The 57,671-nt window shown below is 60.5% G+C and carries 50 protein-coding genes; 16 read left to right on the forward strand and 34 right to left on the reverse strand.

Annotation, left to right across the window (positions count from 1 at the left end; all coding sequences use genetic code 11):
- Positions 1–198 precede the first annotated feature (198 nt).
- Entirely contained in the window at positions 199–1,488 is a 1,290-nt protein-coding gene (locus VQ071_RS25125; RefSeq protein WP_340517004.1) for an RluA family pseudouridine synthase, read from the reverse strand.
- A 306-nt stretch (positions 1,489–1,794) separates the two neighbouring features.
- On the opposite strand from VQ071_RS25125, the gene VQ071_RS25130 reads away from it, so the two are divergent.
- Positions 1,795–2,124 carry a hypothetical protein gene (locus VQ071_RS25130; protein WP_340517005.1) on the forward strand — a complete coding sequence of 110 codons (330 nt, stop codon included), beginning with the start codon at positions 1,795–1,797 and terminating at the stop codon, positions 2,122–2,124.
- Positions 2,125–2,188: 64 nt separating this feature from the next.
- On the opposite strand, the gene VQ071_RS25135 is transcribed toward VQ071_RS25130, so the two are convergent.
- Together VQ071_RS25135 and hrpB are read right to left on the reverse strand one after the other, a co-directional pair.
- On the reverse strand, positions 2,189–2,857 hold the full coding sequence (locus VQ071_RS25135) for a tetratricopeptide repeat protein (RefSeq protein ID WP_340517006.1): 669 nt from the start codon (positions 2,855–2,857) through the stop codon (positions 2,189–2,191).
- 73 nt (positions 2,858–2,930) lie between these two features.
- Positions 2,931–5,558, reverse strand: a complete 2,628-nt coding sequence (gene hrpB, locus VQ071_RS25140; RefSeq protein ID WP_340517007.1) for an ATP-dependent helicase HrpB — start codon at positions 5,556–5,558, stop codon at positions 2,931–2,933.
- 200 nt (positions 5,559–5,758) lie between these two features.
- Between hrpB and VQ071_RS25145 the strand changes: the two genes are divergently transcribed.
- Both VQ071_RS25145 and VQ071_RS25150 read left to right on the forward strand, forming a co-directional pair.
- A complete protein-coding gene (locus VQ071_RS25145; protein ID WP_340517008.1) occupies positions 5,759–6,310 on the forward strand; it encodes a hypothetical protein in 552 nt (183 codons plus the stop codon).
- A 120-nt stretch (positions 6,311–6,430) separates the two neighbouring features.
- Positions 6,431–7,378 carry a D-2-hydroxyacid dehydrogenase gene (locus tag VQ071_RS25150; protein ID WP_340517009.1) on the forward strand — a complete coding sequence of 316 codons (948 nt, stop codon included), beginning with the start codon at positions 6,431–6,433 and terminating at the stop codon, positions 7,376–7,378.
- A 134-nt stretch (positions 7,379–7,512) separates the two neighbouring features.
- Here VQ071_RS25150 and VQ071_RS25155 read toward each other — a convergent pair whose 3' ends face one another.
- Together VQ071_RS25155 and VQ071_RS25160 are read right to left on the reverse strand one after the other, a co-directional pair.
- Positions 7,513–11,076 carry a fibronectin type III domain-containing protein gene (locus VQ071_RS25155; RefSeq protein ID WP_340517011.1) on the reverse strand — a complete coding sequence of 1,188 codons (3,564 nt, stop codon included), beginning with the start codon at positions 11,074–11,076 and terminating at the stop codon, positions 7,513–7,515.
- Between the two features lie 334 nt (positions 11,077–11,410).
- Positions 11,411–12,223: a methyltransferase domain-containing protein gene (locus VQ071_RS25160; RefSeq protein WP_340517012.1), complete on the reverse strand. Its 813-nt coding sequence runs from the start codon at positions 12,221–12,223 to the stop codon at positions 11,411–11,413.
- Positions 12,224–12,423: 200 nt separating this feature from the next.
- Between VQ071_RS25160 and VQ071_RS25165 the strand changes: the two genes are divergently transcribed.
- The 3 genes from VQ071_RS25165 to nagA are packed head-to-tail and all read left to right on the forward strand — an operon-like array spanning position 12,424 to position 15,226.
- Positions 12,424–13,287, forward strand: coding sequence for a MurR/RpiR family transcriptional regulator (locus VQ071_RS25165; protein WP_340517013.1), 864 nt, complete (start codon positions 12,424–12,426; stop codon positions 13,285–13,287).
- Positions 13,284–14,012 (forward strand): glucosamine-6-phosphate deaminase, encoded by a 729-nt coding sequence (nagB, locus tag VQ071_RS25170; protein ID WP_340517014.1) that lies wholly within the window; start codon positions 13,284–13,286, stop codon positions 14,010–14,012. Before VQ071_RS25165 ends, nagB begins: the two co-directional genes overlap by 4 nt.
- Positions 14,009–15,226: an N-acetylglucosamine-6-phosphate deacetylase gene (gene nagA / locus VQ071_RS25175; protein WP_340517015.1), complete on the forward strand. Its 1,218-nt coding sequence runs from the start codon at positions 14,009–14,011 to the stop codon at positions 15,224–15,226. The genes nagB and nagA overlap by 4 nt, the downstream gene beginning before the upstream one ends.
- Positions 15,227–15,345: 119 nt before the next feature.
- On the opposite strand, the gene VQ071_RS25180 is transcribed toward nagA, so the two are convergent.
- The 4 genes from VQ071_RS25180 to VQ071_RS25195 all read right to left on the reverse strand — a co-directional run bounded on the left by VQ071_RS25180 (position 15,346) and on the right by VQ071_RS25195 (position 18,420).
- Positions 15,346–16,011, reverse strand: coding sequence for a hypothetical protein (locus VQ071_RS25180; RefSeq protein WP_340517016.1), 666 nt, complete (start codon positions 16,009–16,011; stop codon positions 15,346–15,348).
- Between the two features lie 328 nt (positions 16,012–16,339).
- Complete coding sequence (locus tag VQ071_RS25185) at positions 16,340–16,987, reverse strand: TVP38/TMEM64 family protein (protein ID WP_340517018.1); 648 nt, start codon at positions 16,985–16,987, stop codon at positions 16,340–16,342.
- A gap of 334 nt (positions 16,988–17,321) precedes the next feature.
- Positions 17,322–18,083, reverse strand: coding sequence for an SDR family NAD(P)-dependent oxidoreductase (locus VQ071_RS25190; RefSeq protein ID WP_340517021.1), 762 nt, complete (start codon positions 18,081–18,083; stop codon positions 17,322–17,324).
- A complete protein-coding gene (locus VQ071_RS25195; RefSeq protein WP_340517023.1) occupies positions 18,073–18,420 on the reverse strand; it encodes a Dabb family protein in 348 nt (115 codons plus the stop codon). The genes VQ071_RS25190 and VQ071_RS25195 overlap by 11 nt, the downstream gene beginning before the upstream one ends.
- Before the next feature lie 220 nt (positions 18,421–18,640).
- Here VQ071_RS25195 and VQ071_RS25200 point away from each other — a divergent pair, with 220 nt between their 5' ends.
- Positions 18,641–19,726 carry an LCP family protein gene (locus tag VQ071_RS25200; RefSeq protein ID WP_340517025.1) on the forward strand — a complete coding sequence of 362 codons (1,086 nt, stop codon included), beginning with the start codon at positions 18,641–18,643 and terminating at the stop codon, positions 19,724–19,726.
- A 6-nt stretch (positions 19,727–19,732) separates the two neighbouring features.
- On the opposite strand, the gene VQ071_RS25205 is transcribed toward VQ071_RS25200, so the two are convergent.
- The 8 genes from VQ071_RS25205 to trhA all read right to left on the reverse strand — a co-directional run bounded on the left by VQ071_RS25205 (position 19,733) and on the right by trhA (position 28,035).
- Positions 19,733–19,993, reverse strand: a complete 261-nt coding sequence (locus VQ071_RS25205; protein ID WP_340517027.1) for a DUF1294 domain-containing protein — start codon at positions 19,991–19,993, stop codon at positions 19,733–19,735.
- Positions 19,994–20,020: 27 nt separating this feature from the next.
- Positions 20,021–20,491, reverse strand: coding sequence for a DUF1904 family protein (locus VQ071_RS25210; protein ID WP_340517029.1), 471 nt, complete (start codon positions 20,489–20,491; stop codon positions 20,021–20,023).
- A 381-nt stretch (positions 20,492–20,872) separates the two neighbouring features.
- Entirely contained in the window at positions 20,873–21,814 is a 942-nt protein-coding gene (locus VQ071_RS25215; protein ID WP_340517031.1) for a metallophosphoesterase family protein, read from the reverse strand.
- A 126-nt stretch (positions 21,815–21,940) separates the two neighbouring features.
- Positions 21,941–23,230, reverse strand: a complete 1,290-nt coding sequence (locus VQ071_RS25220; RefSeq protein ID WP_340517033.1) for a homocysteine synthase — start codon at positions 23,228–23,230, stop codon at positions 21,941–21,943.
- A gap of 102 nt (positions 23,231–23,332) precedes the next feature.
- A complete protein-coding gene (locus VQ071_RS25225; RefSeq protein ID WP_340517035.1) occupies positions 23,333–24,634 on the reverse strand; it encodes an ATP-binding protein in 1,302 nt (433 codons plus the stop codon).
- 180 nt (positions 24,635–24,814) lie between these two features.
- On the reverse strand, positions 24,815–25,570 hold the full coding sequence (locus VQ071_RS25230) for a sugar phosphate isomerase/epimerase family protein (protein ID WP_340517037.1): 756 nt from the start codon (positions 25,568–25,570) through the stop codon (positions 24,815–24,817).
- 178 nt (positions 25,571–25,748) lie between these two features.
- On the reverse strand, positions 25,749–27,323 hold the full coding sequence (locus VQ071_RS25235; RefSeq protein ID WP_340517039.1) for a diguanylate cyclase: 1,575 nt from the start codon (positions 27,321–27,323) through the stop codon (positions 25,749–25,751).
- Positions 27,324–27,387: 64 nt separating this feature from the next.
- A complete protein-coding gene (gene trhA, locus VQ071_RS25240) occupies positions 27,388–28,035 on the reverse strand; it encodes a PAQR family membrane homeostasis protein TrhA (protein WP_340517041.1) in 648 nt (215 codons plus the stop codon).
- 380 nt (positions 28,036–28,415) lie between these two features.
- Between trhA and VQ071_RS25245 the strand changes: the two genes are divergently transcribed.
- Both VQ071_RS25245 and VQ071_RS25250 read left to right on the forward strand, forming a co-directional pair.
- Positions 28,416–29,318, forward strand: a complete 903-nt coding sequence (locus VQ071_RS25245) for an aldo/keto reductase (RefSeq protein WP_340517043.1) — start codon at positions 28,416–28,418, stop codon at positions 29,316–29,318.
- Between the two features lie 362 nt (positions 29,319–29,680).
- Positions 29,681–30,349, forward strand: coding sequence for a DUF559 domain-containing protein (locus VQ071_RS25250; RefSeq protein WP_340517045.1), 669 nt, complete (start codon positions 29,681–29,683; stop codon positions 30,347–30,349).
- Between the two features lie 601 nt (positions 30,350–30,950).
- On the opposite strand, the gene VQ071_RS25255 is transcribed toward VQ071_RS25250, so the two are convergent.
- The 10 genes from VQ071_RS25255 to VQ071_RS25300 form a co-directional block, all read right to left on the reverse strand.
- Positions 30,951–31,907, reverse strand: coding sequence for an ABC transporter ATP-binding protein (locus VQ071_RS25255; RefSeq protein ID WP_340517047.1), 957 nt, complete (start codon positions 31,905–31,907; stop codon positions 30,951–30,953).
- Positions 31,900–32,931, reverse strand: a complete 1,032-nt coding sequence (locus tag VQ071_RS25260) for an ABC transporter ATP-binding protein (RefSeq protein ID WP_340517049.1) — start codon at positions 32,929–32,931, stop codon at positions 31,900–31,902. The genes VQ071_RS25255 and VQ071_RS25260 overlap by 8 nt, the downstream gene beginning before the upstream one ends.
- Positions 32,932–32,944: 13 nt before the next feature.
- The gene (locus VQ071_RS25265) at positions 32,945–33,859 is read right to left on the reverse strand and encodes an ABC transporter permease (RefSeq protein WP_340517051.1); all 915 of its coding nucleotides are present in this window, start codon (positions 33,857–33,859) and stop codon (positions 32,945–32,947) included.
- A gap of 3 nt (positions 33,860–33,862) precedes the next feature.
- The gene (locus tag VQ071_RS25270) at positions 33,863–34,792 is read right to left on the reverse strand and encodes an ABC transporter permease (RefSeq protein ID WP_340517052.1); all 930 of its coding nucleotides are present in this window, start codon (positions 34,790–34,792) and stop codon (positions 33,863–33,865) included.
- Between the two features lie 129 nt (positions 34,793–34,921).
- Positions 34,922–36,604 carry a peptide ABC transporter substrate-binding protein gene (locus VQ071_RS25275; protein ID WP_340517054.1) on the reverse strand — a complete coding sequence of 561 codons (1,683 nt, stop codon included), beginning with the start codon at positions 36,602–36,604 and terminating at the stop codon, positions 34,922–34,924.
- A gap of 324 nt (positions 36,605–36,928) precedes the next feature.
- Complete coding sequence (locus VQ071_RS25280) at positions 36,929–38,383, reverse strand: nicotinate phosphoribosyltransferase (RefSeq protein ID WP_340517056.1); 1,455 nt, start codon at positions 38,381–38,383, stop codon at positions 36,929–36,931.
- A 355-nt stretch (positions 38,384–38,738) separates the two neighbouring features.
- Complete coding sequence (locus tag VQ071_RS25285; protein ID WP_340517058.1) at positions 38,739–39,347, reverse strand: GTPase domain-containing protein; 609 nt, start codon at positions 39,345–39,347, stop codon at positions 38,739–38,741.
- On the reverse strand, positions 39,344–40,387 hold the full coding sequence (locus VQ071_RS25290; RefSeq protein ID WP_340517060.1) for a GTPase: 1,044 nt from the start codon (positions 40,385–40,387) through the stop codon (positions 39,344–39,346). Before VQ071_RS25290 ends, VQ071_RS25285 begins: the two co-directional genes overlap by 4 nt.
- A 25-nt stretch (positions 40,388–40,412) precedes the next feature.
- Entirely contained in the window at positions 40,413–41,222 is an 810-nt protein-coding gene (gene speD, locus VQ071_RS25295) for an adenosylmethionine decarboxylase (protein ID WP_340517062.1), read from the reverse strand.
- Between the two features lie 241 nt (positions 41,223–41,463).
- Entirely contained in the window at positions 41,464–41,763 is a 300-nt protein-coding gene (locus VQ071_RS25300) for a late competence development ComFB family protein (RefSeq protein WP_340517064.1), read from the reverse strand.
- 177 nt (positions 41,764–41,940) lie between these two features.
- On the opposite strand from VQ071_RS25300, the gene VQ071_RS25305 reads away from it, so the two are divergent.
- Entirely contained in the window at positions 41,941–42,150 is a 210-nt protein-coding gene (locus tag VQ071_RS25305; RefSeq protein WP_340517066.1) for a hypothetical protein, read from the forward strand.
- Positions 42,151–42,726: 576 nt separating this feature from the next.
- On the forward strand, positions 42,727–44,097 hold the full coding sequence (locus VQ071_RS25310) for an FAD-dependent oxidoreductase (RefSeq protein WP_340517067.1): 1,371 nt from the start codon (positions 42,727–42,729) through the stop codon (positions 44,095–44,097).
- Between the two features lie 145 nt (positions 44,098–44,242).
- Here the strand turns inward: VQ071_RS25310 and VQ071_RS25315 are convergent, their stop codons facing one another.
- The 3 genes from VQ071_RS25315 to VQ071_RS25325 all read right to left on the reverse strand — a co-directional run bounded on the left by VQ071_RS25315 (position 44,243) and on the right by VQ071_RS25325 (position 46,318).
- Positions 44,243–45,415 (reverse strand): YecA family protein, encoded by a 1,173-nt coding sequence (locus VQ071_RS25315; protein ID WP_340517069.1) that lies wholly within the window; start codon positions 45,413–45,415, stop codon positions 44,243–44,245.
- 88 nt (positions 45,416–45,503) lie between these two features.
- Positions 45,504–45,722 carry a hypothetical protein gene (locus VQ071_RS25320; RefSeq protein ID WP_340517070.1) on the reverse strand — a complete coding sequence of 73 codons (219 nt, stop codon included), beginning with the start codon at positions 45,720–45,722 and terminating at the stop codon, positions 45,504–45,506.
- A 107-nt stretch (positions 45,723–45,829) separates the two neighbouring features.
- A complete protein-coding gene (locus VQ071_RS25325; protein WP_340517072.1) occupies positions 45,830–46,318 on the reverse strand; it encodes a general stress protein in 489 nt (162 codons plus the stop codon).
- A 167-nt stretch (positions 46,319–46,485) separates the two neighbouring features.
- Here VQ071_RS25325 and VQ071_RS25330 point away from each other — a divergent pair, with 167 nt between their 5' ends.
- Both VQ071_RS25330 and VQ071_RS25335 read left to right on the forward strand, forming a co-directional pair.
- Positions 46,486–47,634 carry a zinc-dependent alcohol dehydrogenase gene (locus VQ071_RS25330; RefSeq protein WP_340517074.1) on the forward strand — a complete coding sequence of 383 codons (1,149 nt, stop codon included), beginning with the start codon at positions 46,486–46,488 and terminating at the stop codon, positions 47,632–47,634.
- A 133-nt stretch (positions 47,635–47,767) separates the two neighbouring features.
- Positions 47,768–49,246: a bifunctional folylpolyglutamate synthase/dihydrofolate synthase gene (locus VQ071_RS25335; protein ID WP_340517076.1), complete on the forward strand. Its 1,479-nt coding sequence runs from the start codon at positions 47,768–47,770 to the stop codon at positions 49,244–49,246.
- Positions 49,247–49,358: 112 nt separating this feature from the next.
- On the opposite strand, the gene VQ071_RS25340 is transcribed toward VQ071_RS25335, so the two are convergent.
- The 4 genes from VQ071_RS25340 to VQ071_RS25355 all read right to left on the reverse strand — a co-directional run bounded on the left by VQ071_RS25340 (position 49,359) and on the right by VQ071_RS25355 (position 53,811).
- The gene (locus VQ071_RS25340) at positions 49,359–50,699 is read right to left on the reverse strand and encodes a hypothetical protein (RefSeq protein WP_340517078.1); all 1,341 of its coding nucleotides are present in this window, start codon (positions 50,697–50,699) and stop codon (positions 49,359–49,361) included.
- Positions 50,700–50,722: 23 nt separating this feature from the next.
- Entirely contained in the window at positions 50,723–51,559 is an 837-nt protein-coding gene (locus VQ071_RS25345) for a carbohydrate ABC transporter permease (RefSeq protein WP_340517080.1), read from the reverse strand.
- A 2-nt stretch (positions 51,560–51,561) separates the two neighbouring features.
- Complete coding sequence (locus tag VQ071_RS25350; protein ID WP_340517081.1) at positions 51,562–52,452, reverse strand: carbohydrate ABC transporter permease; 891 nt, start codon at positions 52,450–52,452, stop codon at positions 51,562–51,564.
- 66 nt (positions 52,453–52,518) lie between these two features.
- Positions 52,519–53,811, reverse strand: a complete 1,293-nt coding sequence (locus tag VQ071_RS25355) for an ABC transporter substrate-binding protein (protein WP_340517083.1) — start codon at positions 53,809–53,811, stop codon at positions 52,519–52,521.
- Between the two features lie 253 nt (positions 53,812–54,064).
- Between VQ071_RS25355 and VQ071_RS25360 the strand changes: the two genes are divergently transcribed.
- From VQ071_RS25360 to VQ071_RS25370, 3 genes are all read left to right on the forward strand, one after another.
- A complete protein-coding gene (locus VQ071_RS25360; RefSeq protein WP_340517085.1) occupies positions 54,065–55,882 on the forward strand; it encodes a sensor histidine kinase in 1,818 nt (605 codons plus the stop codon).
- A gap of 16 nt (positions 55,883–55,898) precedes the next feature.
- Positions 55,899–57,491 (forward strand): response regulator, encoded by a 1,593-nt coding sequence (locus VQ071_RS25365; RefSeq protein ID WP_340517087.1) that lies wholly within the window; start codon positions 55,899–55,901, stop codon positions 57,489–57,491.
- Between the two features lie 84 nt (positions 57,492–57,575).
- Positions 57,576–57,671, forward strand: a complete 96-nt coding sequence (locus VQ071_RS25370; RefSeq protein WP_340517089.1) for a putative holin-like toxin — start codon at positions 57,576–57,578, stop codon at positions 57,669–57,671.

A 57,671-nucleotide genomic window follows, 5' to 3' on the forward strand; every position in this document is an offset into this window, starting at 1 on the left:
TCCGGGATCAGCCCACCCAGGTTTCCTCTAACCTTCCACCACAAGTGCTGGGCCAGCAGCTTCTCGTCCTCTCCAACAAACAAAATAGGCCGCCCGCCGGATATGCTCCGGAACGAACGGCCTGTGCTTCAGGACCAACTATTCATCTATAGTCAGCATATATGCAACGCAATCGATCGGCAAGCAGCAAATGCTGCGTCAATCGTACCGCTCTGTCGAACGCAGCTTCGCCAGCGCCGCCTCGAAGTCGGCGGGCAGCGGGGCGCGGACCGACAGACGTTCTCCCGTCCAGGGGTGCGGCCAGACGAGCCGTTCCCCGTGCAGCGCCTGACGGGAGATGACCGCCCGTTTGCCGCCGTAGAGGCCGTCTCCGGCGAGCGGATGACCGATTGCGGCGAGGTGCACGCGAATCTGATGGGTCCGCCCCGTCTCCAGACGCAGCCTCACAAGCGTATAGCCGCCGAAGCGCTCGACCGTCTCGTAGTGGGTGACCGCAGGATCGCCCGTCTCGCTCACGCGGCGGCGCGTGGAATGATGCCGATCCTGGCCGATCGGCAGATCGATCTTGCCGCGATCCTGCGCCAGCTCGCCTTCGGCCAGCGCGAGGTAGATGCGCTCGATCCCTTTCTCGCGCATCGCCATATCGTACTGATAGTGGGCGAATTCGTTTTTGGCGTATAAAACGGGACCGGTCGTATCCTTGTCGATGCGGTGGATATGGCGAATGCGCACATCCTGGCCCGCCATCTCATAGTAAGCAGCGACGCCGTGCGCCAGCGTGCCGCGCTGACCGCGCTCGCTCGGATGGACTTCATAGCCCGCAGGCTTGTTCACGACCAGCGTGAAGTCATCCTCGTACAGCACATTGAGCTCCATCCAGTCCGGCGGAAAATCACGGTCTTCACGCGGAAACAGCGCAAGCCGCAGCGAAGCGCCCTGCTGTACGAGCCCCTTGGACTGCATGAGCTTCGAGACGAGCTTGGGCGCGAGCGGCGTATGCTTCATGATCTGCTGGACGGGCGCGCCAGCAAGCTCGCCGGGCAGCCGGAGCTCCAGCCACTCGCCCTTGCGCCGCCCCAGCTTGAGCATAGGGCCGACCGCCCCGGCCAAGCCGCCGGCGGCGATCCGCGGCTCCTGGCGGCCGCCCCGCGCGGAGCCCGCTGCGCCGCCGATCCCGTCGCGTCCGCGTCCGCCGCGATCGGGCGCCTTCCCGCCGTGCGCCGGGCTATGCCCGCTGCCCGGCGCCGCTCTGCCGGGGCCCGACGGTCCGCGGCCCGTCCAGCCGCCGGAGCCGGATGCCCCCCGGCCCGACGCGGCCGATCGGCTCTGCGCCTGCCCTGCGCCCCGGCCCGCGCCGGAACCGCGCGGCGTCTTGCCGTCGCTCGCGCGGCGCGGCGCCGGCGTACTGCGCCGGTCGTCCTGCCGCTGACCTTTGTGCTGCTTCGGCTTGCCCTGCCGATTCCGTCCGGCTCCACTCATTTGCTTCATCTCCGTACTCTCTTAGGTTCTTCGCACAATATAAGTGAACTAAGAAGGGATGTCAATTCTGCAGACGGTTCCCTGCGGCGGCATCATTCGTCAATGTTCGCCCCATGGACGACATGGCCGTTTCATCCGCGCCGCCCATGCATTTTGTCGGTTCGAGTCGGAACGGATTACAATTTGATTACAAGCCGTTTATTCGATGAAAGCGGACAAATAGCGCCATTTTACACCCGTATCCATGCCGGGACCTTCGTGGTAATTTGAATGCAAGGGACATGTCCCCCATCATCTTCAAGGAGGCCGGGAGCTATGAGCGCAAACGAAGACCTGCAAGAAGTAGAGGAATTGGAAGCGCATACGGAAGAGCTGGGCGAGGAAGCCGCAGAGGAAGCCGAAGCCGTCGCAGCCGCTGACGATTCGGACGAAGCGGAGGCGGAAGCGGAGGCGGAAGCAGAAGCAGCACCGGCCGTCGAGGATGCCGTCCTGGCAGACGACTGGGTCCCTGAAGACGATGCCGCCGCCGTGCAAACGATCGAGATCGCCGACGAAGCAGAGGCGGAAGCGGAGGTTGAGGCGGAGGCGGAAGACGACGCACCTCAAGCGGAGTTGGCCGAAGAAGCGGACGAGCAGACCGATTGAGCAAGCGCGCGACTGCAGCGGGACCGTGGAATCTACGGTCCCGTTGCGTTTGTCGGAGCAAAGCTCAGCGGCTGCGCAGCGCAGAGAGCAGCGCCCACCTGCGCTCGCGTCGCTTCATATATCGGGGCAGCGTCCGATAGACGGCGCCGCATTCGCGATAAGCCTGCTTCGCAGCGCCGCGGTCGCCCATCCGCTCGTAACTTTTGCCCAGCAGATAATAGGCTTCGCACGAAGAAGAATGCACGCCCTGGAACTCGCGCAGGTACATAAGCGCCTTGGCATCGTCCTTGCCCGCCCAGGCATCTCCCAGCAGCAAATACGGCATGCCGAACTTGACGCGCGGATTGATGTCCAGCGCCTGCAGCATATGCCGCTCCCCCGCCTCCAATTGACCCAGCGCCAGCTCGCATTGCCCCAGATCGCTCCAGTATTCCGCCGAATGCGCCATCCGTTCCTCCATGTCCGCGAGTTGGCTGCGGGCCTCCGCATACTTGCGCATGCCGATCAGCTCATGCGCCAGCTCCGACTTCGCGGGCGTGTCGTGAGGGTTCAGCAGCAGCTGCCTCCGCAGCTTGGCGACCCGGCTGCGCCGTCGGAACGGCTTCAGCAGGCTCGGGGTGATGCCGAGGAATCGCCGGTCCAGCACATAAAATATAACCAGCAGCACGATCAGGGCAAGAAACGGATTGCCCAGCAGCCAGGACAGCATGACGAACAAAAAGAATAACTTCATGAACGATCCCCCTCTCGCCGATCATATCATATAAAAGGGAAATAAAGGGAGCCTTATTGCTGACAAGCGCCGCTTAAACTCTGGGCCGCGCCCTGCTCGTAGCCTGCGCCTGCAGCGGGTCGTCCGGCCAGTAATGCTTGGGATAGCGGCCCTTCAGGTCTTTGCGCACCTCAAAATAAGCCTCGCGCCAGAAGCTGGCCAGATCGCGCGTCACCTGGACGGGCCGCTGCGCGGGAGACAACAGATGCAGCGTGAGCGGCACCTTGGCGCCCGCGACACGAGGCGATGCCGGCATGCCGAACAGCTCCTGCAGCCTGACGTGAAGCGCAGGCGCATCGGGATCGCCGTAGTCGACCGGCAGCCGGGAGCCGCTGGGCACCGCGATATGCGTCGGCGCCTCCGCGTCCAGTCTGCGCCGCAGCTCCCACGGCAGCATCGCCGTCAGCGCCTCCGCCATGCCGAGGCGCTGCAGGTCTCCGCGCGTGCGCATCCCCTGGACAAAAGGAGCCAGCCAGTCTTCGAGCCCGGCGAGCAGCGCTTCGTTCGTGAGGTCCGGCCAGCCCCCTGCGGCATCGTGGCGGCGCAGGAAGCGCATCCGCTCCAGCAGCTGACGGGAAGCCTTGCTCCAGGGGAGCAGCTCAAGCCCCTCGCGGCGCACGCCGTCCAGCAGCGCATTGGCCACGGCCGCCGGGTCCGGATCGGCCAGCGGTCCTTCGCGCAGCGTGAGCGCGCCCATGAACACCGTCCTGCGCGCTCTCACTGCGCCGGCCGCCGAGTCCCACACGATGCTGCGCCGCTCGCCGATCGCCTCCGCGAAGTGCCGTTCCAGGTCGTCCTGCCGCAGCGGCGCCGCAAGGCGTATGCGGCCTTCGCTCCCTTGATCGTCGAGCTCCGCCGCGACGATCCACGCCTCTGCAGCCAGCGGCTGCCCCTCCGGCACATAGGCGCCTCTGCCGCCGGACAGCGTGAACCTGCCGCCGCCGCGGAGTTTGCCTATCCGGTCCGGATAGGCGAACGCCAGCAGCAGGCCGCAGTCGTATGCGGCCGCCAGCGCGCCGCGCGGCTCCGCTGCCCGGCCGGCTGCGCCGGAGCCGACGGCGTCCTGCGCACCGCGCTTGTCCGGCGCAGCCGCAGCAGCGCGGCCCTGCGCGGCGGCCGCCGGCTCGCCCGCCTGCGGCCCCGCCCCCGCCGCTGCCGCGCCGCCGGCCGCCGCGAGCTGCCGCTCCAGCTGGCGCGCCTCCGCCAGCAGGCGCTCCCGGCGGCCCGCCTCGATGCGGCCGTCCCCGCGCGCGAGCGCCGCGAGCCGCGACGACAGATCCGCGTCGCGCGCGGCCTCGCCGCCCTGCAGCGGGTCTCTGTCGCCGAGCAGCGCGGCGATCCGGCAGGCGTCGGCGGCCAGGCCGAGCGCCTGCGAGCGCAAGATCATATGCGCGAGCCTGGGATGCGCGCCGAAGCTCGCCATCGCCTGCCCGTGCTTCGTCGGCGCGCCGTCCGCGCCGAGCGCGCCCAGCGCCGCGAGCAGCTCGCGCGCCTGCGTATAAGCCGCCGCGGGCGGCCCGTCCAGCCAATCCAGCTCCGCCGGATCGGACACGCCCCACACGGCCAGCTCCAGCGCCAGCGGCGCCAGATCCGCCTCGCGGATCTCGGGCGTCCCGGCGGGCGCCAGCTGCCGATGCTCCTCCTCCGTCCACAGCCGGTAGCAGACGCCCGGCGCGACGCGTCCCGCCCGTCCCCGGCGCTGATCGGCCGACGAGACGGGGATGCGCACCGTCTCAAGCCGCGACATGCCGGTGCGCGGCGAGAACCGGGGCGTCCGCATCTGCCCCGCATCGATCACGATGCGGACGCCCTCGACCGTGAGGCTCGACTCGGCGACCGGCGTCGCGAGCACGACCTTGCGGCTGCCCGGCGCGGCTGGCGCGAGCGCGCGGTCCTGCTCTCCCGGCGCCATGCTGCCGTGGATCGCGGCGATCTCGACGCCCGCTCCGCGAACGAGCGGCGACAAGGCCGCCGCCGTGCGGCGTATCTCCGCGTAGCCGGGCAGGAAGACAAGCGCGTCTCCCGCGTGCCGCAGCAGCGCCGCCGCTGTCGCCTCGGCGGCGAGCCGCTCGATCGGCGCATCCGGTCGGCGGGACAGGTACACCGTCTCCACCGGGTACACGATGCCCGGGCTCTCGATGACAGGCGCGCCGCCCAGCAGCCTGGCGACCGGTTCGGCCTCGAGCGTCGCCGACATGACGAGCAGGCGCAGGTCTTCCCTGAACAGGCTCCTGGCCTGCAGGCACAGCGCCAGGCCGAGATCGGCGTTCAGACTGCGCTCGTGATATTCGTCGAAAATAACGAGGCCGACGTCCGCCAGCGACGGGTCCTGCTGCAGCATGCGCGTCAGCACCCCCTCCGTCACGACTTCGACGACCGTCCGCGGTCCCGCCTTCGTATCCATGCGCACACGGTAGCCTATCGTCTCGCCGGCCCGTTCGCCGAGCCCCTTCGCCATATATTCGGCCGCGCTGCGGGCGGCGATCCGCCTCGGTTCCAGCATGACGATCTTGCGCCCCGCCAGCCAGGGCTCGTCCATGAGCGCGACCGGCACGCGCGTCGTCTTGCCCGCGCCAGGCGCCGCGACCAGCACGGCGCCGCCGCTGCCGCGCAGCGCGGCTCTAATGTCCGGAATCGTCCGGTCGACGGGATATGCCGGCATCCCAACGCCTCCTTCACCATGCAATCTGCAACCCTCAGTATAGCATGACACGGGCCGCCGACAGACTGCGAACTCGCCGCAACACCGTTTATTCGCGACTGCAGCTCGCGCCTCGGGCTCCCTCTTTTTACCATGTCTGCAACTTTCAATATTCGGCAACCGTCTATATGAGTATCACGCATCAGGAAAGGAGCGCGCCCATGCGCATCAAATTAACCGCCGCAGCCTTGCTCTTGACCGCATCGCTGGCCGCTGCCGGCTGCAGCAACCACAACAACGACGCGAATCCGTCCTCCTCCGCAGCGACGGCGCCCGAAGCCTCCGCTTCCTCATCCGCTACCGCCTCTGCTGCCGCGACCGCCACGGGCTCTGCCTCCGCCGCGCCTTCGGGCGAAGCGCCGTCGTCTCCTGCCGCAGGCGAAGGCCAGTCGCAGTACGGCATATTGATCAGCCTGCCTTCGGGCAACGAATACAAGTCCTTCATGAAAATCAGCGACGCGGATGCCGCCAAGGTGATCAAGCTGCTGGACGGCGCCGACTGGGAGAAGAAGGACAGCATCGCCATGGCTGCCTCCCCGACCTGCAAGCTGGCCAAGCTCGCGGGAGAACAGCAGAAGGACACCTATTACGTATGGACCGGGGACCCGGCGGCCTACGAGCTCGTGAAGGACACCGGCGGCAGCGCCTATGCCAAGCTCTCCAAAAAAGACAGCGCCGCGCTCGCCAAGCTGCTGCCGCTGCCTAACGCTTAAGTGTCTGCAAGACTGCGACAGGATCGAGCGGCCACCGCGTGCCGGCTCGGTCTTTTTTTTGTGTTTGGGAAATTCGGCGGGCGCGCGGTACAATAAAAGAAACGGTGAGGAGGAATCGACATGCGCACGATCGTCAGTTTGTTCGGGTTCGACCCGGAGCAGGAGCAGCGAATCCGGGCTGCGGCGCCCGGCTGCAACGTGATCTTCGGCAAGCCCGGAAGTCTGGACATAAGTCTGCTGGAGGAAACGGAAGTGCTCTGCGGCTGGTGGAAGGCAGCGGAGGAACGGGGGTTGGGCGATAGGCTCAAATGGGTGCAGACCGGCTCGGCCGGCGTGGACAATCTGCCGCTCACGGAGCTCGCGTCCCGGGGCATCGTCCTCACGACCGCAAGCGGCATACATCCGGTGCCGATGACCGAGACGGTGTTCGCCATGCTGCTGGCATTCACCCGCAAGCTGCACCGCGCCGTCCGCAATCAGCAGCACCGGCGCTGGGAGCGCGACGACGCATACGGGGAGCTGCGCGGACGCACGCTGGCCGTCGTGGGCGCCGGCGAAGTCGGCACGGAGATCGCCCGCATCGCGCAGGCGTTCGGCATGCGCACGCTCGGCGTCAGGCGCAGCGGCCGTCCGGGCCCCTACATCGACGACATGACGACGACGGAGCGGCTGGACGATGTGCTGCGGGAGAGCGATGTCGTCGTGAACGTGCTGCCGCATACGGAGGAGACGGTCCGGCTGTTCGATACCGGACGCTTCGCCGCGATGAAGCCGTCCGCGATCTTCATCAACATCGGCCGGGGGACGGCCGTCGATACGGACGCGCTGACCCGTGCGCTGCGGGACGGCGTCATCGCGGGCGCAGGACTCGACGTCTGCGAGCCCGAGCCGCTGCCGGAGGATCATCCGCTGTGGGCGATGGACAACGTCATCATCACGCCGCATATCGGAGGCGCGACCGATCGCTACAAGGAGCGGATGACGGACCTGTTCGTCGAAAATCTGGAAGCCTACCTGAAGACGGGTACGCCGGCCAAAAATATCGTCGATTACGGCAGAAGCTACTGAAAGGCCGGACAAGCGTCCGCCAGAAAGCTGGCAGGCGGTGCTTTGGCTTCCGCAGTTACAAAAAAACGCCCGGCGGGCCGCTTTTTACAAGCGTGCACGGCGGGCGTTCGGTTTGTGCGGGGCCAAGCGTCAGATCAGGTCAGCGAGAAATCGTCCAGATAGAAGGTGCCGTTCAGGCCCGTAATGTACAGGTACACCCGTACCTTCGCGGTGCCTGTCGGCGCCGTATAGGCGCCGCCGTGCACGTTGACGAAGCCGCTCGTCGTCGTGCCGTTGTACGTGGCCGCCGTGCTCTCGGAGATCACGCTGCCCGCGCTGTTTAGGAACTGCACCTTGAAGTCAAGACGCGTACCCGTGTTGGACGCGATGTTGACGTAGCCGTCCAGCGTATAGGCGGCGCCAGCGGCCGCATTCACGTCCTGATAGATCGCGAACCAGGGCGAGGTCGTGCCGCCCACGCGCAGCGAGGTGCCGCCGGAGCGCTTGACGGACGTGTCGCTATAGCAGTAATAATCCTGCTCGCATGTCCACGAGGCCGGCTTGCCGCTGCCGTTGCCGGTCTCGAAGCCGGGGTTCGCCAGCAGGTTGGAGCCGCCCGCGGCATCCGTCGTCACGCTCAGCGCGCTGCTGGCCGCCGAGACGTTGCCCGCAGCATCCTTCGCCTTGACCGTGAAGCTGTAGGCCGTGCCCGCCGTCAGGCCGGTCGCCGTGAACGTCGTCGCCGTCGCGCCCGTCGTCGAGCCGGCCAGCGTCGTGCCGCGGTAGACGTCGTAGCCGGTCACGCCGACATTGTCGGTCGAGGACGTCCAGGAGAGGCTCACGCTCGTCGACGTCTTGGACGGCGACGTCAGGTTCGTCGGCGCGCTCGGCGCCTGCGTGTCCGCGCCTCCGCCGCCGGAGCCGGATGTCAGCGAGAAGTCGTCAAAGTACAACGTGCCGCGATGATCGGTCATGTAAATATAGACGCGCGCCTTGGAAGTGTTGGCCGGTGCCGTATACGCGCCGTGCATGTTCGCGAAGCCGGTCGTCGTGGAGCCGGCTGCGTACGATGCGACCGTGTTGTCGGCGAGCACGGTGCCGGACGCGTTCAGGAACTGCACCTTCACGCTCGCGGCCGTCGTCGTGTTGGATGCGATATTGATGTAGCCGTCGAACGTGTAGGCGGTGCCCGCCGCCGCGTTCACATCCTGGTAGATGCCGTGCCAGGGGCCGGTCGTGCTCGATTCCTTGAGCGAGGCGTTGCCCGAACGCTTCACAGAGGTGTCGCGCGAGGCGTAGCTGCCTTGCTCGTACGTCCAGCTGGCGGGCTTGCCGCCGTCGTCGGATTCGAAGCCCGGGTTCGCCAGCAGGTTCGCCGGGATCGGCGCCAGCGTCGTGACGCTCAAGGCGGAGCTGGCCGCCGAGACGTTGCCCTTGGCGTCGCGCGCCTTCACCGTGTAGGAGTAGGCGGTAGAAGCCGTGAGGCCCGTATCGGTGAAGGTCGTGACGTTCCCGCTGGTCGAACCGGCCAGCACGCTGCCGCGATAGACGTCATAGGCGGTGACGCCGACATTGTCCGTGGAGGCCGTCCACGACAGCGTGACCGTGACGTCCGTCTTGGACGGCGACGTCAGGCCCGTCGGCACTGTCGGCGCCTGGGTGTCGGGCGCGGAGGTCGTCACGCTGAGCGCGCTGCTCGCTGCGGAGACGTTGCCCGCGGCGTCCTTCGCCTTGACCGTGAAGCTGTAGGCGGTGCTGGCCGTCAGTCCGGTGGCCGTGTAGAAGGTGGAGCCGGCGCCCGTCGTCGAGCCGATCAGCGTGCCGCCGCGGTAGATATCGTAGCCGGTGACGCCGACATTGTCGGTCGAAGCGCTCCAGGTCAGGCTGACCGTGCTCTCCGTCTTCGCCGGCGAAGCCAGGTTCGTCGGGGCGCTCGGCGCCGTCGTGTCCGGTGTCGTGCTGCCCTGGCGCACGGCCTTGACGCCGATGTCCCGCGTGAAGCTCGGGATGCTCAGCGCCACGGTGCCGCCGGAAGCGGTCGCCGTCGTCGTGGAGACGTTCGCCCCCGTCACCGTGTTGTAATAGGTGATGTCGTAGGTGCCGTTGTTCATGCCGGTCAGCGAGACGGACAGGCCGCTCACCGTGCGCGGGCTGCCGACCGTGTAGTTGGACTGGGTATCGTTCACCCAGAGCAGCGCGCGGTCCGCGTTTTTGTAGCCGCCGGCCTTGGTCGAGCTGGCCTGTGTGCCGAGATCGGTGAACGGCATGCCGATCAAATACTGCTCCTCGGGCTGTACGAAGTTCGCCAGCGCGGTATGCAGCGCCTTGATGTTGGCAGGCACGTTGAAGCCGGTGCTGCCAGCGAATTCCCACCACAGGTTGCCGCCGGCCGCGCCAGCCCGGAAGATCGGCGCCCACAGGCCGTCATGCACGTACCGCTGCACCGAGGCGTCGCCGGGATCCTCGCTGCCGCCGCTGATGCCCGCTTCTCCGACGAACGCCGGGCGTCCGCCGAAGTCGGCGACGAAGTGCTTGAGCTCCGCTTCCCACTTGTCGATGACGTTCGTTGCGCTGTCGTATTGATGATAGTTGGTCGCACTCATCGTCGTCAGGTTTTCCCAGGTCGTCTGGTTGAACTCCTTGTGGTCCTTCCAGGCGAAGCTGGTCGTCGTCGGGTGATTGTAGAAGTCGAGGCTCTTCCAGTAGTTGTCCACGGCCGCGTGCCAGTTGGCGCGCGTCGTCGCATCCGTATCGACGCGATTGTCGGACTCGTTCCAGTATTCGAGCATGCCGAGCGCGCGGCTGTAGCCCCAGCGGGCGAACACATAGCGCAGCAGCTTCTTCTGGTAGGCGATCGCGGTCGGGTTCGTCCAGAAGTCCGTATTGTTCTCGCTCCAGGAGGAAGGCCCGCCGTTGGCCGTGTTGTAGGCGTTCTGCGGCCAGTCGTAGTAGAAATCGCCGAAGCTGTTCATCGTCAGCATGATGTAGATGCCGTTGGCGGCGGCCGTATCCATCAGCGTATCCAGCCGCGCCTGATTGTCTAGCTGGTATTTGCCGACGCCGTCATAGGACATCGCGATGCCGTTCTGCGTCGTGACCGTCGGTCCCCATTCCGGCGCGTAGTTGCCCCACCAGACGCTGTACCAGACGCGCATGATATTCATCTTGGCGTCCTTGTACTGCGGCATGGCGGTCAGAATCTCGGACGGCGCGCCCCATGCGTAGTTCGTGCCGATCAGCGTCAGCTGCTTGCCGTAGCTGTCGACGAACCGGCTGCCGCTCACGCCCATGAAGCCGCGGTTCGCGCCGGGGCCGCCCGCCGTGAACGTATACGTGGACGACGTGCCCGTGCCGCTGCCGTCCGTGACCTTCAGGTACACGCTGTAGCTGCCCGTCTGCCGGGGCGCATAGCGCACCGCCCATCTCGGCGACGAGTTGGCATTGTAAAATCCGGGCACGACCTCGGTCTGCCCGCCCGGTGTCGTGAAGTATGCGCGCACGTCGACCTCGTCGGGATTGAACGGGTTGGCATACGTCGCGCTCAGATCGAATTTCATTTCCAGCTTGTCATATTGGGCAGGTGTCGTCGTATTCAAGGTCACGTTGGAAAAGGACGTCGTCGCCGAAGCTTGGCCCGGCGCCAGCGATATGCCGCCGAAGGCCGCTGCGAGCGTCAGAAGGGCGATCAGGCAGACTTTCCAGGCTTTTGCGAAGTTCACTTGTCATATTCCTCCTTTGATGTGCGATACGCGGATCATTGCTATGCAAGCGATAATTAAACTTCGGGTATGCCGCTATGCCGCCATATGCAAGCGCTTCCTCCTTTCCGTTCGATTTTTTCACGACGGCTTTTTTTCCGGGATGGCGATTCGTCGGGCCGACCGTCTTGGCTCCATTTTTCACCTGCGGCCCTGTTCAGACAACCCGGCGAATGCTCTTTTTCACCTGTCAAATCCGTCATTTTCGTTATACGGCGGTGCTTTTCTCGGCAAAAGCCAAATAAATCCCGCTCGAGGGCGTCCGATCGGACCCGGCTCGGCGGGATGCTGTAGTTTATTCCCTTCTGGTTCCCTCTACGGACAGCATGTACATCGTCATCGACTCGGCCTCCTCCGCGCACCATCGCCTGTACTCCGTCTCCGCGCGCTCCCACGATGCCGTCGTCGCATACCCGTCCCTCGCCATCTGCGGCCCCCGGCTCGCGGCTGTATCCGCCCATATCGAGGCGCGAGCGACGAAGTCGGGCTGTCCTCGTAGCGCCCGCTCATGCTGCGGGAATATCTCGACGGCTTCAAGCCCCGCTCCAGCCATCAGTTCCGCCAGGCGATCCGCGATTCCGTTGTGCAGACCGGCGTCCGTCCGCCACTGCAGATAAGCTGCATAAAAACGTCGCATGCTGTCCGGCGGGCTCGGCGACCATTCGATCTTGTCATGATTGTAATCGGCGATCACCACCCGGCCTCCCGGGCGGACGGCTGCAGCGAGACTTCGGATGGCCCGCTCCGGGTTCTCCAGCCAGATCAAGAGGCGCGACGCGAAAACGATGTCGTACGCTGCGTCGGCCGGCACACTGTACACATCGGCAGTGGCAAAGGACAAGCCCGGCGCATCGCCGTGACGGGCGATCGCATCCGCGATCAGGCCGGCATGACTGTCCAAGCCAAGGACCCGGCCGGACGGGCCGACCGCCTCGGCTATGCCTCTTGTGATCGCGCCCGTGCCGCAGCCTGCATCCAGAATACGCATGCCCGGCTTCAGCAGGCCGGCCAGACGCGGACACGATGCGTCCAGCGTGCGCCCGTTGAGCACGTTTTTCAGCTTGCCGCCCAGTTCGGTTTTACGACTGAGTTCCATTTCCTGGTCCATTCCGAGCCCTCCATGTTCGCGCACATTCGCATAGAGACAGATGCGTTTTTCTCAGTCTAACTTTGAATGTCTATTATTTTAAATATATAAATTCTATATTGTTTATAATTCAAATCTATAAATAGACAAGAAAATTATTTTCTTATATAATCATGATATCAGGTAATTAATTTTCTTATTTGGCGGGAGGCGAGCTGTGTATGGGCATCCTGCAAGCGATCGAAGACCGTCTGGACACGCTGCACCCGAAGGAGCGCGAGCTCGCGGAGAAGCTGCTCGGCCAGCCCCACGAAGCGGTCGGCATGACGATATCTCGCCTCGCCGAATGGGCGGGCGCGAGCTCGGCCACGGTGTCCCGCTTCTGCCGCGCGATGCAGTTCCAGAGCTTCGCCGACTTCAAGATGAAGCTGGCTGCGGAGCTGGCGAGTCAGCCGGCGGCGGGACAGTACCAGGACATCGTGGCGGGCAATCCGCTGGCCGACATCGTCTCCGCGATCACGGCGAACCATGTGCGCTCGTTGACGGACACGACGAACCTGCTCGATCTGCAGCAGCTCCGCGCCGCGATCGCGGCGCTTCACGGCGCCGGGCGGATCGATCTGTACGGCGTGGCGACATCGGGACTCGTAGCGGAGGATTTTTTCCACAAGCTGATTCGGATCGGCAAGGCGGCGGCCGTCTTTTCGGACCACCATATGCAGCTGACCTCCGCCGCATCGCTCACAGACAGAGATGTCGCGATCGGCATCTCGTATTCGGGCGAGACGCTGGAGATTATCGACACCCTGCGATACGCCGCCGAGCGGGGCGCCACGACGATATCGATCACGCGATTCGGGCAGTCCACGCTGTCCTCGCATGCCGCGATCCGGCTGTTCACCTCGTCATCGGAGGCCGGGATGCGGCGTGGGGATATGGCGTCGCGCATCGCCCAGCTCCATGTGGTGGACGTGCTGTTCACGGGACTTGTGAGCGAGCACTTCGACGAATACGTGCCCAGGCTGGAGCGCTCGTTCCAGACTGTACGCCAATATACAGGCAAAAGGGAGAGAAATCCGTCATGAATCTGTTGACATTCGACGACAATGCCAAGCTCAACGAAGCAGGCGCGAACATTATCATCAGTCTGGTGCAGACGAACCCGCGCGCCGTGCTGGGGCTCGCGACCGGCGGGACGCCTGTCGGCATCTACGAGCAGATCGTCCGCGACTTCAAGCAAGGGCTCGTGAGCTTCCGCAACGTCACAAGCTATAATCTCGACGAGTATGTCGGCCTGCCCGAGGACCATCCGGAGAGCTACCATACGTACATGCGCCAGCATCTGTTCGACCATATCGACCTTCCGGCGGCCAACATGCATCTGCCCAACGGCAACGCCGAGGATCCGAGCGCCGAATGCGCGGCCTATGACGAGATGATCGAGCGTTCGGGACAGATCGACCTGCAGCTGCTCGGGATCGGACACAATGGCCATATCGGCTTCAACGAGCCGGACACGGACCTGATTCGGGGGACGCATGTCGTCACGCTGGCCGAGGAGACGCTCAAGGCGAACGCCCGCTTCTTCGACTCGATCGACGATGTGCCGAAGCAGGCGATCACGATGGGCATCGGCAGCATCCTGAAGGCGAAGTCGATCCTGCTCGTCGTTCGGGGCGCCGACAAGGCCGAGATCGTGAAGCGGGCGCTGACCGGCCCGATCACGACGGACGTGCCGGCTTCGCTGCTGCAGACGCATCCGCGTCTGACGGTGCTGCTCGACCGGGACGCGGCGAGGCTGCTGTCATGAGCCGCGAGCCACTGGCCGGGGGTGCCGGCGGATCTGCCGGCACGCTGATCGCCAACGCGCGGATCGTCACGCCCGGCGGCGTGCTGGAGGGCGGCTGGATCTGGCTGCGGGACGGCGCGATCGCCGCGATCGGCGGCGCATCCGATCCGCTGCCGGCGGCTGCCGCGCATGCGGAGAGGGTAGACGGCGAGGGCGGCTGGGCGCTCCCCGGCTTCGTCGACGTCCATGTGCACGGCGGCGCGGGACATGACTTCATGGACGCGCACGAGGGGCTGGACGGAATCGCCGAGATCGCGCGCTTCCATGCGCGTCACGGCACGACCGGCCTGCTCGCCACCTCGCTCACCGCCTCGCGCGAGGAGCTGACCGCGATGATCGACCGCGCGAGCCGCTATATGGCGGGCGACATGCCCTATGCCCAAGTGCTTGGCGTACATCTCGAAGGACCGTTCGTCAGCCTCAAGTGGAAGGGTGCGCAAAACCCCGACTATATTCTGGCGCCGCAGACCGAATGGCTGGACGAATGGGTCAGCCGCTATCCCGGCGTCCTGAAGCTGCAGACGCTGGCGCCGGAGCTGCCTGGCGCGCTCGATTATATCGAGCGCCTGGCCGCGTACGGCATCGTGCCGTCCGCCGGCCATACGGACGCGACGTACGAGCAGATCGTCGCTGCCGCAGACCGCGGTCTGCGCCATGCGGTGCACACGTACAACGCGATGACGCCGCTGCACCATCGCAATCCCGGCACCGTCGGCGCCGTCCTCTCGGACGATCGGATCAGCGCGGAGGTCATCGCGGACGGCCATCACGTCCATCATGCCCCGATCAAGGTGCTGACCCGTGCCAAGGGCGTCGGCAAGGTCATCCTCGTCACCGACGCGATGGCGGCGGCAGGCATGCCGGACGGCGAAGGCTACGAGCTCGGCGGCTTGCCCGTCGTCATGACCTGCGGCGTCGCCCGGCTCAAGGACGGCGGCAATCTCGCCGGCAGCACGCTGACGATGATCGGCGCGTTCCGCTATATCGTGCGCGAGGTCGGCATCGACGTGCCGGCCGCCAGCGCGATGGCCAGCGGCAACGCCGCGCGCCAGCTCGGCCTTGGCGGCGTCATCGGCTCACTCGAAGCCGGCAAGCGCGCGGACGTGCTGCTGCTGGACGAAGCGCTCGAGCTGCGCGGCGTCTGGGCGCGCGGACGACTGCAGGATTTGACCTGAAGTTGAAGCACCTGAGCGTTCCCCCTGAATCTCCGCTTGGCGGGGATTTGGGGTTTTTTGCTTGCCGGGGATTGCGCGGAGCCGACGCCGCTAGCTCGACTGTACCCGCACAAGGAGCGTCAAAAAAAGCACGCCCTGCCCTCGTCCGTTATTTTGTAATAGTGATGACGGCGCGTCCCGCTCCCAACGGAACCAAGCAAGCGCTTGGCGTACAGCGAACGCAGATGCCTCCGGGCGGATGTCTCCCCTATTCCGAGACTTTGGCAGGCGATCGCTATCGTAAAAGGATTTGAATGACGGTGCGCAAAACGCAGCATCTCGCGTTCGACGACAGGAAGCAAATGCAGCTTGCCGCCCTGGATGGAAGCCGCTTGTTCTCCGATAATCTCGTACAAAGAGCGTCGGCAGGCCTCGGACTTTTTCTCCAACTCGTCTCTGCTGAACGGCACATAAACAAAGCGTTTGGCGGCAAATGTACGCAACCGGCTTTGCACAAAATCATGGCGCTCCCTCGTCATCATTTCCACGTGGGGCACGTAGCCCTCGCATTCATACACATGCTGCAGCGGCTGATAGAATGCATCTATGTACAGCTTAAATCCGTTTTGCGACAGCACCTCGTATTCCAGCATAAGCCCATCGAGTGTTTTCAAAACCGGCAGCAGCACGTTCGACAACAAAATTCGAGTCCCATACAGATCCTTCTCCAGCATCTCCCGTCTCATCCCCCGCGCCTCTCTTCGCTGACTCTCGATGAACTGATCGATTTGCGCTTTGGCGTTCATGGCCGTACCTCCTTGTACCGCTGAATGTTCGCGAACGCAAAAACGCCGCCCGCTCCGAAGAGACGAACGGCGTGTGCTTCACGCTGTTTTATATACCCTAATCAACATTTTACGCCGGGCGAAAGCAGTTTGTCCAGTCCACCGGCCCACTCCGCCGCTGCAACGGTGCTTTCCGCTCTTACAGCCGCCTTCTCCGCGCCGATTGCCGCTTTAACAGCGTTTTCCGCGCTTGCAGCAAAGCGGAACGGCTGCAACGGTGCTTTCCACTCTTACAGCTACCCTCTCCGCACCGATTGCCGCGGTAGCAGCGCTTTTCGCGCTTGCAGCCTCAGGATGGTGGCTTCGCACCGGTAACTTCGGCATCTGCGGTTTCGGCAACAGCGGCACGACGCAGCCCGTACGCCTCAACCTTCCGCCCGATCCACCAGGTAACGACGACGAAGAGCAGCGCGTACAGCGCCTCCTCCGGATGCTTCAGGAATCTGGCGGGATCGTGTCCGATAAAGGAGATGAGGAATACCATAACGGCCTTGCCCAACATAATCGCGACCGCGAACGAGCGGAACCGCATGCGTGCCAGCGCAGCCGCGATATTGATGACGACGAAGGGACCGACAGGAAAGAGGCTGAGCAAGAAGACATAGCTGAACGCATTGCGCCGTACCCAGCGCATCCCCTTGGTCACGCGAGGACGAGCCGCCCAGCGCTGCCAGTAGGGCCGGTCCGCGATCTTGGAGATGACGGCGAATGTAACGAGACAGCCCAGCACGATGCCGATCCAGGAGTAAAGAAAGCCGAGCCACAATCCGTACACCGCCGCATTCACGCCAACGATGAGCAGGGTCGGCAGCGGCGGCACAAATGACTTCATGAATGTGAGCAAAATGCCCGGCAATGGTCCATAGGCGCGATATTGGTCGAGAAAGACAAGCAGGTCTTCTTCTCTCAGGTCTTGCAGTTGATGAATGAGATTCAACAAATCCACGCTCCCGTGCGCCGTCTCTCCGTCGACGGCCCATGGCGTGACGACACGCTGTCCGCCATCGCTAAGCTGGCGCGGCTACGCCATGATCGCCGCGCTTCTGCCGTCAGCATAACGCATTGCGAACGATATTGCCAACGGCGATTGCATGAACGATTGTGCGGCTGGCCTCTGCCCCTCGCTCGCGCCGACCAGAGCTGGCCGCTCAGCCCCGGGCGCCAATCGTATCCCGCCCGGGGCGCCCAAGCAGGTGGCCGTCCCCCGCCTCGGTCCCGAGCCCCGGCAAGCACCAGCTCCCCGCGGGTGCCAGCCGCCCGCCAGCTCCGCCTCAGATCGCCGGCATCACGCTGCCGCCGCTCACGGGCACGTAGGCGCCCGTGATGAAGCTCGCCAGATCCGACGCCAGGAAGGCGACGACGTTCGCGATCTCCTGGTCGGTGCCCCGCCGCTTCAACGGGACGCCGCTCTCGTAGCCTTTGCTGCGCTCCGTCCCCTCGGACCGGTCCCGCTCGCTGATCGTCCAGCCCGGCGCGACCTGGTTGACGGTGATCTGATGCTCGCCGACCTCTCTGGCCAGCACCCTGTACACGCCGTCCATCCCCCGCTTGCCCGCGACGTACGCGGACTGCGTCGGGTAGTTCTGCATCGCGCATTCGGTATTGATGCCGATCAGCCTGCCCCCGCGCCGCTCGATCATGGCGGGGACGAACGCCTTGGCCAGATGCACGCTCTGCAGCACACAGGACTCGAACTGGCCGACATAATCCTCGACAGCCTGCTCCAGCACGCTGGTCCATTGATATTGAATAACGGCATTGGCCACGACGATATCGACAGCGCCCAGGCCGGCGTTCACCGTTTCCTTCATGGCGAGCACGTCGTCCAGCTTCGTTACGTCCGCCTGCACGGTCAGCGCGCGCACGCCCATGTCTGCGAGCTCGGCCTTGAGCTCCTCCGCCTTGGCCGCATTGCCCCGGTAGTGAAGCGCGACGTTCGCTCCGCAGCCCGCCAGCGTCCGCGCCATCACGCGTCCCAGCTGCCCCGAGGCGCCGGTGATGAGCGCGGTTCTGCCCGTCAAGTCAATCTTCATCGCTCTGCGCCTCCTCGGCGTCCCCGGCCCGGACGAAGTCGATCTCCAGGAAGCGGGAGACCTCCGTCTCCCAGCGCTCGGCGACGAATGCGACATGCGCGGGATGCGCATTGTAGCTGTCGTAATCCGCCTGCGAGGCGAACTCCATGGAGAAGCCGTATGTATAATCGTTTTTGGGACTGACTTGCTTCAGCACCTCAAAGTTTCGAACGGCGGGAATCGAGGTAAGTATACGCCAACCGTCCTTCAAGAACCGATCCGCCTCCGCAGAATCCTTCCCATGCTTCAGATCGAAGATGACCTGATGACGGATCGCCTTATCGCCGGGTTTGCTCATGCGTTTCCCCTCTTTCGTTATCCAGTTTATTAGACATTTATGGCCTTTTTTATTATAACAAAAATTAGAAAGACCAAAACCGACCGAATTTCGTCCGATTTCCGCAACCGAGCCGGTGTTCGAATCGTCAAATAATGTGGAATTTCTTTCTTTACTCTTGGGGCGTTTGCCCTAAAATAGAAAGGGTTGCCCTCATTCTGAACATACTGCGGAGGATTCTATGAACACGCCTGAAAAAAATCGCAAATGGATGCGCAAAACGCTCAAATATGCCGGGATTGCCCTATGCGCCATCGTCGTAATCGTCGGAAGCTATGCCGGATACCTCGTCTATAAAGCCAATCACGCCATCACCCAGATGGCCGGCGACGATCCGAAGCCGTCTTCCTCCCCGTCCCCCGCGGCATCGGGAGCTGACGGCGGACAGCAGCCTGACGCCGATTATGTCAGCGACAGCTCGTTGATCAAAAAGCCCATCACCTTCCTGCTGGCCGGCATCGACCGCCGCGAAGGCAGCGGCGGCACGCTCAATACCGACGTGCTGATGCTGGGCAGCCTCAACCCTCAGACCAAGTCTGCCAGCCTCATCTCCTTGCCCCGGGACCTTCAGCTCAAGCCGGAGGACCTAAGCTCGCACAAGGCGAACTACTATTACGCCTACTTTTACAACAAAGACAAAGACACGGCGATGGAGAACACGAAGCAATTTTACAGCGACTTGTTCGACTTCCCGATTGACTATATGATTACGATCAACTTCGACGGTCTGCGCAAGCTGGTGGACGCTGTCGGAGGCGTGGATGTCGACGTGGACATGGATATGCGTTATGTCGACAATGCCGATGGCACGAATATCGACCTTAAGAAGGGGTATCAGCATCTGGACGGCGCCAAGGCGCTCGACTTCGTCCGGTACCGCAAGTCCAACCGCGGCACCGAGCAGTCGTCGGACATCGCCCGCAATACCCGCCAGCAGCAGGTGCTGGCCGAGCTGACCAACAAGCTCGCTACATTCCAGGGCATGCTCCAGTGGGGCAAGGTACTCGACCTGCTCGGCAAAAACGTGCAGACGGACATTCCCGAATCGATCCTGCGCGATTATATTTACAACGTCAAGGAAATGAAGCCGAGCACGCTGAACGTGCTGCCGCTCGAGAGCCGCTGGGAGAGCCCGTACATCATCGTCAAGGAAGACGATCTCGAAAAAGCGCTCGACGCGCTGCGCGCCGAAGCCGGCATCAAGGAACCGAGCGATCTGAAGCTGGCCGACGTCGTCGGCCTCGATCCGTCGCCCGATCCCCGCTGAGACCGCCTACCGGCCGAACCATACCATGACCAGCACCGCGTTCAACACGAGCAGCGCAGGAATGCCTGCCGTGAAGGAGCGGTGCTTTGTTTTGTGCCGGAAAAACCGCATCCCGAGCAGCATGCCTAGCGCGCCGCCGATCGTCGCGATCAGGAACAGCCGCTTCTCGGGCACGCGCCGTTCCTTGTGCATCGCCTTCGTCTTGTCGTAGCCCATGATGATAAATCCGACTAAGTTCATAGCCAGCAAATAATAAAATACGATCATGACAAAAAATCCTCCCGTTCGCTGCCGCTACTCTCTCAGCGCGTCCCGCAATCGGCTCGACATCGTGCCGCCTGACGCCGCGGCAGCCGCCTTGCGGGCGCGGGCCAGGTCCTCGCGCAGCTTCGCATTGTCGGTGCGCAGGGACGCCAGCTCCGCCTCGGCGGGATCGCTCCCGAACGGTTCGCCGCCGGCATAATAATCGCAAGGCCGATAAGCGCGGAAGGCGATCTCCACCTCCGGCACGCCTTGGCCGCGGATCAGCTTGTCCAGGCAGCCGGCGACGGCATCCCTGACTTCGCGGCCCCGTTCGAACCAGGCGATCTCGACGAACGGATAGGATGCCGCGACCTGGCCGCCGGCCACGCAGGTCGTGTGCAGCACCTCCAGCATCAGGTCGCTCCGCCCGCAGCCGATGATCGCGGACAGCTCCTCCTCGACCGCAGCTCCGATGTCCTGAACCAGCTCTACGGACAATCCTCTAAAATACAAATGGGGCATCGTTACACAGCGCTCCTCGCTTCATTCATTCCTCTATATTATAGACGCTGACGGGGCCGCTTCGCGAACGCGGATTGCCGCATGTTCGACAATGCGCTACAATTAAACTTGAACTTTATTATGGAGGTGTTCCCCGAATGGGAATGTCAGCATCTAAAAAAGCAAGACGCAAAGCCGAACGCGAAGGCAAGCTCAATCCCGAAGCACTGCGGGGCGAATGGACCCGCAAGCCGCACACGCAAGTCCAACCGAATACGAAGCTTGAACAGCGCCGCTCCTTCTGCCGCAAGCCGGGCACAAGCGAGGGCGCTGATTTTTTTGCCGGGCTGCGCTCGGATCATCGGACGGCGGCCGCCGCTTTTTCCGGAGCAATGCCCCGCTTCAAAATAACTTCCACTTCCAGGGCCTGTGCGTCCTCGGCGCTGTCAGCTTGCGGCTCCCGGCCAGCCTGATCCACGTATCGTACCGCCGGCCCTCGTCCTTAAGCTCGATCACTCTCGCGCCTCGCTTGAAGCCCCAGCGCCCATAGGTATGATAGCCTGTCGCCCGCCCGTAGGTCAGCCGGATGCCGAGCAGCGTCCCCTCGAAGTCGTTGATATGATCGTGCCCGCAGAAGGTGCCGAGCACGCCGCCCGTCTCGGCGAGAGCCGCGAACAGACCTGAATTGATCCTGGGACAAGAGATATCCTCATATTTGCGTCCATCGCAAGGCTGCGTGCGCCAGACCTCCCTGTACTCGGGCAGCGGGATGTGGAAAAAGACGAGCGAGGTCGGCGGCGCCTCCGCTTCAGAGGGCCGCATGGCCGCGGCCTGCGCTCTGAACCAGTCGATCTGCTCCTCGCGCACCCAGTCGTAGCCCGGCACCTGCGCCAGCTCGGAATAGCTGCCGGTGTCCAGAAAATACAGGACGTGGCGCGTCGTCCCGTCCGCTCCGGCGACAGCCAGCGAATAGTTGCCGACACCGTGCACGGACGCCGGCCCAGCCGACCCGAGGCAGCCGCGCTGCGCCGTCAGCGTCTCCATCAGCCGGGCACGCGATACGTCGCCCTCGCTGTCATGATTGCCGAACACCGGCGCCCATGGCGTACCCGTGCGAGCGACGACGGATACGGCCTGCGTGACCGAAGCATAAGGGTCCTTGCAGCCGCGGCTGTAGATGATGTCGCCGGTGAAGACGACGAGATCCGGCCGTTCCTCCGCGAGTATGCGCTCCATGAGCTGAGCGGTCCTGCGATCCTCCGCTTCTCCGTTCTGCCAGTGCAAATCCGTGAACTGCACGATCTTGAAGCTGCCGTCCGGTCCGAACCGGAGTTCCTCCGTCATGTCCGACGCCCACCGCCTTCCGCTTTTAGCATCTCCTGTATCGATCTATATTCGCCTCTCAAAGGAAAACGACCTCCGAGGCCGATGGGCCGGACGCGGAGATCGTTGTTCCCGGTGCGCTATCGCTTATTGCTGGCTTGCTTCGATCGCCTGACCGAGATCGGCCAAAATATCTACGATCGATTCCGTGCCGATCGACAGGCGGATCAGATTCGGGCTGACGCCGCTCGCATACTGCTGTTCCTCGGACAGCTGCTGGTGCGTCGTGCTGGCCGGATGAATGATGAGCGACTTGGAGTCGCCTACGTTCGCCAGATGGGACAGCAGCTTGACGCTCGAGATGAGCTTCTTGCCCGCTTCGACGCCGCCCTTGATGCCGAACGTGAGGATCGCGCCCTGGCCTTTGGGCAGATACTTCTTGGCCAGCTCGTACGATGCATGGCTCGGCAGGCCGGTATAACTGACCCACTCGACATGCGGGTGGTTCTCCAGATAGCGGGCCACTTCAAGCGCGTTGCTGCTGTGGCGCTCCATGCGCAGGTGCAGCGTCTCAAGGCCCTGCAGCAGCAGGAACGAGTTGAACGGCGAGATCGCGGCGCCCATGTCGCGCATCAGCTGGACGCGCGCCTTGATGATATAGGCGATCGGGCCGACCGCTTCGCTGTAGACGACGCCGTGATAGCTCGGGTCCGGCGTAGTGAGGCCCGGGAACTTGCCGCTGGCCGCCCAGTCGAACTTGCCGCCGTCGACGATGACGCCGCCGATGGAGGTGCCGTGGCCGCCGATGAACTTGGTCGCGGAGTGCACGACGATGTCCGCGCCCCACTCGATCGGACGGAGCAGGTACGGGCTCGGGAACGTGTTGTCCACGATGAGCGGGATGCCGTGCTCGTGCGCGATCTTGGCGACCGCCTCGATGTCGAGCACATCGCCCTTCGGATTGCCGATCGTCTCGGCGTAGAGCGCCTTGGTCTTGTCCGTGATCGCCGCGCGGAAATTCTCCGGATCGGAGGCGTCGACGAACTTGACGTTCAGACCGAGCTTGGGCAGCGTCGTGGAGAACAGGTTGTACGTGCCGCCGTACAGTGTCGAAGACGATACGATCTCGTCGCCGACGCCGGCGATGTTCAGGATCGAATACGTGATGGCTGCCTGGCCGGAAGCCGTCGCGAGCGCGGCAGCTCCGCCTTCAAGTGCAGCGATCCGGTTCTCGAACACATCCGAGGTCGGATTCATGAGCCGCGTATAAATGTTGCCGAACTCCTTCAGTGCGAACAGGTTCGCAGCATGCTCCGCATCGCGGAAACCGTAGGAGGAAGTCTGATAGATCGGCACTGCGCGCGACAGCGTCGTCGGATCGATCTGTTGGCCTGCATGCACGGCCAGAGTCTCGGGTTGATATTGTTGCTCGGACATCGTACTTATTCACGCTCCTATAGGTATGGGTAGGATTCGACAAACTATCTATTCGAGTTCGATCGTCCAATTCCTGCTTACCCTTATTAATCCCTACTATTTTCATTGGAATCCAATCCTATTAGAGGGACCTCCCCAGTCCGAACCGCTCAGCCAATTCCGCTTGTTCCCCTTGTCCAGGTCGTTGCGCAGACCCAGCACGAGCTGCTCCAGATCGATGCGATCCTCGTAGCGCTTCTGCAGCGCGGCGGATACGTACAGCTCGTTCAACTGAGCGAGCGAGAAGCCTTCGGTACGCTCCGCCGCATGGATCGCCTGCTCTTCGCCGGCCAGCTCCGGCAAGCCTTTGCGCCGCAGATAGTCCAGGCGCATCGCCTCGTCCGGGAGCTTCACCTCATAGGCACGGTCGAAGCGGCCGGCCCGATTGATGAGCGCGGGATCGATCTTCTGCGGATAGTTGGTCGTACCGATCAGGAAGACGCCCTCCTTGGCCGTCGCGCCGTCCAGAATGTTCAAGAAGAAGGAGCGGCACGAATCGGGCATCGAATCGATGTCCTCGATGATGAGGATGGCCGGAGCCTGCTTGACGGCGGCGGCGAATACTTCGCGGATCGATTCGCTGTTCGTATATTCGGTGATCTGCCAATAGGAGACGGGCGCCTCGACGCTGCCCGCGATCGACTTGACGAGCGTCGTCTTGCCGTTGCCCGGCTTGCCGTAGAGCAGAATGCCGCGCTTGTAGGGGATCTGATATTGCTGAAAAAAAGTGCGGTCGCCGCCGAAAAACTCGTCGACGGAGCGGAAAATCTGCTGCTTGAGCGCTTCTTCCATCATTACATCCTCGCGGGGGATCGCCTGGGAGATCGGCTCGCGGCAATGCTGAAGACCTTCCCGCGCATCGGTGTATACGTGCATCTTGGGCTCCTCCGACCGACGCTGCTGGATCGCCTGAAGGCAAGCGCTCAACTGCTCGTCGTCGGCCGCGAAGATCAGGTCCTCGGTGCCCAGGCCGAAGTGCACGAGCATCGGCACTCTTACCAACGCTACGCGGTATTCGGGGTAGGCGAACACATTGTTGCGAATCGAGGGCAGCATTCTATAGTTCGGCTCGCCAAGTCTCGGCTCGAAGGCGATCTGCCTGGACTCTACGAGATCGAAGACCGAGGCGATATGGACGAGCCCCGGATACTCGGAGACGATGTCTTCGGCCAGACCTTCCCACACGTCCCCCTGGTCGCCTTGATCGTAAAGCTTGACTGCGCAGCCGAAGCGCTCCGACAGCAGTCCCGCGAGGCGCGCGACCGCCCTCGCATAGTCGAAGTAGCGCTCCGCCGGTTCCTGGGCGCGGTAGTCGTACGAAGCGACATAGGCCGCCATCTGTAGAGCGGTTGATCCTGTCTGCATGCGAAGTTCCTCCTTGTCCGTGCGGCAGCCGATGAACGACTGCCGCATGCGTCGTATCGTAGCAAAAAACCGCGAGCATCGGCCCGCGGCTGTTCAAGACGCGCATGATCGTAGCTTCGCGGACGAAGCTTGCGGGCAGTATGCGGCCTTGTAAATATGAGATTATAAACTTCGCTGCGATTACAGCAGCTTGAAGCTCGCGGACCCGATCGCCGACAGCTCCCGCATCTCGGCCAGCTTGATCCAAGGGTCGCCTTCGCCGAGATAGGTTAGCGACAGCGGCCCCGCATAGCCCGTCTTCCGGGTCAACTCCACGCAACGCCTGAAGTCCATCGAATCCAGCTGTCCGCCGCCGTCTTCCCTCGCCTTGGCATGCACCGTCTCGGCGCGAGGCAGGATTTCCTCCAGTTGGCGGTACTTGTCGTCCTTGAAGTTGCCATAGTCCGCCGTCAGTCCGACCTTGCCCCCGGTATCGCTCAGCATCCGGAGGACGCGATCGGAACTGCCGAGCAAGGAACCGAGATTTTCCGTAACGACTCTGATGCCCGCATGCTCCGCGTAGGCGGACAGGAGGACCAGCGTCTCTGCGGCGCGTACGAACGCGGCCTCGCTGTCCCCGCTGCCCTCGCCCGCGCCGATCCGCACCCGCCGGAATCCGGCCTTGGCCGCGGCGTCGATCCATTCCCGGTACAGCGCCATCTCGGCATCGTGCCTGACCTCGTCTGCCGTGCCCGGTTCGCCGAAGTCGAGCAGCAGCGAATTCAGCTCGACGCCCGCCAGGCCTGCAATCCGCCTCAGCTCGGCGAGCCCCTCGTCGCTGCGGTCCTTCAGGTGAGGATAGGCCAGCTCCACGCCGCCGTAGCCCTCAGCGCCCAGCCTGCCGATCAGCTCGAACAGCCCCAGCAGCGCCGGATGATCCTCTACTTCCTCCGTCATCGCCATCGCTTCCTGGTCCCACGCGACATATGCGAGCGGCCCCATCCATTTCTCAAAAGACCAGCTGTTGACATGATGCTTCAGTGTTATCGCCCCCCGCCGAGCATGGTTTAATCGCTTACCCCTAATTAAACCTGGCGGACGCAAACCAAACAAGCTGCCGTGAAAAGCGGCGCGATCATGAGCCGGCTGCCGGCTGCTCGACGGCCGAGGCGCTCGTCACACGGTTCCGTCCCGCCTGCTTGGCCTCATAAAGGGCCGCGTCCGCCTGCGCGATCAGCTGCCGTTCGCCCCCGCTGTCGTCCGGCACCGCGCAGGCTACGCCCAGGCTCAAGCTGACGATCCCCTCGCTTGAGCCCGAATGCGGTATCGCCAGCGCGACGACAGCCGCCCGGATCTGCTCCGCCAGCGCCGCAGCCTCGTCCGCTCCTGCGCCCGGCATGATCACGCCGAACTCCTCGCCGCCGTATCTGGCCACCATGTCCGCTTCTCCGCGCAGACAGCCCGCCGATGCGGACGCTACCCGAATCAGGCATTCGTCCCCCGCCTGGTGCCCGTATGCATCGTTATATTTTTTGAAGAAGTCGATATCGAACATGATGAGCGACAGCCGCCCCCGCTGGGCCCGGGCCGTCGTCCAGGCCGCGTGCAGATCCTGATCGAAGCGCCGCCGGTTCGGTATGCCCGTGAGGCCGTCCAGCAGAGACAGGCGCTGCAGCAGGCTGTTGGCTTCCTTCAGCTTCTCCTCGGCGAGCTTGCGCTCGGTGATATCGGTGGAGACGCTCATATAACCGATGACGCCTCCATCCGAATCGCGCACATGCGATACGATTACATTGGCGACGAAGCTGCTGCCGTCTCTGCGCTCGATCGTCCATTCCTGTCCTTCGCCTGTGCGGAGCATCATGCGCTGCACGAACGCGGTTAACGCGTCTGTGCTGGCGGGACTCGGCCGGTTGGGGCGGGGCTTGTCCGCTTGCTCATCGGCCGCATCTGCGAGCGGCATGAACCGGCCGACGACGTCGCCGGCCTCATAGCCCAGCAGTCTCTCGGCGCCTCTGTTGAACAGGGTGATGCGGCCGGCCAGATCCGCAGCGACGATCGCCACATCCGATGCCGACTGGAGAATCGACTCCTGAAGAATGTGCAGCTGTCTGTAGCGGCGCTCGCTCGAACTCAGCTCCAACTGGAGCCGGTTGGCCGTCGAGAAATAGGACGTCAAGCCGGCGACGAATATTCCTCCTATAATAATAATGAGATAATAGGGAGGAAGAATGTCCCATGCCTGCGCACCGAACAAAACGCCGATCGTAATCGCCGTACACACCATGCAAAGCAATACGGAATAAAACCAGAACTGCCACGCGCCGCGCGCCAGTACCCGACGCAAAAGACCGCTGCCGACAGCCAGCACGAGTGCTGACGCCGACGCGATCAGCGAGGCTTCGTTCACGCCGCCGAACATCACGATGCGGCCGATCACAACAATGGCGGCCGTGATCAGCGAAGCGAACAGCCCGCCGAAGGCCGCCGAACATATAATCATCAATTGCCGAAAATCCAACAAGGAGTGCGCGTCGAGACGTACGCTGAAATACATAAGCACGAGGCCGAAAACTCCGTAAGATACGGCACCATATACGATGATGCGCCGAGGCGCGTCGCCTTTGGTCCCGTATTCGCCGAACAGGGCGTTGAAGAAAAATAAAAATGCGGTCAGCAATGCGAAATTGGCGATAAGCGTATTGATCATGAAGCTTCCCCCGAAAAGTGATGACGACTCAAATCATCATTTTACTACAATTTCCGGGGAAATATTAGTAAATCCGCAGTACGAACAACAAAATGGCGAAGAAATGCGCAACCGATCCGCCGAGCACGAACAAATGCCAAATCGCATGATGGTAAGGAAATCCCCTCCACACGTAAAATATCGCGCCGACAGTATAAAGCAGCCCGCCGCCGATCAGCAGTCTGATGCCCCCGGTGGACAGCGCCTCCGTGAGCGGCCCCCAGGCAAATACGATCATCCAGCCCATCAAAATATAGACGAGCGTGGACAAATACAGAAATTTTTTGGTAAAGAACGCTTTAAAAATGACGCCGCCTATGGCGAGCCCCCATACGAGACCGAACAACGTCCAGCCAAGCGGGCTGCGAAGCACAGTGAGCAGGATCGGCGTATACGTGCCGGCGATAAACAAATAAATGCAGGAATGATCGAATGTCTCGAACAGGTCTTTGAGCTTGCCCTCCTGAAGGGCATGCACGAGCGTCGACGCCGTATACAGCAGCAGCATCGTCGTACCGTAGATGGCAAAGCTCGTCACATGCCAGGCCGTGCCGTACAGGCTGGCATAGACGACGAGAATCGTGAGCGCCGACACGCTGAGCACTGCGCCCAGACCATGCGTGATGGCGTTGGCTACTTCCTCCCTGCGCGTGTATACATAGGTGTTCGCCATATTCCGATCTCCTTCCGATTGTGTTGCGGACTAGCAGTTCTTTTTATTTTAGCACTGCCGCGCTTCAAATGCGAAAAGCGCAGACGGGCATCGGCAACGCGGCGGACTGAGACATGCCCGAACGCGGCTTCGTCTTGGCGAGTGCGCATGAATGCCCTTGCAAGCACAATATGCGGCGACCGGCTCATAGGTGAATGCCCAGTTGCAGGCGAATGCCCAGCTCAGGTGAATGTCTAGCTCCAGGTGAATGCCTAGTCGATAAAATTTTTCCGCCGCGCAGACCGCCCGCCGCAAGTCTCTGCACCATTTGCTGCGTTGGGATCGCCCGCCTCGGGTACAAAAAAATAAGCTCGATGAATCGATCCATAGGAGGGAATAGATTGGAGACACGTAAATTCGGCAAAACGGATATGAAGGTGTCCGTGCTCGGCTTCGGCAGCGCGGAGATCGGCATGGACAGCTCGACGGCAACGGATCAAGAGGTCGGAGAACTGCTGAACGCACTGATCGACGAAGGCGTCAACGTGCTGGACTCGGCGTCCAGCTACAAGCGCAGCGAGAGCCTGATCGGTCAGTTCCTGTCGAGCCGCCGGAGCGAATACTACGTATTCAGCAAGCTTGGCGAAGGCGAGAGCGTCGGTCTCCCCTATCCCGACTGGGACGTGCGCAACGTCCGTCCGAGCATCGAGCGCACGCTGCGCGATCTGAAGACCGACTATGTCGATCTGATGATGCTTCACAGCTGCTCCGAAGCGATCCTGCGTCAGGGCGAGCTGATCGAAGCGCTGCGCGAGCTGAAGCGCGAGGGTCTGACGCGGTACATCGGCTACAGCGGCGACAGCACGGATGCGCTCTATGCGGTGAACACCGGCGTCTTCGACGCGCTGGAGACGTCGATCAACATCGCCGATCAAGAGTCGCTGCAGCTCACCGTGAGCGAGGCGGCCAAGCTCGATATGGGCATCATCGCCAAGCGGCCGATCGCCAACGCCGTCTGGGTCAGACAAGGCCTCGAGAATGCGCCCGACCCGTATGTCGAGCGTCTCGACAAGCTGAGCTATCCGTTCCTGCAGCAAAGTTCGGATGTCATCGCCGAGAAAGCGCTCCGCTTCGTCCTGTCCGTCCCCTACGTCGATACGGCGATCGTGGGCACGACCAAGCTCGAGCACTTCAGGCAGAACATCGGCTGCGCGGCGAAGGGCAAGCTCCCCGACCGCGAGATCCTCGACATCCGCAACCGCTGGCTCGAAGTGCAGGAGCCGGCTTGGGCGGGATTGAAGTAAGAAGGCGGGTTCGCAGCGGGAGTGCAGCGGGTTCGCAACGGGAGTGCAGCGGGAGTGCAGCGGGAGTGCAGCGGGAGTGCAGCGGGAGTGCAGCGGGAGTGCAGCGGGAGTGCAGCGGGAGTGCAGCGGGAGTGTAGCCGGTTCGCAGCGAGATCGCAGCGAGGTTCGAGCCGTCACGTACTTCGCGCCGTATATGGGGTCAGCAACTATTCAACCCCACTGGCCTCTGTCGCTCGGATAATCGGATTGCCGCTGTACGGGTTTTCCACTATAATCATGTTATCGAGACGAAGAACGTCCCGTCAGCATTCCTAAGCGGATGCCGGCGGGACGTTTTTATTTTCCGGGAGGTCGGCGGATAGATGGGGTTTGAGGAGACGCATGAGACATTTATCGCAAGGCACATGGCTGCGAGATCGGGCGAGCGAAGAGGCAGGCTGGAACGCGGACATCGCGAGGCGGAGAAGCTGTTCTGCAAAAACGTATGGTGGAAGCTGCACGGACACTTCGACGGCCTGCACCCGGAGTATGAGGTGAGAGACTGGCGCGGCTTGTCGTATTTTTGCGACTTCGTATGGATCGGGCCGGCGGTGAAGCTCGTTATCGAGATCAAGGGCTTCGGCCCGCATGTCCGGGATATGGACCGGCACAAATACTGCAACGAGCTGAATCGAGAGACGTATCTGACTGCGATGGGCTATCAGGTCGTGAGCTTCGCCTATGACGATGTGGCGGCGAGGCCGGATTTGTGCGTGACGCTGCTCCGTTTGCTGATGAGCCGGTATCACGCGCAGATTGCTCCGCTAGGAATGGACAAGCTGATCGAAAAAGAGATCGTTCGACTGGCCGCCACCTTGGCGCGTCCCATTCGTCCGATCGACGTCGAGTCCCATCTCGGCATCAATCATAGAGTAGCTGTGCGGGCGCTGATCCAACTGTGCGAGAACGGTCTATTCTCGGTCACTAGAGGCCCCCGCCATCACCGCAATGTTCGTTATGAAGCCAAAGAAGCAGCGTGGAGGCAGCTGTAAAGCTGTAATATGAGGTGGCTGTGGCTGTAGAAGCGAGATGCGAGATGCGAATAAATTAACTGCAAATATACAGCTAATTCGTTCATTCTTGGATGAATTCGAATGATTAACTGCAAATATACAGTTAGCTAGTCGTGCTAAGCGATAATTTGGCGGATATGAAGAAATTAGATGCATATTTGCAGTTATCAGACAATGCGGGGAGATGACGCCCCATTTAACTGCATATTTGCAGTTAACGGGAGATTGGCTGGGAAAGGCTCACCGAGTTTGCGGGAGGTTGCGGGGCTTGCGGGGCTTGCGGGGCTTGCGGGGGTTGCCGGGGTTAGCGGGGCTTGCCGGGCTTGCGGTGGTTGCCGGGGTTCGCGGGGTTCGCGGAGGTTGCGGGCTTGCGGGGCTTGCGGGGCTTGCGGGGCTTGCGGGGCTTGCGGGGCTTGCGGGGCTTGCGGGGCTTGCGGGGCTTGCGGGGCTTGCGGGGCTTGCGGGGCTTGCGGGGCTTGCGGGGCTTGCGGGGCTTGCGTGGTTCGGGGGGTTCGCAAGACGCGCAGCACATCAAAAAACACGCCGGAGGGCGTATCCTCCGGCGTGTGTCGTTCGATGATTAGTATAGATGGCAAGCGACGTAGTGGTCGGGCTTGACTTCTTTGAACTCGGGCATCGTCTTGGCGCAGATGTCCATCGCGTGCGGGCAGCGCGTGCGGAACGGGCAGCCGCTCGGCGGATTCAGCGGGCTCGGGATCTCGCCCTTCAGAATGATGCGCTCGCGCGACTTCTGCTGATCGGGGTCCGGCAGCGGGATCGCGGACAGCAGCGACTGCGTGTACGGATGCAGCGGGTTCTCGTTGAGCTCGTCGGACTCGGCGACCTCGACCAGCTTGCCGAGATACATAACGCCGATGCGGTCCGAGATGTGCTTGACCATCGCCAGGTCATGCGCGATGAACAGGTACGTCAGGTCGCGCTCGCGCTGGAGCTTCTTGAACAGGTTGACGACCTGGGCCTGTACGGATACGTCGAGCGCGGAGATCGGCTCGTCCGCGACGATGAACTTGGGCTCGATGGCGAGCGCGCGCGCGATGCCGATCCGCTGGCGCTGGCCGCCGGAGAACTCGTGCGGGAACCGGTTCGCATGCTCCTCGTTCAGGCCGACGGCGTTCAGCAGCTCGCTGACGCGCTCCGTGCGCTTGCGGCCGGAGGCGAGGCCGTGGATCTCGAGGCCTTCGCCGATGATCTTGCCGACGGTCATCCGCGGATTGAGCGATGCGTACGGGTCCTGGAACACCATCTGCATCTCCTTGGTGAACTTCATCCGCTCGGACTTCGAGAGTCTGCTCACGTCGCGTCCGTCGAACTTGATGCTGCCGGACGTCGGCTCGTACAACTGCATGATCGTGCGTCCCGCGGTCGACTTGCCGCAGCCGGATTCGCCGACCAGGCCGAACGTCTCGCCGCGTCGGACGCTGAAGTTCAGACCGTCGACAGCCTTCAGCACGCGGCCGCCGGACAGATTAAAATGCTTGCGCAGATCTGTCAATTCAAGAATTGGCGCATCAGACATGTGCCGCACCCCCTGACTCGATCGGCCTATCTACCTTGGGGGCGTCCGGGTGGTTCAGCCAGCACTTCGCCGTATGGGCGGGTCCGTCGATCTCGAACTGCGGCGGATCGTTCTCCTGGCAGATCTTCATCGCGTACGGGCAGCGGGCAGCGAACGCGCAGCCCTTGGGCGGCGCGTACAGATCCGGCGGCGTGCCGGGAATCGACGACAGCTCGCTTTTCTTGTCGCTGTCCAGACGCGGCACCGAGTTGAGCAGCCCCCAGGTATAAGGATGACGAGGATTATAAAAGATATCGTGCAAGCTGCCCTGCTCGGCAACCTGTCCCGCGTACATAACGATGACGCGCTGCGCAAGCTCGGCGACGACGCCGAGATCGTGCGTGATCAAAATGATGGACGTGCCTGTCTTCTCCTGCACGTCGCGCATGACGTCCATGATCTGCGCTTGGATCGTCACGTCGAGCGCGGTCGTCGGCTCGTCCGCAATGAGCAGCTTTGGCCGGCAGGCCAGCGCGATCGCGATCATGACGCGCTGGCGCATGCCGCCCGACAGCTCGTGCGGATATTGGTGAATGCGGCCTTCCGGGTTGGACATGCCGACGAGCTTGAGCAGCTCGATCGCGCGCGCCAGCGCCGCCTTCTTCGACAGCTTCTCGTGCTTGCGGATGCCCTCGGCGATCTGCATGCCGACGGTCATCGTCGGATTGAGCGAGGTCATCGGATCCTGGAAGATCATGCCCATCTCGGCGCCGCGGACCTTCCGCATCTGTGCCTCGTTCAGCTTGGTGATGTCCTTTTTGCCTTCATACAGGATGGAGCCTTCTTTAATATAGCTGGGAGGTGTCGGCGTCAGCCGCATGAGCGTCTGGGCCGTGACGGATTTGCCGCAACCCGACTCTCCTACGATTGCGAGCACTTCGCCTTTATCCAGTGTAAAGGAGACGCCGCGAACCGCTTGTACCTCGCCCGCGTGCATCTTGAACGATACGCGCAGGTTGTTTACTTCCAATAGAGGCGTGCTCATCGGACTCTCCTCCTTATTTTCTCATCTTCGGATCGAGCGCGTCCCGCAGGCCGTCCCCGAGCAGGTTGAAGCTCAGCAGTATCAAGCTGAACACGATGGTCGGGAATACGAGACGGTGCGGATGATAGCGCATATACGCGGCGCCGTCGCTCAGCAGATTGCCCAGCGAAGCCAGCGGCGGCTTGATGCCGAGACCGATGAAGCTCAGGAAGGCTTCGGCGAAGATCGCGGTCGGCACGACGAACGTAATCTGCACGACGATGACGCCGAGCGCGTTCGGAATGAGGTGCTTCAGAATAATGCGGAACGGCTTGGCCCCCAGCGCTCTGGCGGCCAGTACGAATTCTTGCTCCTTGAGCACGAGCATCTGCCCGCGAACAAGTCTGGCCATCGAGACCCAGCCGGTAATGGCATAAGCCAATATAATCGTCGATACGCCCGGCCCGAGCACCATCAGGAGCAGGATGGACAGCAGCAGGTACGGGATCGAATAGATAACTTCGATGAAACGCTGCATGATCATGTCGACTTTGCCGCCGAAGTAGGCGGAGATGCCGCCGTACAGCACGCCGATCACAAGGTCCAGCAGCGCGGCCATGATGCCGATGAACAATGAAATGCGGGCCCCCCACCAGACGCGCGTCCACAGATCGCGTCCGAAGTCGTCCGTGCCGAAGTAGTGGGCGGCGGAAGGACGAAGATTGACGGCGCTCGCGTTCTGGGTCTCGTAGTCGTAGCCGCTGACGAGCGGCACGATGAGGGCGAGCAAGGCGACGACGATCATGACGACAAGTCCGATCATGGCCAGCTTGTTTTTCTTAAGACGTCTCCAGGCATCCTGCCAGTAGCTGACGGAGGGGCGGAGTATCGCTTCTCTGTCTCCGGTCTTGAGGGCCGGCTCGAATTGGCTCTTGGCGATATTGTCCATGCTCTATCTCCCCTTCCCTAACCGAATCCGCGGATCGACCAGACCGTACGCGATATCCGTGATGAACATGACGAGGATCAGGATCGCGGCATAGAAGATGGCGAGTCCCGTGATCATCGTATAGTCCGTCGTCAGAATCGACTGCACGAACTGATGGCCGAGGCCGGGCACGGAAAAAATCTCCTCGACGATCAGTGTGCCGGTGACGACATTGGCGGCGATCGGGCCGAGGATGGTGACGACCGGCAAAATCGCGTTGCGAATCATGTGATTGACCGTGATGGAACGACTGTTCAGTCCTTTGGACTTGGCGGTCTTGATATAGTCCTGGCTGGCGACGTCCAGCATGGACGCGCGCATCATGCGGGCCAGGATCGCGATCGTGCCGAACGACAACGCGAGCGCCGGCAAAATGCGGTGTTCGGGACCTGTCCACAGGCCCGGAGGCAGCCAGCCAAGCTTGACGCCGACGAAGTATGAGAGCAGCGGGCCGACAACGAACGAAGGCACGGAGATGCCGATGATAGCGATCAGCATCGCGGAATAATCTCCAAGCTTGTTGTGCTGCAGCGCCGCGAAAATGCCAAGTAATAAGCCGATGATGACGGCAAAAATCAGTGATTCGATCCCAAGTTCAAGCGATGCGGGAAAATTGTGTTTGATGACTTCTACGACGTCGCGTGTCGGATATTGGTAGGAAACGCCGAGGTCTCCTTGAACGACTTTGCCCATGTACTTCAAATATTGCTGCCAGACGGGTTTGTCCAGGCCATATTGCTCCCGCAAAATCTGCAGATTCTGGGGCGACAGCTTCGATGCGTTCTCGCCGAACGGATTGCCCGGCAGCAGCTTCATCAGGAAAAACGTAACGGTAACGACAACCCACAGCGTAATGACCATATAAATGAATCTGCGCAAGGTGTACTTCAGCATGGAAAACCCTCCCTTCTCGAAATTTGCAAGCGTCAAGCACATGAAGGAAGCCGTTCAAGAACGGCCTCCCTCATGGTTGGCAGTGACTGTACCAGATGCGTTACATGCGATGCAAGCTTGACGCTTGAATTATTCGAAGTGAGCCCACTTCAGTTCGAAATCAGGGCCGTAAGGCGGCAGGATCAGATCCTTGAGCTTCGGATTGATAACGAACGGCGAGGAGCGGAAGTAAAGCGGCGTGACGGCAGCTTCGGAGAACAGAATCTTCTCGGCTTGCGCCATCTCGTCTGCGCGCTTCGCGTTGTCGGTCTCGAGCTGAGCAGCCTTGATCAGCTTGTCATACTCGGCATTCGACCAGTCTTGCGTATTGAACGGACCGCCGGTCAGGAACATGTCGAGCCAGGTCATCGGATCGTTGTAATCCGCGCCCCACAGCGTGCTGACGATCTGGTAGTTCTTGGACAGCTCGCGGTCCAGACGGTTCGCGTGCGGCAGCGGTTCGGTCGTCACATCGACGCCCAGGTTCGTTTTCCATTGGGATACGAGGTACTCCAGCAATTTCTTGCCGGTCTCCGTATCGTCGCCGATGATGGACAGCTTAGGCAGCGTAGCGCCGGATTCCTTGAGTCCTTCGGCCAGCAGTTCCTTGGCCTTGGCTGCGTCGAACGGAGCTTCGGTGTCGCCTACGACCGTACGGAAGTCCTTGCCGTTGCCGTCTTGGTTGCCGGCCGGCACGAAGCCGGTCGAAGGCACGGAGCCGTTCTTCAGGACAAGGTTGGTTACGCCGGCGCGGTCGATCGCCATCGTGAACGCTTCGCGAACCTTGACGTTGGCGAATGCAGGTACCTTCGTCGCTTGGAAGTTCAGGTAGCCCGTGACGAGCTCCTTCTTCATTTGCAGGTCAGGCTTGTCTTTGTAAGCGATCATCTGATCGCCCTTGACATCGGCGTAGTCCGTACCGCCCGTCTCGTACAGGTTGAGGCCGGTAGCCGTATCCTTGACGATGTTCAGGGTGACCTTCGTCAGCTTGACGTTGGCTGCATCCCAGTACTTGTCGTTCTTCTCAAGCACGAGCTGCTGCTCGTGATCCCACTTCGTCAGCTTGAACGGACCGGCGCCGAGCACCTTGTCCGCGTCTGCGCCGCTCTTGTCGCCCAGCGCGGATACGAACTTCTCGTTCTGCGGGTAGAAGTTCAGGAATGCCAGTTGGGACGTGAAGAACGGAACCGGGTGGTCCAGCGTGATCTCCAGCGTCGTGTCGTCCTTGGCGACGACACCCATCTTGTCCTGCGCAGCCTTGATGGCCGCGTCGTCCTTGGCGGCCAGTACGTCGTTGCCGCCCTTGATCCAAGCGACCATGAACGCATAGGTTGCCTTCGTGCGGGGATCGACGGTGCGCTTGAACGAGTAGACGAAGTCATTCGCGGTCAGCGGATCGCCGTTCGCCCACGTCAGGCCGGACTTCAGCTTGATCGTGTAGACCAGGCCGTCGGCCGAGATCGTCGGCATGCCGTCCGCAAGCGCTGGCTGCGGCTGCAGGTCTTTATCCAAACGGTACAGGCCTTCGCTGATGGCGCCGAGAATCGTAAACGAAGCGGCGCTCTCCGCGATCGATACGTCCAGCGCAGGCGGATCTGCACGGTAGTTCATTACAAGTTCGGTCTTGCTGGAGGAGCTGGATGGTGCGCTGGCAGTGGAACTGGCACCCGCGCTCGGGCTGCTTGCGTTGTTGTTTTTGTCGCCGCATGCAACCAACGAAGCGCCGAGCAGCGTCAGCGTAAGGATACTTGACACAATCTTCCTCGTCTTCATGTACTGGCCTCCCCAGATTTTTGATCGAGCAGTTTCGCATGATAAATTTCCAGTTTTCTTGCGTGTGCTCTCTCTCCTAGGCGATTATATAGCAAGATTCTTAAGAAATCTATGATATTTTGCACATTTTTTAATCAAACGTTGAAATAATTTTTGGTTATTTTAACGTGTAAAAGCGGCTATTCTTTAACGCGTTTGCCCTTCACCGATGGAAAGCACTAAATGTAAGCGAATTCTTTTGGCAAACATCGACAATAGCTAGGCAAGACAGACCATTACATGTCATATCAATGTCAGTTACCATATAATAGTTATTACTGGAAATCAGTTTGCCTCCTCCTTTCGATATTGTTCGATCAAATCAAGCTTCAGCTTCCAAGCGCGTTCGCTTAAGTTAACTCTGTACAACTCCGGATTCAGCTTGCGCAAATACTGTGGCCAAAATAACGCAAGCTGCGTGTCATGATAGGCGCGAATGTCTGCAAGCGACGGCGGCTCGCGGACGACCTCCCCGTCCTCAATCACCGGAACGAGCAGCGGGACGGCATCATAGCGATCGATATATTTATGAATATAGGGATGAACCGGATCGAAAAGCTTGATCCGCTTGCCTGAGCGGATGTCCTCTTCCTCCATCAGCGCGATGTAGTCACCCTCGGCTTTGCCGGTGTCCCGGCTGACGATGCGGTATACGTCCTTGAGGCCCGGTGTCGTAACCTTGTCCGGGTTCGCCGAGATCTTGATGACCGGCTCGTAGACGCCTCGGCGCGCGATCGCAACCATCTTGTAGACCCCACCGAGCGAGGGCTGATCCGCCGCCGTGATCAGCTTGGTGCCGACGCCCCATACATCGATGCGCGCCCGCTGGCTTTTCAGATTGTCGATAATATGCTCGTCCAAGTCGTTGGAGGCGGTGATGCGCACGTACGGAAGTCCGGCGTCGTCGAGCATCGCGCGCGCCTGCTGCGACAGATAGGCGAGATCCCCGCTGTCCAGGCGGATGCCGTTCATCCGCTTGCCCGCAGCGGCAAGCGCTTGTCCGATCTTAATCGCATCGGGTACCCCGCTGCGGAGCGTGTCGTACGTGTCCACGAGCAATGTCACTTGGTCCGGCAGCGCCTCGGCGTATTTGCGGAATGCCTCTTCCTCCGTCTCGAACGCCTGGACCCAGGCATGTGCATGCGTGCCCTTGGTCGGAATGCCGAACATCATGCCCGCCCGCATATTGGACGTCGCATGGAAGCCGGCCACGTACGCCGCACGCGCCCCCCATACGGCGGCATCCGCTTCCTGTGCGCGGCGGGTGCCGAATTCGAGCAGCGTGTCCTCCGGGGCGACCTGCCGAATCCGGGACGCCTTGGTCGCGATCAGCGTCTGATAATTAAGGAAGTTGAGCATCGCCGTCTCGATCAGATGCGCCTCGAACAGACGCGCCTCTACGCGCACGAGCGGCTCGTTCGGGAATACGATCGTCCCTTCGGGCACTGCATGCAGACTTCCCGTGAATCGGAATTCCCGCAGCGTCTCCAGAAATCCGGGCGCATAATTCTCTTCCTGGCTCCGCAAATAGGCGATCTCCCGATCGCCGAACCGCAGCGCTCGTATGTAGCGTACGATCCGTTCGAGTCCCGCGCATACCGCGTAGCCGTTGCCGAACGGCAGCTTGCGAAAATAAAGTTCGAACACGGCCCGCTCGTTCAGCGTGCCCTGCACCCAATGCGCGTACATCATATTGATCTGATATTTGTCGGTATGGAGCGTGAGGTTGTCCCCGTCCATCGTGCGCCCTCCTTAAAAACCCGGCAGCCCGCGCAGCGACGGGTGAGCCGACCGGCTCTTCTGTATTATGCGTGGCTGTCCGAGCGTTCATGCAGCGGCATGGTGCTGCAGCATGGCTGAAGCAGCGATTATATGCCAGGTCCCGCCCTGGCACGAATAAACTAAAAGGCCGGGCACTGCCGCCCGGCTCGTATGGATCAATATCCGGCTATGTGCTCCAGTTCCCCGATCTGCGTCAGATGTCTCGTTCAAGATAGCCGACGAAGTCGAGCCACTGCTTGCCGTCCATCAATCCGCGAGCCGGCACGCGGCCGGCAATCGTCTTAATCATACCCGGCCCGCAGCGATCTGAATCTCAGCTCTCGTCCCCTGCTGCGATGAAGGCCGCGATCTCCGGCAGGCCGCTGCGGTCCCGCGCGCTGTAAAAAACGACAGGCCCGGCGAAGCGGGCGGCCCATTCGCGCCGCAGCGCCTCCCGTTCTTCCTGTGCGAGCCCGTCGGCGAAGCTGCGGACGAGCAGTGTCCGCTCCGTCAGCCCGCTGCGTGCGATGCCGAGCAGCAGGCGGTCGTCCGCCGCATGCAGCTTATCCTTGAACAGCACGATCAGTCTGTCGAACGACCGGAACGGAAACAGCTTGAAGAAGGCTTCGGACGGATGGGCCGCCGTGCCGTAGCCCGGCGCATCGACGAAGACGGCGCCGCCGCATCTGTGAATCAGGGGCGCATGAGGGTCCTCCGCCCAGGACGTGGCATCCGTCCGCTGGCCGACGACCGGCCGCGGCTGGCAGCTGCGTTCGGTGAGCGCGTCGAGCAGCGCCGACTTGCCGGCGCCCGGCTGCCCGAGCAGCGCCGTCTTGCGCGTCCGCGGAATGACGGCCAGTTCCCCCGCGAGCCGCTTGAGATTGCGCTCAAGCACGGTCTGCGCCGGACCGGGCTTGTCGGGACCTTGACGGGCGGCGCTCATGTCGCCCGACCGATCCCGAGCTCCTGCTCCAGCATCCGCTGCGCCAGCTCGTGGCAATCGCCCAGGTAAGACTTGCCCGCGGCAAGCGTCATTCCGAAGCCTGCCGCAGCCGCGATCGCCTGGCCCACGATCGGCACGAAGCGGCCGACCGCCGTGGACGCGCTTTTGCCCGCGAACTTTTTCAGGAGCAGCACGATGCCCTCCTTCGTCCCGTAATCGAGCACCCGCTTGCCGAGCGGCAGCAGCGACGGGATCAGCTTGTTCACCTTCTCGTCGGTGAGCCCGTACGAAGCGCGGATCTCGGCGAACATCTTGTACATGATGGACATATCCACGCCTACGTTGACGCCCGGCACCGGGTTAAGACCGTTGGCTGCGGCGAGCCCGGCGTATTTGTACACCGACTTCTCGCACGCTTCCTTCTTCGCCTCGAGATGCGCGAGGGTGAATGCCTTGGCCGAGCGCGCGTACTTGTCCCGCAGCGCCGGCGCGAGCGAGTCCTTGATTCCGTCCACCAGCTCGCTTAATCCCTCGCGCGTCCGGCAGCTGACGAAGAAGACCGGCTCCGCCGCGCCGATCTGCCGCTCCACGTCGGCGACGATCTCCGCCCGCAGCTCCTCCGTCGTGCGGCCGTCCTCCCAGAGATCGTCGAGCTTGTTGCGGACGAACAGACAGATGCGCCCGGCCGCCCGCAGCTCCTTGAAGAAGGCGGTGTCCGCCTCGTGGAACTTGCCCGCGAACACGCACAGGAACAAGTCCAGCTCCTCCGGGCGGAAGCGGTCCATCCATTCGTTGGGCGGAAATCTCGACGTCCCGTAGCCGGGCAGATCGACGAACAGCAGCTCCTCGTGCGCGATGACCTGCGCCTCTACCGTCGTGTCGGTCGTCACGCCCGTGCGCGCGACCGGCTGTCCGACGATCTGATTGATGAGCGACGACTTGCCGGAGCCCGGTTGGCCGAACAGGGCGATCCGGAGCTTCACATTCTGCTCGTCGTCGATATCTTGCCTGAGCTTGGCCGCGTCCTCTCTAAGTCCCACTCCTGCTCCCCTCCCCCGCCTGCCTCTAACGAATATTTTTACCGTAGAAAATCTCGTCCATCTCGATCTTCAGCCGCTCGGTGATCTCCGTCTGCTCGGCCTCGGTCAACTTGTCCTTGGTGTAGCCGAACAGATAGTTGTTGAGGTCGAATTCGCGCAGCTTGCACTTGGTGTGAAAAATATGCTCCTGATACACGTTGACGTCGATCATATCATACGCCTCGATCACGGCATCGGGAATATAATTCTGGATGGAGTTGATGTCGTGGTCGATGAACAGCTTGTGACCGTTGATGTCCCGCGTGAACCCGCGCACCCGGTAATCGATCGTCATGATGTCGGTGTCGAACGAATGGATCAAGTAATTCAGCGCCTTGAGCGGCGAGATCTCGCCGCATGTGGAGACGTCGATGTCCGCGCGGAATGTGCTGATCCCCTCGCTAGGGTGGTACTCTGGATACGTGTGCACCGTAATGTGGCTCTTATCGAGCTGCAACGTGACATTGGCCGGCATCGGACCGGGCGATTCCTCGTACGACTCCGTCGGCACCTCCACGATCGGTCCTTCAGACACGAGCAGTGTCACGCTCGCCCCCTGCGGCACATAATCCTGCTTCGCCGTATTCAGCACATGGGCGCCGATGATCTCGGCCACCGCGTTCAGAATCTTGGTCAGCCGCTCGGAGTTGTACTGCTCATCGATGTATGCGATGTAGGCCTCGCGCTCCTCCTTCGTCTTCGTGTAGCAGATGTCGTACATATTGAAGCTCAGCGTTTTCGTCAGGTTGTTGAACCCGTGCAGTGTGATGCGTTGTTCGTCCGTCAATGCCGTCATGGCCTTCTCCCCCTCGCTGCGCATGCGCTTGCCGCTTTACGCTCGTCTCCTTATTATGGCTGCGTCTCGGATTTGCAATGCCCTTCGTTGATTCTTACCCCGCTTGCGGCAAACCGGAGCAGTATGGGCAGTCGGAGTGAGTGCCGGCAGCCGGAGTGTGCGTCGGAAATAAAATAGACCCGCAGCGACGGTCATCTCCACCGCAGGCTCGGGTCACAGATTCGGGACAGGCACGGATCGGTTATCTATCGGCAATCCAGTGTTGGGGCTTGGCCTCCACAATCTGAATCGAACGTGTCAGCTCCTGCAAAATATCGGATTGCATCTGCGGATTCATGTACAGCGCCTTGATGTAGGCCTGCCCGGCTTGCGTGGTCGTATACTTGGCCGGAAGATGATTCAAGGTGAGCACGATGATATCGGTCGTGCACTTGTCGCAGTTGCATTTGAGCTGATAGTTGGGCAGCAGCTGCTCCTCGAAGAAGCTGACGACGATCGGTTCCATCGAGTTGATTATCGATGAGGATCTGGCTAATTCCATGATTTGCATAACTCCCCGAGTGCCAATTTATTACTCAGCATAACATAGCGCACAGCACAGCGTCATTAGACTGGTCGCCCCACGCCTGGATGACTAGATCGCCCGCGATTGTCCTTTGCGTTAGGCTCGGCAGCGATGGGGGTAATAAGGGGAAACCTGTATAAAGGAGTGCTGCACATGTCCCAATATAAAGATTATGGAGCTGAATTGCCCAATTTCGATCCAGGCACGCCGGAGATTACGCCTCCGACTTCGCCCGAGATCTCGCCGGTGGTCCCCAATCCCGAGATTACGCAGAATCCCCAGCCCGAAGTAAAGCCTGATCCGCTGCCGCCGGACGTCAAGCCCGACGTGCCGCCGGAGGCCCCGCCGGGGAAGCCGCTGTAGGGTTGGCCGCGAGGCTTTGAGGCTGACGCGCGGCGGTGCAAGGCACGGCCCGCGAATGGCGTGCGCCGCGAATAGCGCGCCGGCCGGCGGCGCGGAATGCGCAGGAACCGCACAGGATCTGTGCGGTTCCGAGTCTTGCGGGCGGGACCAGGCAGGCTGCACGTGGCGGCTCGCGACACGACGGCGCAGAGCACTCCGGCACTGCACAGATTTGTGCGGTACCGGGGTCTCGCGGGCGCGTGATTCTTGTCGGCAGCATATTTCGGATAATGGCCAGTCAAGTTTGTGATTTATTTCACTTTACCTATTGCAAATCCGCTCAGGGTGGCGTATAGTGATGTCAGCAACCAATTGTGATTTAATTCACAATATTCGCTTCTATCGCACCACACGCACCACACGCCTTACCGCATCACACGCATCATGCAGAACGCAACACTGAAACCCATGTGTCTATGCCGAGGCACCATCTGCGAAGGTTCTCTCCCACTGGCTGACGAGTGCAGCTTTTGCTTTATCGCAGTATGTGAATTAAATCACAATACGATCTATACTATAATCCGAGGAGAATGCCTTATGAAAATCATCGTCATCGGCTGCACCCATGCAGGAACCGCCGCTACTATCCAGATGGCCAAACGTTACCCGGACGCCGAGATTACCGTGTACGAACGCAATGACAATATCTCGTTTCTCTCGTGCGGGATCGCGCTCCATGTGGGCGGGGTCGTGCGCAATGCGGAGGAGCTGTTCTATGCGCATCCCGATACGCTCGCAGAGCTGGGGGTCCGGACTCGGATGCAGCACGACGTGCTGGCCGTCGATACCGTGTACAAGACGGTGACGGTCCGCAACCTGCTGACGGAGGAAATGTTCGTCGACAGCTATGACAAGCTGGTCGTCACGACGGGCTCGTGGCCGATCGTCCCCCGTATGGAGGGCATCGATCTGGATCGGGTGCTGCTCTGCAAAAACTACAATCATGCGCAGACGATCATCGAGAAAGCGGCAAATGCTGAAAAAATCGCCGTCGTCGGCGCAGGCTATATCGGCGTCGAGCTGGTGGAGGCGTTCCGCCAGTTGGGCAAGAGCGTGACGCTCATCGACAATGCGCCCCGCGTCATGTTCAAGTATCTCGACCAAGCGTTCACCGACATCGTCGAAGCCGACATGCAGGAGCGCGGCGTGAAGCTCGCGCTCGATCGAACGGTCACCTCGCTCGAAGGCCGCGAGGGCAAGGTCGCCCGCGTCGTCACGACGGCAGGCGCCTACGATGCGGACCTTGTCGTCCTCTGCATCGGCTTCCGCCCGAATACGGAGCTGCTCCAAGGTCAGGTCGTGATGCTGCCCAACGGCGCGATCGTCGTCGACGAATACATGCGCACGAGCTGCCCGGACGTGTACGCCGCCGGCGACAGCTGCGCGATCCGCTACAATCCGACGGGCAAGGCCGCCTATATCCCGCTGGCGACCAACGCCGTCCGTATGGGGACGCTCGTGGCGATGAACATCATGGAGCCCCGCGTGAAGTACATGGGCACCCAGGGTACGTCGGGCATCCGCATCTTCGATCTGAACATCGCCTCGACCGGGATGACCGAACAGGCCGCAATCGAGGCCGGACTCAAAGTACGGACGACGACGGTCAGCGACAATTACCGTCCGGAGTTTATGCCCACTTACGAGCGGGCGCTGGTCAAACTCGTTTACGATGCGGAAGACGGACGTCTGCTGGGCGCGCAGGTGCTCTCGAAGGCCGATCTCACGCAATCGGCGAACACGCTGTCGGTTTGCATTCAAAATCGCATGACCGTGGAGGAGCTCGGCTTCGTCGACTTCTTCTTCCAGCCGCATTACAACAAGCCATGGAATCTGCTCAACCAGGCCGGATTGCAGGCGGCGGCCGAGCTGGAAGCGGCCAAGACGGCACACACAGCGCAGCCGTAAGTCTGCCGGATCACAAGCAAGCTGAAAAAATTAAAACCGCCGGGGCGCCCCCCGGCGGTTTTGGCGTTCGGCAACATGTCCCGAAACTCAAGCACTGCATTCCAAACTCAGGCATCGCACCCAAGCCCAAACGCCCCGCCCTTACTCAGTCCGCCACGGCGCCGCAGCATTTCTTGAACTTCTTGCCGCTGCCGCACGGGCAAGGATCGTTGCGCCCGATCTTGCGGCCGGTCTGGATCGAGATCACGTCCGCTTGATGCGGGCGCTGCGGCATCGCCAGCACGTTGGACGGGATGCCGCCGGCGGACGAGGACAGCTCGTCCGGTCGATGTCCCTTCAGCACCCATTGTCTCGTGCTGTTGTTCAGACGGGCGAGCATGCCGGCGATCTCCTCGATCGTGCGATCATCCTCAATCGAGAATTCGAACTGCAAGATCTCGAACGCCGCGCTCATCGACTTGCCGTTCTTGAACGTGTCGGCGCAGATCTCTGCGATGACATCGGCCTCCTGCCTGTCAACCGCATATTCGCGCGACAGATAATCGGCCAGTTCCTGATGCGCCTTCGTCCGTTCGACGAACTCGGGCTCTCCCGCCTTCAGCAGCTCCGCCTTGGTGAATTCGCGATATTCCAGCTCGCCCCGCGCCTGCTGCAAATGCAGCAATTCCTGCGGATCCTCGACGTCGAGATTCGAATACAAGCCATCCTCGTCCGCATCGTACGTAGCGCGGAAGTCGAGCGCATCGACCAGCACCTCGAACACATCGCGTCCATCGTCCGACGGCTGGCCGGCGAGTGCGCCCAGACGCTCTTCGAGCTCCGTCTCGGGCAGCACGCCGTAATAATACAGCAGGCCCTGCGTCAGACGGATCGCCTCCGTATTGCGCTTCACATGCGCCGGCGTGCCGGACAACCCTTCCAGCTTGACGAATCGCTCTACCAGCTCGGCCGGCATGACGAGCGACTTTATGCCGTTCACCTGCCCCGGGAACGCGATCCCGCGCTCTCTTAAATAGTAGGCGGCCGGACCCGATTGGGGCGGATTGGCGAGGAGCCCGTTGTTCTTGACGAGCTTGCGGATCAGCGTCCACCGCTCTTCATCCCATAATTCCGTCGATGCGGCGGCATAGTCGGCCATCGCGGGGACGAGTCCCCGGATGAGCGCCTCTTTATCGTCCTCTTTCATCCAATCGTATATCAGGAGCAGCCTCGCGATTCTCTGCAGCATCTCCGTCGTCAGCGGCGACAGCGCATCCTGAAGCGACAGCGGCCAGGACAATGCCGGCCATTCGCCGTCAAGACTCTTAAGGTTTTCCATATTTCATCCTACTTCCGTTTTTTTGGCGAAATAAAAACAAGCCCGTCCTGCAATCGTCCGGGCACTGCATGGCGAAGCCGACAACGAATCACACGCCCGTGCGTTTTTTCTGATTGTTCGGCTTCTTTTTAATCTGGCTGCGCATCTGCTTCACGTCTGTCGAGAAACCGCTCTGCTGTCCGCCGGCTTGCGCCGCCGCTTGCTTTTTCTGTGCAAGACGCTGCTTCATCGCCTCCGCCAGACTGATCTTCTTTTGCGCCGGCTTATCCTCGGCGGCCGAAGGGCTCGCTTCGTTATGCTCACTCACGTTCATCGCACCTCATTTATCGCGCTTGGCTTGTTCCCATTATAACTCCGAAGCGCAAAAAGGGCCACGCCCCGTATTCCGGGACCCGGCCCTCCTGTGCGTTCAGTTCAGATTCGTTGACCCGGCGGCAGCGGGCCGTCCTCGGACAGAATGCGCGGCAGCTCGCGGTCGATCGCCTGATTGCGGATCGCGCCGTCCGCCACGCTGTCATCGGCGGGGGAGCTGGCGACGACGTCGTCGGTCAAGCCGTTGTCGTGGCCGATCAAGAGCAGGAACCGCCCCTTGTCCACCTCGGGCGCATACTCCATCGCATCGCCGTTCGACAGGCCGATCTCCTCGAGCCGGCCGGACAGCTCGCTGTCTCCGCCCGCCTTGAAGATCCGCTTGACCTTGCCGACCAGCGAATCCGATCCGGCGCCTGCGCCCTCCACCTCGACCAGGTCGGCCGCCTGCCCCAGATTGCCGAGGCTCCAGGATTCCTCCCGATCCGCGACGACCGTCAGATCATGGTCGGAATGCCCTCTGATTTTCAAAGACTGAATCGCGTCAATCACTTCGCGGCTCGTATCGAATACGCCGTATACGGTCATGGACATCGGTATTCCTCCCCTTCATTCGATAACTCGCATCTTCGCGAATTCGCACATTCGCGCTACCCAACTTTACCCCTCCGCCTGCCGCATTAATCTGATGAATCCTGCCATCCTATGGGTACTAATTAGCGTTATGACAACCTGATCCGAAGCGAGGAGGACCACGCACAGTGAGAGCGGTAACCTTTCAAGGCAGCAAGGATATACAGGTCAAGGAGGTCGAGGATCCGAGGCTCCAGCAGAAGGACGATATCATCGTACGAATCACCTCCACCGCCATATGCGGTTCCGACCTGCATATCTACCTGGGCGGCATCCCGGCGACGAAGGACACCGTGATCGGACATGAGCCGATGGGCATCGTCGAAGAGGTCGGCCCCGACGTGACCCGCGTCAAAAAAGGCGATCGCGTCGTCATTCCCTTTAACGTCTCCTGCGGCAAATGTTATTATTGCGAGCACGATATGGAGAGCCAATGCGACAATTCGAACCCGCATCCTCCGCTCAAGGAGATCGACTCCGGCGGCTTCCTGGGCTACACCGAGCGCTACGGCAATTACCCGGGCGGGCAAGCCGAGTATCTTCGTGTCCCCTACGGCAACTTCATGCCGCTCGCGATTCCCGAATCATGCGAGCTGCCCGACGAAGCGCTGCTGTTCCTGTCGGACGTGCTGCCGACCGCATACTGGAGCGTCGAGAACGCCGGCGTGAAGCCGGGCGACACCGTGATCGTGCTCGGGTGCGGCCCGGTCGGGCTGATGACGCAGAAGTTCGCGATCATGAAGGGCGCGATGCGGGTCATCGCGGTCGACAATCTGCCCTATCGGCTCGAGCATGCCCGCAGGATCAACAAGGTCGAGACGATCAACTTCGAGGATCATGACGAAGCGGCCATGCATCTGCGCGAGATCACGCGGGGCGGCGCGGACGTCGTCATCGACTGCGTCGGCATGGACGGCAAAAAAAACGCGCTCGAAAAAATCGGGCAGAAGCTGAAGCTGAACGGCGGCACCCTCAGCGCGATCGATATCGCGATAGACGCGGTCCGCAAATTCGGCACGATCCAGCTGACGGGCGTGTACGGCTCGAGGTACAACATGTTCCCGCTCGGCCATCTGTTCGAGCGCAATCTGACGATCAAGATGGGCCAGGCGCCCGTCATCCACTACATGCCCCAGCTGTTCGACATGATCGTGAAGGGCGAGTTCGACCCGACCGAGATCGTCACGCACCGCGTCCCGCTCGAGCAGGCGAGCGGGGCGTACAAGATTTTCAACGATAAAGAAGACGGCTGCATCAAGGTCGTGCTCAAGCCTTAGTGAGGCTAGAACGCCGATCCGAAGCGACTATCGTGTCGAAGCCCTCCGCTCGCATTCGAGCGGGGGCTTTTTTGGGCGTCGCCGGCGAGGGCGGGCGTTTGCTATAATGAGTGCCAAAGGCGGTGTCCGGCGCATGTCGATTGCCAATCAACAAGAAGCGGAAAATATGATCTATCGTTCCTACCTGCGGGCCGCCCCGCATCTGTCGCCTGCCGGCGACGAGCAGGTCCGCCATCCGCGCTTGACGCGCGAGCTGCTCGACCGGCTGGGCGCCCCCGATCGGGGACGACGCTATGTGCTCGTGACGGGCAGCAAAGGCAAAGGCTCGACCTCGCGAATGATCTCCTCGCTGCTCAGCCATATGGGGTACAAGGTCGGATTGTTCACCTCCCCCCATCTGGTCGATTATCGGGAGAGAATTCGGATCGACGGGCGTGCGATCGGGGAGACCGACTTCGTGCGGCTGGCGAGGCATGTGCAACCTGCATGGGCACAGATCGAGCGGGGCTTGGACAAGACGACATATCAGGGGCCGGTGGGCGTGGCGCTCGCGATCGCGGTCAGCTGGTTCGCGGAGCAGGAGACGGATATCGACGTCGTGGAGTGCGGACGCGGCGGGCGGTACGACGACGCCAATGTGCTGGCGAACGAATGGGCGGTCGTCACGGCGGTGCTCGAAGAGCATGTGCGAGAGCTGGGGCCGGACATTCGGGATATCGTACGACACAAGCTCGGCATCGCGAAGTGTGCCGATACGCGGTTGTATGTGGGCAAGCAGCGAGAGGATGTGCTCGTGGAAATCAAGGCGGTGCGGGAAGCGACGATCGAGCATATACGCGGGGACGAGGACGGCGAGTCGGTTCGAGTCCAAGACCCGGCCGCGCGAGCAAGCCAAGGCGCTTCCGGGAGGGACGACCGTCAGGACGCATCGGCGCCTGCTGACGGCGCGGTATTCGCGGGCGCACACTTCGCGGCGGCGCGTGTCGCGATTACGCCAAGCGGGACGACGTTCGACGTGCGGACCGAGCGGGCGCGCTACCGCGGCCTGACGCTGCCGCTGCTCGGCGAATTCCAGGCGGACAACGCCGCGCTCGCGATGCGCGTATGCGAGGACATCGCGGGATCGGCGCTCGATCCCGCGGTCGTCGCCGCCTGCTTCGCGCGGCTGCAATGGCCCGGCCGCTGCGAGATCGTGAGCCGCGAGCCGCTCACGATCGTGGACGGCGCGATCCACCGCGACTCCGCGGCCCATCTCGTCCGCGTCGTCCGCTCGCTCGGCCTCGGCGCAGATGCCCGGATCGCCGCCGTCGTCGGCATCCCCCGGGACAAAGACTACGTCGGCGTCATCGAGACGCTCGCCGCCGTCGCCGCCCGCATCCTCGTCACGCGGCCCGACGTGAGCCATCTCGCCTTCCCGGAGGACGCGGAGGCGCTCGCAGCAGCGCGCCGCTATCGCCCGGACGGCAGCGCGGCATATCCGCTGCTCGCAGAGGCGCTCTCGGCCCTGCTCGCAGGTCCCCCGCCCGACTGCATCCTCATCGTCGGCACGCAGACGCTGATCGGCAACGCCAAGCGGCTGTACGGACAGGAGCTGGAGGATATCGGGAAGTGACTTCGCCTGCCGCACAAATAGCGAGGACTCTCATCCGTTCCTTCGGATGCGCCCCCTAACGCGCAAAGGGGCCGTCCCTTAAGTCATCGACTTAAGGGACGGCCCCACTTCATTACTCAGCGAACAAATCCGGGCGCAGATGCTTCATGCCTTGGTCAAGCTTGTCCACCTTGAGAATCGGATTCGGGACGTGCAGCGCATGCGTCTCCCGCGAATTCATCAGCAGGCATGTGCCGGGATCGTACAGGGCATCCCGCTCCTCCTGCGTCGGACGCGGCGGCTTCGTATACACGTAGGCCATATGCGGGTACAGGCTGCTGCCCGGCGTCTTGCCGAACACACTATGCTTGGCGTGGAAGTAGACGGCCGTGAACTCCCCGGCATCGACATGCGGCATCCCCCGCGGCAGGATGACCAGGTCCCCTGCCTTGAATTCATACTTCTCGATCTCGCAGGTCGCATCGCCCAAGCCGAGCGTGACCGATCCGGAGCCGCTCACGATAAATTTATATTCCTCGATATCGGGATGCGAATGCGAGTCGAACGGCCGCTCGATATCGGAGGACGCTTTTTTCTCGGCCAGATTGAAGATGGCGATGTCGTCCGTCCACGTTAGCGGCGTACAGGTCTGCTTTAGTCCCGCATTGGCATTGTACTGGGATGGGGAATCCGCCACCTTGATGACACGCGCGCCCAATGCCGCAGCGTTTTTGCGGGCCTGATCCAGGTTGCGCTCATTTTTGGTCTGCCGGTCTACCGGCGTCAGATTGTAATACAGGCTGTTCGCTTCCATGCCCTCCTGGACGGATGCCAGATCGGTCCGGCAGGCCAGCAGATTGCCGGGCTTGAAGCTGCCTTTGACGACCGGCTCGCCCTGGATGCCGACGCTGAACAGCGGGTCCATGCACACATAGGAGGCGGGCTCGTGCAGCGCATCCCGTTCTTCCTGAGTCGGTCGCGCGGGCTTGTCGAGCGTAACGATCGGATGCGGGAAACGGTTGGTGCCCGCCGCCGTGCCGAACACGGAGGCGCGGACGTGGAAGCAGATCCCTTCCCATTCCCCTGTGAATCTGTAGGGAACCCCTCGCGGCACGATGACCAGCTCTTGCTCGACAAAATCATAGGACTCCTGTTCAAAGGTCTGATCCTCGCCGCCAAGCACAACCGTGCCGGTTCCCTTCAATATATAGACATACAGATTGATATCCGGGTGGGCCTGCGTCGCCCAGGGACGATCTCCGTCCGTGCTTGCTTTCTTTTCTATATAAGAGAACAGGCCCAGGTCGTTCACTTCGCTTAATGCGTAAAACCGCTGCATCGACGCCGAGCTGTTGACATAGACATGTCTGGCGTCTTCGCCCCGCAAAATTCTGGCGCCGGGAATTAACGGATTTTTCGCCGACTCGCTTCGATCTTGCTGCCAATTCATAGCTCCCAGCGTATTGTTGTTCATTTAATGTACCTCCAGATAATAAGTCAGCCCTTCACGCCGCCGGCCATAATGCCTTCCATAATTCTTTTCTCAAAAATCAAAATAAAAATAATAATCGGCAGCAGGATGATCCATCCCATCGTACTGATCAGATCCCACGGCATCATGTAGGAGTTCAGCTTCGGAATCGTCGTGATCCCGATGCTCAGCACCTCGATTTTTTGCGAGAAAAATAGCGGCGTGAACAAGTCGTTTAAGCAGGTAATAAAGTTAATGATCAAGGTCGTGGCGATGGCGGGACCCATCAGCGGCAGAGTGACCTTGAACAGCTTCTGAATAAAGTTGGCGCCGTCCACATTGGCCGCCTCCTCAAAGTCCAACGGGATCGCGCCGAGGAAGTTGACCATAATCAAAACGGTGAACGGAATCAGATTGCTCGTATACAGGATCGTCAAACCCAAATACGTATCGATCAGGTTCATCGACTTCAGAAAATCGAACAGCGGTCTTGCCGTCACGATGCCCGGAATCAGCGCCGAAAAAATGATCGCGCCGAAGGCGGCCGACAACCACCCGCTCTTGAATCTCGTGAACGCGTACGCCGCCAGCAAGCAGGCAATCGTAGACACGATCAGCGAACCGCCCGTAATGATGAGCGTGTCCAACGCTTTTTGACCGATGCCCAATTTAAAAATCAGACTCTTATAGTTAGCCAGTGTCGCATGATCGGGCAAATAATCGATAGGAGACTTGAACAGCTCCGCCGCAGGCGTCAGGGAAGAAATAAAGATCCAGTACAGCGGAATCAAGATGATGCCGGCAACGACGACCGTTAATCCCCAGCGACCGGAGAAGGTCAGGATTTTCATTTTCCGACTCATGATTATAGCCCATCCCTTGCATTGATTCGCTTGATGACAAACAGATTGACGCCGCTAAAGAGCAGCATGACCACAAACAGGACGACGCCGATCGCCGAAGCATAACCGAGATTCAAATTCGTGAACGCCTCGATCATGATGCGGTACGACAGCAAGGTGGTCGAATCTCCCGGTCCGCCCGAAGTCATCGCATACACGACATCGAAGCTGGTTAACCGCCACATGGTGAAAAAAATGGAGATGGTGATAACCGTCTTGCTAATATTCGGCACCGTAATCGAAAAAAACGCGCGCACCTTGCCGGCACCGTCGATCTTGGCCGACTCGTAAATATCGCCCGGTATAAACTGCAGGGCGGCCAGCACCAATATTGCAAAGAAGGGAACGTCCTTCCACAAGTCCACCGCAATGACGGCCAGCCGCGCCGAGTCGTTATGAATCAGCCAGTCGAAATGAAAGCCCGGATTCACTCTTCTGATCAGATCGTTCACAAGGCCGTACATATCGTTGAACGCCCATCTGGCGGCCTGGCCCGCAACAACCATCGGCATCGCCCACGGAATGAGGACGGTCACTCTTAGAAACTTTTTGCCCTTGAACTTCATATTGAGCATGAGCGCCAGTCCTACTCCTAACACAATATGAAAAATCATCGAAACGACAGTGAAGATCACCGTAAAATCGGTCGACGTAATGAACTTGTCGTCGGTAAAAATATCTTTGTAGTTTTGCAGCCCGATGAACTCGCCCGTGCCGCCCTTGAATAAACTCAGATCGAACAGGCTGTTGTAGAAGGTCATAAAGATCGGTTGAACGGTGGTAAATCCTCTAATCAGCAAGGCAGGGAGGACGAGCAACAAGGCAAGCAAAATCGCTTTACGTTTTTTCAGCATTCCCTATCCTCTTTCCTTGGAGAAAATCAGGCGACGGATCGTCGCCTGATTGATCGCCATACTTGTCTACTCCAAATATTTGTCCGCTACTTTTTGCATCTTGGCGCAGTAATCTTCCAGAGACAGCTCGTCCAAAATATATTGCTGGAACAGCGAGCCCGTCTCGGAGATGAACTCCATCGACTGCTTCGGCATGACGCTGCCGATCAGGGTCGTCTCGTTCAAATAGTGCCTCAAATCCTCGATGCCCGCTGCGTCAAAGTCCGGCGAATTGATGACATCGGTTCTGGCCGGCAGTCTCGTCGACATATCGTAGTACGCGCGCTGGCCTTCGGCGCTCGCCGCCCAGGTGAGGAACTTCTTGGCTGCGTCTTTGTTTTTGGACGAGGCGTTCAGCACATAATCCCAGCCGCCGACGTACGTCTCGCTTTGGTTAAACGTCGGCATCGGCGCAATATGCAGGCCCTTCGAGCCATACTTCCCCGACTCCTCGAACTTGCTCATGAAGCTTGAATACGTGAACGTGCTGCCGTACACGCCGTCGATAAACTTCTGCACGGATGTCGTATACTGGTCCGCCAGCTGCGCTTTTGGTGTCGTACCGTCCGTGACCATATCCTTCATGAACTTTACGGCCTCTTGCGTCTTCGGATCATTCCAATCCTGGAAGCTGCCGCCGAACAGGTTCAGGAATACGCCGATGTCCTTGAACACGTACGTTTTTTCCCATGCCCCGCCATAGCCGTATTTGCCGTCTTTTGAATTCGCTTTAACAAACTTCAGGAAGTCGTCCTTCGTCTTGATGGTATCCATGCCGAGCGCGTCCAGCTTGGCTTGATCGACCCAGAAGGTCAGAATCTCGATAAATTCGGGAACCCCGTACGGCATATCGTCGACGGACATCATCTTGATCAGCGCTTCCGGCATTTGCGCGCCGGTCTCCTTCGTCATCACGTCCGACAGCGGCTCCAGGAAGCCTGTCTGCTTCAGACTGCTGATCATCTCTTCGCCTACCGTGATGACGTCGACGCTCGTATCCCCCGAGGATACCAGGGTTACGACCTTGGCCTGTCTGTCGTCCGTGTTCGTCGGCATCGCTACCGCATCGACGGTAATGCCCGTCGCCTGCTCGGCTTTTTGAATATAAGCCTTGAACTTGTCGCCGAAGTTGTTCACGTCATCCGACATCAAGGTGATTTTACCGCCCGCCGCAGGACTTGCGCTGCCGCTCGCGGCCGGCGCCTGATCGGTTCCGGCTGCGTTTTTGGAATTGTTGTTGTTCGCTCCGCATCCTGCGACTACAGATGCCATGAGCAGTGTAGAAAGTCCGACGCCCCAAAGCTTCGTCAATTTCCCCATGTGAGAGCCCCTCCGTATATAACGATTCGATTGGCTTGATGCTGCACAGCGCCGGCCGGCACTTATGGCCTCATTTTAGCCCGGATGATGAAAGCGTTTGAATACAATAATTCATGATCGGGATATAAAATTTCATGATGTTTGTGCGGAGCCTCCACCTTTCCAGATGCCTCCATTGCGACGGCTGCTGCGTTTGTGTTATAACCAGTTTCAATATCAGGAAACGGTTTCAACCATTTGGCGGTGAACAGAAATGTTTCTTTTCAAAGGGAGCTTATGGGCGAAGCTCAATACTTTTCGGAACAAGCTTATGCTCGGATTTCTGCTGGTTTCCGTCATACCGACAGCGCTGGTGGGCGTCTTTTCTTACCGCTTGTCCCATCAGATTGCCGAAGAAAAAATTCTCGATTCGATCTCCTATTCCAGCAGCCAGCTAACGGACGCACTGGCGAGCCGCTTCAAGCAGATGGAGAATGCCTCCGACACGATTCAGTTTTATTTGAACGCGTTTGTGCTTCAGCCCGACGACTCGATCAGCGAGCAATTGGATAAATTTTCCGAGCTGAGGAACAATATTTCCCGGCTGCAGTATACTTTCGATTTCTTTAACATCAACGTCTACTTCAAGCCCGACCTGCTGTTCAGCAACGAAGGGATCAACTACTTTAAGATCGATCAACTGCCGAATCACGGCGTTACTCCCGAGACCTTCAACGGCAAAATCAATCAGTTGCAATGGGGACTGTTGCTGGGCTTGACCGAACCGTTCATGAAAGGCGGCATGGAGCGGCGAAACTATATTTCCAGCTATATTGCCTATAAGCCGCTTGGCGCAAGCGAGCTGGATTACGCCTTTTTTATCGACCTGAACGAGAAAGAAATTGCCGGCATGCTGCGGGAAAGCATCCCCGATCCGTCCGTCAACAGTATGATCGTCGACCGTAGCGGCCTCGTCATCTCCGCGATCGACGAATCCAGGCTGGGGACGACAATCTCCGGCGCTACCCTCCATGCCATCCGCTCGGCCGCAGATCAAGCCGTCGCGCTCGGAGACAGCCGTCTGGTCGTCAACCATCTGTCGGTGTCGGACTGGTATCTCGTCACGGAAGTGCCGAACGTATTCATCACGAACAATATCAATGTTTTGATTAACATCATTATCATCATTTTGCTGGCCGCGATCGTGACTGCGGTTATCGCCAGCCTGCTCACTTCCAACAGTCTGAGCACCAAGATCAGACGAATGTCCAAGATTTTGTCCGGGTTCAAGGTCCAAGATTCGAACAGCAATCTCGTGCATTATCATATCCCCGTCGATCAGAATCAGTCGCATCTGGACGAGCTGGATCGTCTTGCCGTCATCTTCAACACAATGCTGCAAAAGATGGAGGAAAACTTCGACCGGTTCCTTGAGCATACGCTGCGTGAGGAGAATCTGCGGTACATGCTGCTGCAATCGAAAATCAATCCGCATTTTCTTTATAACATATTGGAATCGATTAAAACCTGCCAATCCTTGGGGCGCATCGACGATGCCAATACGATGATTACGCGGCTGGCGAGGTTTTATCGGCTGCTCCTCAAAAAGAACGACGATCTGATTCCTATCGCCGACGAGCTGGAAATTGCGAGTCTGTACTTGGGCATTGAGGAATTGAACTACAAAGACGCCTTTACATTCCGCATCGATAGCGAGAACGGAATCGGGGATTTTCTCATTCCCAAATTTACGCTGCAGCCGCTGCTCGAAAACTGCATTCGTCACGGTCTGTCGAACATGAACTGCCAGCTGCAGATTCAAGTCGACCTCTTTTTTCTGGAGGAAGAGATCGGCATTCGAATCCGGGACAATGGCGCCGGCATCCCGCCGGACAAGCTGGTCGAAATTCAAAATACACTGAGAAATCGAAACGTCAATACAGAACGCTTCTACGGCATCAGCAACGTCAACGTCAGACTATCCCAATATGCCTTGTCCAATCGAACATTGGAAATCGAAAGCGAACCCTCAATCGGTACGACCGTCACCGCCGCGATCCGGCAGATGATACCCGATGAGCAACATTGGTGAACTAAGGGGCGAGACGATGAAAAAGGTCATTGTGGTCGACGACAATAAATTGTCGGCCGAAGGTCTCTGTACGAATATCGACTGGAACCGGTTGGGGGCCGAAGTATGCGCCGCCTTTTATCATGCGCATGACGTGCTGGCGTGCCTGTCGTCCATGGAAGTCGATCTGATTATCTCCGATATCTCGATGCCCGGCATGAACGGCCTTGAAATGTCCAAGCTCGTCTTGCAAAAGCATCCGCATATCAAAATTATTTTGATCAGCGCCTACGACGATTTTGAGTATGCCAAAGAGGCGGTTCGACTCGGCGTAAGCGACTATGTAGAAAAGCCGATCGATTACGGCTATTTGACTGAAGTCATTGACCGCACGCTGGACAAGGCCGCGCAGGAGCAAAGGATGCTGTCCCAGCTCAAGCAGAGCCGACCGGCCCTGATTCAACGATTTTACAATGATCTGCTGGCAGCCGGTCCCGATTATGCGGAATATCATCTGAAAGATCAGGCCGAGTACATCGGGCTGGATCTCTCGCCTGCAAGCTATATATGCGTAGTCGTCCGGGTGGACAACATCACGGAAGCGCACAAAAACATCGGAATCGAACGCTATCATCTGCTGATGCTGGGCTTGAATGAGGAGCTTGAGCAGCTGCTCGCCGATCAGGCTGCCGTCTATTGTCTTACCCAGGGAAACGGCATGGTGCTGATCGTCGGCTTCCATATGGAGCCCGACCGCTTCAGCCGACTGCTGCACGACGGCCTGTTGACCCTCAATGAGAAATATAAAAATTCGCCGCTGTCCATCACGATCGGCATCGGGGATGCCGTCACGAGCATTTGGAACGTATCGTCCTCCTATCAAAATGCCCTGCACGCGGCCGAATATAAATTCATTTTCGGCGAAGGCCAAATCTTCAACATTTTGGACATTCGCGCGCAAAACCCGTCTCCCGTTTTTTTTACCGTCGGCGCGGAGGAAAAACTGATTCAGCTCATATCCAAAAAGGACATCCCCGCAATCAAGCAATTTACCCAATCGCTCATTGTCGAGCTGTCGCAAAAATATTACGGCAGAAACGGCGTCGTCTCCTACGTTTATTCGCTGCTCGCAAGGCTGATCCGCTTCTTCTACGATGTCGGGATCGATTCCCAGCATATCCGCAACCTGATTGTGGACCTGTTTTCCCACCTGGAGCAATTCCAGACGCTCGATCAAATTTTCGATCGAGTGAATGAAATTTGCATCACCGCCTGCGAGAAATTACAGGAATCTGTCGCGACGCATCATCAACAAATTGCGGAAAACGTCGTCCGTTACATTGAAAACCATTATATGAATGCCGATCTCGGTTTAAACGATATTGCCGCCAACGTGAGCGTCAGTCCGACCTATTTGGGCGCCCTGTTCAAGAAGATTAAGGGACAAAACATATCCGAGCTCATCACCCAGACGCGAATCCAAAAAGCGAGTGAGCTGCTCAGTCACACCAACCTGAGAATACTCGATATCAGCGAGAAGGTCGGCTTTTCCAACCAATACTACTTCAGTGCGATCTTTAAAAAACAGACCGGCCTGACTCCGAGCGAATTCCGTGCAAAGGAACATTAGGAGTGGCTAGCCCGCTGCATGCCGAATGCAACAAATGCTTCTTTTGGGAACGTTTGTGAGAAGCGGCGCCGGCACTAAGACGCATTGACGATCATGATCGGCTTCGGAGCGCTAATCATTGCGCTGTTGTCCCTGGTCGTTGCGATAGTCATGGCCGTTAACCACAACACAAAGAAATAG

Origin of the sequence: Cohnella sp. 56, assembly GCF_037963805.1 — a bacterium.
Taxonomy (GTDB): domain Bacteria; phylum Bacillota; class Bacilli; order Paenibacillales; family Paenibacillaceae; genus Cohnella.

Bases quoted from the DNA above. Each gene is read 5' to 3' on its own strand.
- VQ071_RS25125 (WP_340517004.1), bottom strand. From the start codon at position 1,488: ATGAAGCAAATGAGTGGAGCCGGACGGAATCGGCAGGGCAAGCCGAAG.
- VQ071_RS25130 (WP_340517005.1), top strand. From the start codon at position 1,795: ATGAGCGCAAACGAAGACCTGCAAGAAGTAGAGGAATTGGAAGCGCAT.
- VQ071_RS25135 (WP_340517006.1), bottom strand. From the start codon at position 2,857: ATGAAGTTATTCTTTTTGTTCGTCATGCTGTCCTGGCTGCTGGGCAAT.
- hrpB (WP_340517007.1), bottom strand. From the start codon at position 5,558: ATGCCGGCATATCCCGTCGACCGGACGATTCCGGACATTAGAGCCGCG.
- VQ071_RS25145 (WP_340517008.1), top strand. From the start codon at position 5,759: ATGCGCATCAAATTAACCGCCGCAGCCTTGCTCTTGACCGCATCGCTG.
- VQ071_RS25150 (WP_340517009.1), top strand. From the start codon at position 6,431: ATGCGCACGATCGTCAGTTTGTTCGGGTTCGACCCGGAGCAGGAGCAG.
- VQ071_RS25160 (WP_340517012.1), bottom strand. From the start codon at position 12,223: ATGGACCAGGAAATGGAACTCAGTCGTAAAACCGAACTGGGCGGCAAG.
- VQ071_RS25165 (WP_340517013.1), top strand. From the start codon at position 12,424: ATGGGCATCCTGCAAGCGATCGAAGACCGTCTGGACACGCTGCACCCG.
- nagB (WP_340517014.1), top strand. From the start codon at position 13,284: ATGAATCTGTTGACATTCGACGACAATGCCAAGCTCAACGAAGCAGGC.
- nagA (WP_340517015.1), top strand. From the start codon at position 14,009: ATGAGCCGCGAGCCACTGGCCGGGGGTGCCGGCGGATCTGCCGGCACG.
- VQ071_RS25180 (WP_340517016.1), bottom strand. From the start codon at position 16,011: ATGAACGCCAAAGCGCAAATCGATCAGTTCATCGAGAGTCAGCGAAGA.
- VQ071_RS25190 (WP_340517021.1), bottom strand. From the start codon at position 18,083: ATGAAGATTGACTTGACGGGCAGAACCGCGCTCATCACCGGCGCCTCG.
- VQ071_RS25195 (WP_340517023.1), bottom strand. From the start codon at position 18,420: ATGAGCAAACCCGGCGATAAGGCGATCCGTCATCAGGTCATCTTCGAT.
- VQ071_RS25200 (WP_340517025.1), top strand. From the start codon at position 18,641: ATGAACACGCCTGAAAAAAATCGCAAATGGATGCGCAAAACGCTCAAA.
- VQ071_RS25205 (WP_340517027.1), bottom strand. From the start codon at position 19,993: ATGATCGTATTTTATTATTTGCTGGCTATGAACTTAGTCGGATTTATC.
- VQ071_RS25210 (WP_340517029.1), bottom strand. From the start codon at position 20,491: ATGCCCCATTTGTATTTTAGAGGATTGTCCGTAGAGCTGGTTCAGGAC.
- VQ071_RS25215 (WP_340517031.1), bottom strand. From the start codon at position 21,814: ATGACGGAGGAACTCCGGTTCGGACCGGACGGCAGCTTCAAGATCGTG.
- VQ071_RS25220 (WP_340517033.1), bottom strand. From the start codon at position 23,230: ATGTCCGAGCAACAATATCAACCCGAGACTCTGGCCGTGCATGCAGGC.
- VQ071_RS25225 (WP_340517035.1), bottom strand. From the start codon at position 24,634: ATGCAGACAGGATCAACCGCTCTACAGATGGCGGCCTATGTCGCTTCG.
- VQ071_RS25230 (WP_340517037.1), bottom strand. From the start codon at position 25,570: ATGACGGAGGAAGTAGAGGATCATCCGGCGCTGCTGGGGCTGTTCGAG.
- VQ071_RS25235 (WP_340517039.1), bottom strand. From the start codon at position 27,323: ATGATCAATACGCTTATCGCCAATTTCGCATTGCTGACCGCATTTTTA.
- trhA (WP_340517041.1), bottom strand. From the start codon at position 28,035: ATGGCGAACACCTATGTATACACGCGCAGGGAGGAAGTAGCCAACGCC.
- VQ071_RS25250 (WP_340517045.1), top strand. From the start codon at position 29,681: ATGGGGTTTGAGGAGACGCATGAGACATTTATCGCAAGGCACATGGCT.
- VQ071_RS25255 (WP_340517047.1), bottom strand. From the start codon at position 31,907: ATGTCTGATGCGCCAATTCTTGAATTGACAGATCTGCGCAAGCATTTT.
- VQ071_RS25260 (WP_340517049.1), bottom strand. From the start codon at position 32,931: ATGAGCACGCCTCTATTGGAAGTAAACAACCTGCGCGTATCGTTCAAG.
- VQ071_RS25265 (WP_340517051.1), bottom strand. From the start codon at position 33,859: ATGGACAATATCGCCAAGAGCCAATTCGAGCCGGCCCTCAAGACCGGA.
- VQ071_RS25270 (WP_340517052.1), bottom strand. From the start codon at position 34,792: ATGCTGAAGTACACCTTGCGCAGATTCATTTATATGGTCATTACGCTG.
- VQ071_RS25275 (WP_340517054.1), bottom strand. From the start codon at position 36,604: ATGAAGACGAGGAAGATTGTGTCAAGTATCCTTACGCTGACGCTGCTC.
- VQ071_RS25280 (WP_340517056.1), bottom strand. From the start codon at position 38,383: ATGGACGGGGACAACCTCACGCTCCATACCGACAAATATCAGATCAAT.
- VQ071_RS25285 (WP_340517058.1), bottom strand. From the start codon at position 39,347: ATGAGCGCCGCCCGTCAAGGTCCCGACAAGCCCGGTCCGGCGCAGACC.
- speD (WP_340517062.1), bottom strand. From the start codon at position 41,222: ATGACGGCATTGACGGACGAACAACGCATCACACTGCACGGGTTCAAC.
- VQ071_RS25300 (WP_340517064.1), bottom strand. From the start codon at position 41,763: ATGGAATTAGCCAGATCCTCATCGATAATCAACTCGATGGAACCGATC.
- VQ071_RS25305 (WP_340517066.1), top strand. From the start codon at position 41,941: ATGTCCCAATATAAAGATTATGGAGCTGAATTGCCCAATTTCGATCCA.
- VQ071_RS25310 (WP_340517067.1), top strand. From the start codon at position 42,727: ATGAAAATCATCGTCATCGGCTGCACCCATGCAGGAACCGCCGCTACT.
- VQ071_RS25315 (WP_340517069.1), bottom strand. From the start codon at position 45,415: ATGGAAAACCTTAAGAGTCTTGACGGCGAATGGCCGGCATTGTCCTGG.
- VQ071_RS25325 (WP_340517072.1), bottom strand. From the start codon at position 46,318: ATGTCCATGACCGTATACGGCGTATTCGATACGAGCCGCGAAGTGATT.
- VQ071_RS25335 (WP_340517076.1), top strand. From the start codon at position 47,768: ATGTCGATTGCCAATCAACAAGAAGCGGAAAATATGATCTATCGTTCC.
- VQ071_RS25340 (WP_340517078.1), bottom strand. From the start codon at position 50,699: ATGAACAACAATACGCTGGGAGCTATGAATTGGCAGCAAGATCGAAGC.
- VQ071_RS25345 (WP_340517080.1), bottom strand. From the start codon at position 51,559: ATGAGTCGGAAAATGAAAATCCTGACCTTCTCCGGTCGCTGGGGATTA.
- VQ071_RS25350 (WP_340517081.1), bottom strand. From the start codon at position 52,452: ATGCTGAAAAAACGTAAAGCGATTTTGCTTGCCTTGTTGCTCGTCCTC.
- VQ071_RS25355 (WP_340517083.1), bottom strand. From the start codon at position 53,811: ATGGGGAAATTGACGAAGCTTTGGGGCGTCGGACTTTCTACACTGCTC.
- VQ071_RS25360 (WP_340517085.1), top strand. From the start codon at position 54,065: ATGTTTCTTTTCAAAGGGAGCTTATGGGCGAAGCTCAATACTTTTCGG.
- VQ071_RS25365 (WP_340517087.1), top strand. From the start codon at position 55,899: ATGAAAAAGGTCATTGTGGTCGACGACAATAAATTGTCGGCCGAAGGT.